Annotated in this window: 32 protein-coding genes and 1 riboswitch (1 of these 33 only partly in view); of the genes, 15 read left to right on the forward strand and 17 right to left on the reverse strand. The window is 42.4% G+C overall.

What is annotated here, in order from left to right; translation table 11 throughout:
* Both FD17_RS05655 and FD17_RS05660 read left to right on the forward strand, forming a co-directional pair.
* On the forward strand, window positions 1–904 hold the 3' end of the coding sequence (locus tag FD17_RS05655; RefSeq protein ID WP_235803179.1) for a MucBP domain-containing protein. Its footprint begins 2,012 nt before the window's first position; 904 of the gene's 2,916 nt are visible here — the last part of the coding sequence; its start codon lies beyond the left edge, outside the window; it ends in the stop codon at window positions 902–904.
* A gap of 138 nt (window positions 905–1,042) precedes the next feature.
* Entirely contained in the window at window positions 1,043–1,441 is a 399-nt protein-coding gene (locus FD17_RS05660; RefSeq protein ID WP_057824488.1) for a hypothetical protein, read from the forward strand.
* Window positions 1,442–1,505: 64 nt separating this feature from the next.
* On the opposite strand, the gene gap is transcribed toward FD17_RS05660, so the two are convergent.
* The 3 genes from gap to FD17_RS05675 form a co-directional block, all read right to left on the reverse strand.
* Window positions 1,506–2,525: a type I glyceraldehyde-3-phosphate dehydrogenase gene (gene gap, locus FD17_RS05665; RefSeq protein ID WP_057824490.1), complete on the reverse strand. Its 1,020-nt coding sequence runs from the start codon at window positions 2,523–2,525 to the stop codon at window positions 1,506–1,508.
* A 241-nt stretch (window positions 2,526–2,766) separates the two neighbouring features.
* Window positions 2,767–4,173 (reverse strand): MFS transporter, encoded by a 1,407-nt coding sequence (locus FD17_RS05670; protein WP_057824492.1) that lies wholly within the window; start codon window positions 4,171–4,173, stop codon window positions 2,767–2,769.
* Window positions 4,174–4,291: 118 nt separating this feature from the next.
* Window positions 4,292–5,149: a DegV family protein gene (locus FD17_RS05675; protein WP_057824494.1), complete on the reverse strand. Its 858-nt coding sequence runs from the start codon at window positions 5,147–5,149 to the stop codon at window positions 4,292–4,294.
* A 171-nt stretch (window positions 5,150–5,320) separates the two neighbouring features.
* Here FD17_RS05675 and FD17_RS05680 point away from each other — a divergent pair, with 171 nt between their 5' ends.
* A complete protein-coding gene (locus FD17_RS05680; RefSeq protein ID WP_057824496.1) occupies window positions 5,321–6,079 on the forward strand; it encodes an exodeoxyribonuclease III in 759 nt (252 codons plus the stop codon).
* Between the two features lie 58 nt (window positions 6,080–6,137).
* Here FD17_RS05680 and FD17_RS05685 read toward each other — a convergent pair whose 3' ends face one another.
* From FD17_RS05685 to FD17_RS05705, 5 genes are all read right to left on the reverse strand, one after another.
* Window positions 6,138–6,401, reverse strand: a complete 264-nt coding sequence (locus FD17_RS05685; protein WP_057824497.1) for a Txe/YoeB family addiction module toxin — start codon at window positions 6,399–6,401, stop codon at window positions 6,138–6,140.
* Window positions 6,398–6,667 (reverse strand): type II toxin-antitoxin system RelB/DinJ family antitoxin, encoded by a 270-nt coding sequence (locus tag FD17_RS05690; protein WP_057824500.1) that lies wholly within the window; start codon window positions 6,665–6,667, stop codon window positions 6,398–6,400. The genes FD17_RS05685 and FD17_RS05690 overlap by 4 nt, the downstream gene beginning before the upstream one ends.
* 100 nt (window positions 6,668–6,767) lie before the next feature.
* On the reverse strand, window positions 6,768–7,595 hold the full coding sequence (locus tag FD17_RS05695) for a hypothetical protein (RefSeq protein WP_156653609.1): 828 nt from the start codon (window positions 7,593–7,595) through the stop codon (window positions 6,768–6,770).
* 13 nt (window positions 7,596–7,608) lie between these two features.
* Window positions 7,609–8,418, reverse strand: coding sequence for a hypothetical protein (locus FD17_RS05700; protein WP_057824502.1), 810 nt, complete (start codon window positions 8,416–8,418; stop codon window positions 7,609–7,611).
* Between the two features lie 93 nt (window positions 8,419–8,511).
* Window positions 8,512–10,257, reverse strand: coding sequence for a phospho-sugar mutase (locus FD17_RS05705; RefSeq protein WP_057824504.1), 1,746 nt, complete (start codon window positions 10,255–10,257; stop codon window positions 8,512–8,514).
* Between the two features lie 200 nt (window positions 10,258–10,457).
* Between FD17_RS05705 and FD17_RS05710 the strand changes: the two genes are divergently transcribed.
* On the forward strand, window positions 10,458–11,465 hold the full coding sequence (locus FD17_RS05710; RefSeq protein ID WP_057824506.1) for a LacI family DNA-binding transcriptional regulator: 1,008 nt from the start codon (window positions 10,458–10,460) through the stop codon (window positions 11,463–11,465).
* 57 nt (window positions 11,466–11,522) lie between these two features.
* Here FD17_RS05710 and FD17_RS05715 read toward each other — a convergent pair whose 3' ends face one another.
* Window positions 11,523–12,362 carry a DegV family protein gene (locus tag FD17_RS05715; protein WP_057824508.1) on the reverse strand — a complete coding sequence of 280 codons (840 nt, stop codon included), beginning with the start codon at window positions 12,360–12,362 and terminating at the stop codon, window positions 11,523–11,525.
* A 137-nt stretch (window positions 12,363–12,499) separates the two neighbouring features.
* Here FD17_RS05715 and FD17_RS05720 point away from each other — a divergent pair, with 137 nt between their 5' ends.
* Together FD17_RS05720 and FD17_RS05725 are read left to right on the forward strand one after the other, a co-directional pair.
* Window positions 12,500–12,814 carry a DUF7671 family protein gene (locus FD17_RS05720; RefSeq protein ID WP_057824510.1) on the forward strand — a complete coding sequence of 105 codons (315 nt, stop codon included), beginning with the start codon at window positions 12,500–12,502 and terminating at the stop codon, window positions 12,812–12,814.
* A gap of 76 nt (window positions 12,815–12,890) precedes the next feature.
* Window positions 12,891–13,715 carry a hypothetical protein gene (locus tag FD17_RS05725; protein ID WP_057824512.1) on the forward strand — a complete coding sequence of 275 codons (825 nt, stop codon included), beginning with the start codon at window positions 12,891–12,893 and terminating at the stop codon, window positions 13,713–13,715.
* Between the two features lie 98 nt (window positions 13,716–13,813).
* Here FD17_RS05725 and spxB read toward each other — a convergent pair whose 3' ends face one another.
* The 3 genes from spxB to allB all read right to left on the reverse strand — a co-directional run bounded on the left by spxB (window position 13,814) and on the right by allB (window position 18,484).
* Window positions 13,814–15,616: a pyruvate oxidase gene (spxB, locus tag FD17_RS05730; RefSeq protein ID WP_057824513.1), complete on the reverse strand. Its 1,803-nt coding sequence runs from the start codon at window positions 15,614–15,616 to the stop codon at window positions 13,814–13,816.
* Between the two features lie 166 nt (window positions 15,617–15,782).
* Window positions 15,783–17,099, reverse strand: a complete 1,317-nt coding sequence (locus FD17_RS05735) for an NCS1 family transporter (protein ID WP_057824515.1) — start codon at window positions 17,097–17,099, stop codon at window positions 15,783–15,785.
* Complete coding sequence (gene allB / locus FD17_RS05740; RefSeq protein WP_235803180.1) at window positions 17,096–18,484, reverse strand: allantoinase AllB; 1,389 nt, start codon at window positions 18,482–18,484, stop codon at window positions 17,096–17,098. Before allB ends, FD17_RS05735 begins: the two co-directional genes overlap by 4 nt.
* A 163-nt stretch (window positions 18,485–18,647) precedes the next feature.
* Window positions 18,648–18,736: riboswitch (TPP riboswitch) on the reverse strand.
* Between the two features lie 127 nt (window positions 18,737–18,863).
* Between allB and FD17_RS05750 the strand changes: the two genes are divergently transcribed.
* Window positions 18,864–19,634, forward strand: a complete 771-nt coding sequence (locus tag FD17_RS05750) for an SDR family NAD(P)-dependent oxidoreductase (RefSeq protein ID WP_057824521.1) — start codon at window positions 18,864–18,866, stop codon at window positions 19,632–19,634.
* 215 nt (window positions 19,635–19,849) lie between these two features.
* Here the strand turns inward: FD17_RS05750 and FD17_RS05755 are convergent, their stop codons facing one another.
* Both FD17_RS05755 and FD17_RS05760 read right to left on the reverse strand, forming a co-directional pair.
* Window positions 19,850–20,071: a P8 family protein gene (locus tag FD17_RS05755; protein WP_013728841.1), complete on the reverse strand. Its 222-nt coding sequence runs from the start codon at window positions 20,069–20,071 to the stop codon at window positions 19,850–19,852.
* A gap of 86 nt (window positions 20,072–20,157) precedes the next feature.
* A complete protein-coding gene (locus FD17_RS05760) occupies window positions 20,158–20,535 on the reverse strand; it encodes a glycine cleavage system H family protein (protein ID WP_057824522.1) in 378 nt (125 codons plus the stop codon).
* Window positions 20,536–20,620: 85 nt separating this feature from the next.
* Here FD17_RS05760 and FD17_RS05765 point away from each other — a divergent pair, with 85 nt between their 5' ends.
* The 7 genes from FD17_RS05765 to FD17_RS05800 all read left to right on the forward strand — a co-directional run bounded on the left by FD17_RS05765 (window position 20,621) and on the right by FD17_RS05800 (window position 37,481).
* Window positions 20,621–21,640 (forward strand): lipoate--protein ligase, encoded by a 1,020-nt coding sequence (locus FD17_RS05765; protein ID WP_057824524.1) that lies wholly within the window; start codon window positions 20,621–20,623, stop codon window positions 21,638–21,640.
* Window positions 21,641–21,813: 173 nt separating this feature from the next.
* Entirely contained in the window at window positions 21,814–30,138 is an 8,325-nt protein-coding gene (locus FD17_RS05770) for an LPXTG cell wall anchor domain-containing protein (protein ID WP_057824526.1), read from the forward strand.
* Window positions 30,139–30,615: 477 nt separating this feature from the next.
* Complete coding sequence (locus FD17_RS05775) at window positions 30,616–31,644, forward strand: ketopantoate reductase family protein (RefSeq protein ID WP_057824528.1); 1,029 nt, start codon at window positions 30,616–30,618, stop codon at window positions 31,642–31,644.
* 175 nt (window positions 31,645–31,819) lie between these two features.
* Window positions 31,820–32,176, forward strand: coding sequence for a type II toxin-antitoxin system RelB/DinJ family antitoxin (locus FD17_RS05780; protein ID WP_235803181.1), 357 nt, complete (start codon window positions 31,820–31,822; stop codon window positions 32,174–32,176).
* Between the two features lie 709 nt (window positions 32,177–32,885).
* Window positions 32,886–34,622 (forward strand): ABC transporter ATP-binding protein, encoded by a 1,737-nt coding sequence (locus tag FD17_RS05790; RefSeq protein WP_057824532.1) that lies wholly within the window; start codon window positions 32,886–32,888, stop codon window positions 34,620–34,622.
* Window positions 34,622–36,508 (forward strand): ABC transporter ATP-binding protein, encoded by a 1,887-nt coding sequence (locus tag FD17_RS05795; RefSeq protein WP_057824534.1) that lies wholly within the window; start codon window positions 34,622–34,624, stop codon window positions 36,506–36,508. The genes FD17_RS05790 and FD17_RS05795 overlap by 1 nt, the downstream gene beginning before the upstream one ends.
* A gap of 13 nt (window positions 36,509–36,521) precedes the next feature.
* A complete protein-coding gene (locus FD17_RS05800; protein WP_057824536.1) occupies window positions 36,522–37,481 on the forward strand; it encodes a hypothetical protein in 960 nt (319 codons plus the stop codon).
* Between the two features lie 73 nt (window positions 37,482–37,554).
* Here the strand turns inward: FD17_RS05800 and FD17_RS05805 are convergent, their stop codons facing one another.
* Window positions 37,555–38,367, reverse strand: a complete 813-nt coding sequence (locus FD17_RS05805) for an AraC family transcriptional regulator (protein ID WP_235803182.1) — start codon at window positions 38,365–38,367, stop codon at window positions 37,555–37,557.
* Between the two features lie 141 nt (window positions 38,368–38,508).
* Here FD17_RS05805 and FD17_RS05810 point away from each other — a divergent pair, with 141 nt between their 5' ends.
* A complete protein-coding gene (locus FD17_RS05810) occupies window positions 38,509–40,470 on the forward strand; it encodes a sugar MFS transporter (protein ID WP_082617144.1) in 1,962 nt (653 codons plus the stop codon).
* Between the two features lie 238 nt (window positions 40,471–40,708).
* Here the strand turns inward: FD17_RS05810 and FD17_RS05815 are convergent, their stop codons facing one another.
* Window positions 40,709–41,311 (reverse strand): nitroreductase family protein, encoded by a 603-nt coding sequence (locus tag FD17_RS05815; protein WP_057824540.1) that lies wholly within the window; start codon window positions 41,309–41,311, stop codon window positions 40,709–40,711.
* 226 nt (window positions 41,312–41,537) lie between these two features.
* A complete protein-coding gene (locus FD17_RS05820) occupies window positions 41,538–43,220 on the reverse strand; it encodes an alpha/beta hydrolase (protein ID WP_057824542.1) in 1,683 nt (560 codons plus the stop codon).
* Window positions 43,221–43,400 lie beyond the last annotated feature (180 nt).

Raw genomic sequence — 43,400 nt, forward strand, 5'->3', positions numbered from 1 at the left:
TACGACCAGACTTCCCGGCAACATGCGGGGAACTTTCAGCAGTCAAAATGCCCCGGTCAACTATTATTACAAGAAGAAGACCAACCCGGTTGATCCAATTATTCCCGTCATTCCAATTATCCCAGTAACACCAGTGACGCCTGTAACGCCAGTTGCTCCCGTAACGCCGGTTACGCCAACGCCAGATGGGACAGATGTTCTTCCTGGAAAGATTGCCAAAAAAGGGATGGCTGTCTACGCCCTGAAGAAGGTTTATCTATACCAGAATCCGACGTTCAAGAAATTAGAACGGAAATCCGGCTATGTTAAGAAGCCACGGGTATTCCGACCGATGTTTGTGGTCACGGATTATGCCCGTTCAAATGAAGGACGGCTTCGTTATAAAGTCCGTGACGTCAATCATTTGAGCAAAACCGATGGCTGGACAGGATACGTCACAACTAATTATGAATATATCCGTCCGGTATATTATCAAAGCAAACATTCAACGTTGACGGTTATCAATCCGCGCGGGGTTAACGAATACACCAGGGTTAATCTGACTGGTAAGGTAAAGAACTTTAAGCAGGGAACTATTCTTAAAGTGAAGGGCTTTGTGACTCACAACTTAACAACCCGGTACCTATTAAGTAATGGCAACTACATTACCGGTAACCGGAAGCTGGTCAAGATGGGCAAGCACAAGCAGCCAAAACAACTTGTGGTGAAGAAATCCATCAACCGTTATAAGACTGCAAATCTGACTCAGCGTAACGGGCATTTCAAGAAGGGCCAAAAGTTAACGATCAAACGTTATACATTTAGCCATGAAGGTTCAATCACCAAGTCTGGAACCAAGCGTTATGTTGTTAAAGGCGGGTATATTACTGCTAACAACAAATTTGTCAAAGTGGTAAAATATTAAGCTTTTCAGGTGAAGGCGATCCTCATTTTTACGGACCGTCTTTTTCCTGTAAGCTAATTTTCCCTATAAATACCTAAATCAATATATAATCATATTATGAACTATCGAGTTACTGGTTATATTTAGGAGGGGAATAATTTGACACGAGAACTTGGTGCAAATGATTTGGGGACTTATGAGTATGTATCACGCGTATACAACGAAAACATTCAACTGCCGGACTACAAATTGCCAACCACTGCCGAGGATGGCACTCAAGTATTTTTTGACAACTCGGACATTTACCTTTCAATGGAAATTCAAGATGAGCGGGTTCAAAAAATCACGATGGTGACGCCAAAACCACAGTCACTCACATACATGCGGGTGTTTGAAGGCTTTGAATTTGGCATGGAAGCACTTGGAACATGGATCAACACTTACAACCGTTCAATTGCCAGTCATGGACCGGCTTCTGATGCGGTGAATGGCATCTTGGCCAGTTACAATACAACAAAAGATAATGTATTAACGGTTCATTTAACCAGAGAGAAATAAAAAATCGTCACGCTTCTATCTATCAGGATAAGAAGAGTGGCGATTATTTTATTTGTTGCGTAAATTAGTTCAAGCCGGATACTTCTGCGAATTTCTTAGCAGTCCGAACCATGTTTGAAACAAATCCGTATTCATTATCGAACCAGGTTGCTGTTTTAACAACTTGGAAATCACCGTTGGTAGTGACTTCGGTAAGGGTTGGGTCATAGACTGCCCCGTGGGTGTCGCCGATGATGTCGGATGAAACAATTTCATCTTCATTCCAGCCAAATGCCGGGTTATCAACGGTATGAGGTTTAATTGCTTCATTAACCTGATCCGCATTGACCTTGGTCTTGAGAACGGAAACCAACTCGCAGACAGAACCGTCAACGACAGGAACTCTTTGAGCATGTCCTTGAAGATGGCCGTCCAGTTCTGGAATAACCAATCCGATGGCTTTAGCAGCACCGGTTGAATGAGGAATCGTGTTTGCTGAAGCAGTTCGGTTTGGACGAAGCTTCTTGCCTTTAGGGCCGTCAAGAATCATTTGTGAACTGGTGAATGCGTGAATTGCTGTCATGGTACCAACTTCAACGCCGAATTCCTTGTTCAGGAAGTAAGCCATTGGTGCCAAGGCGTTAGTCGTGCATGAGCCGGCAGAAATGATTTGGTCGTCAGCGTCCAAAGTATCATCGTTCACGTTGAACACGATCGTCTTCATTGGACCGGCAGGAGCAGAAATCAGAACTTTCTTCACACCGGCATCCAAATGAGCTTGTGACTTTTCTTTTGAGGTGTAAAATCCGGTACATTCAAGAACCAAATCAACCCTGTTATCCTTTACCCAAGGAATATTGGCAGCATCTCTTTCTGCATAGACTCGGTAGTTCTTACCGTCTACCACCAATGAATCATCGGTTGAAGAAACTTCATGAGGCAATCTGCCATGAGTTGAGTCGTATTTGAAGAGGTATGCCAGCATTGATGGGCTGGTCAAATCATTAATCGCAACAACTTCCAAATCGGGATCGTTCACTTCTAATATCCGACGTAAAAGTAAACGACCAATTCTACCAAAACCATTAATTCCTATCTTTACCATGAGTGGAATCCCCCTTAATTATTCTGGGTGACAGTCGACGTGATAATTATATTGTGTGCAACCTTTCATAATCATCAAACAAATTTTAAGCGCATTCCACCTGAAATTCAATCAAAGAGACTTTGCAGAATTGACTATCAATCAGTTCCTTTGTGCAGTAGGGGATGACAAAACAATAAAAATGGTCATGATCATTGAACAGATTCAGTGACCATAACCATTATTGAATATTGATGAGAAATTATTTTAATTGAGCTTTATGCTTTTGAATTCTAAAGTTGATAATCGCTGCGATTAAAGCAGCTGCACTCAACATCGTTGCCAGCAGGAAGTCATATCTTCCACCAGTAAATGAACGAGCTGCCAAGTTACCGGCGCCGTTGTTTTGATTAATGGCCATCACAGCAGCCATGATACCAACTCCGATTGAGCCGGCGAATTGCTGGAGCATACTGAACAGTGAGTTGATGTCCGTTCGAAACTTGTGCGGCACATTCAACATCGCGTTGGAAATCGTGTTGGAAAAGCCCATGTTAAAGCCGAAACGCAGGAATGAGTAAACCAGTAAAATGATCCAGGCAGTCAAAAACTCCTGAATGCCAAAGAAGATGAGGCCACCCAAAGTCATCGAACATAAGCCAATGTAGATTGGCAACGCGTAGCCTTTGACATCGGCAAGGCGTCCGGCAAATGGTGAGATGGCGGCTCCAACCAATGATCCAGGCAGCAGAACTAGTCCGGCGATGAATGGGGAACTATGCAGTGCATACTGGCAATATACCGGAATCAGGAATGAAACGCCAATGTTAACAAACTGCAGAACGAAGTAAGTAAACGCCGAAAGAGAAGTCGACAGCCATTTCAAAACGCGGATGTCCAGTAGCTGAGAACTCCCATGAGTGTCGGAATAAATGAATAGTCCCAAGGCGATGAGGCCAATCATAAATGGGATCAGAACCTGTGAACTGAACACATCGTACTTTCCGGCCTTGCTGACAGCGAAGACCAGGGAGAACAGGGTGGCCGCTAACAGCCCGAGGCTTAAAACATCAAAGGAGCCCGTGCCAACAGGATCAATTCGAATGAAGTGTGAGCCCAACCACCAGCTGACGACGATAATCGGCAAGATCAGCCAGAAGATCATCCGCCAAGACATGAGTGAAGAAATCGTACCACCATAAGTCGGCCCCAGAGCGGGTGCCAAGGAAATCACCATGCCGGCAAGACCGGTCATAGCACCAACTTTTTGCGCCGGGATTCGACTAAAGATGATGTGAAACATGAGAGGCGTTGAAAGCCCGGTGGCGATGGCTTGAATCAGACGGCCACTCATGAGAATTGGAAAGTTGGGGGAGAGCGCACACATAACATCACCTATGACAAAGGCAATTGCGGCCGATAAGTGAATCGTTTGTGATTTGAACTTTTTCAGTAGGAAAGCGGTTGTTGCCATCACAATCGTTACCATCAACAGGTAGCCGGTGGTGATCCATTGAATGGTGTCCAAAGTGACATTGAAGACTCTGGTCAATTCCGGGAAAGTGACGTTCATCGAAGTTTCAGTCAAAATTCCGGTAAATGAAAGTAGTGCAGCAGCCAGCAGGGCAAGGTAAGTCTGTAGGCTGATTTTTTCGTTGCTGTTAGACATGATTTCATCTTCTTTTATTTGATAATTTGAATAATGGCAAATAATTAATGTGAATTTGAAAGATTAAGAGCAGTAAAAAAGCGAGTGGCGATTCACTCACTCTCGTTCAAGTTACTTGCTAAAATTTATCCCAATCCAAGTCCCATACGACGCCCATGGCCTTTTCACCAGTGTGGACGGTGATTGCAGGACTGATCTGGTAAGTGCTGATGTTTGCCTTGGGAAAGTGCTCCCGAAAGGCGGTTACCCAGGAACGACTGAGTTCAGGGTTGTTGGCATCAACAACTGAGATTCTCATGGGTTGGTCAAATTCGGTTTGACTAATTGAATTAATAATATGCTGGAGAGCTTGTTTCATGGTCCTCTCCTTGGCCTCTGGCACGATTTTGCCAGCTTTGTCAAATGTCAAAATTGGTTTAATTTTCAACAGATTACCAAAGAATGCTGAAGTATTGGAAATTCGACCGGTTCGCTGCAGGTGATCCAAGCTGTCAACGACCAGGGACACATGGATTGAATCACGAAGCAATTCGAGCTTGGGGATGATCGCATCCGCATTGGCACCTTTTTCTGCCATTTTGGCAGCCAGAAGACAAAGATCGGCTTCACCGGCACTGGCGATTTTTGAGTCGAATGGATAAACCTTGATGTTGGTAACATTGCGGCTGTACGCCACTAAGTTTTCATAGAAAGTGGTAATTCCGGAAGACAAGTTAACACAAATGGCTTCGTCGTAACCCTTGTCACTCAACATATCAAAGGCTTCCTGCATCTGACCCATAGTGACTTGAGCAGTCGTCGGCAGTTTCTCAGTATCTGCCAGTTTTTTCAGGAATTCCTGTGAAGTGATGTCAACACCATCATGAAACTCCTTAGTGCCGAAAATAACGGTGATCGGCAGGACGGTAATGTTATATTTGGCAGCAACCACTGGATCCAGGTAGCTGGCACTGTCGGTAATTACGGCTGTTTTCATTTCGATATCCTCTTTTCGGGGTTGTAAGTGTATTTTAACCCTTATTTTGTCTTTAAACAAAGATTGTATGTACAAATAAACACAAAGTTTATGGTGTTTGGATGGCATGATTGACGGATGATCAATCATTTACGGTATAATTGACTTAAATACACAAAAGGATGGGATTATATGAAATTCATCTCGTGGAATGTTAATGGTCTTCGCGCAGTCGTGAAGCATGATTTTGCGGAGACATTTAATCAGTTAGATGCAGACTTCTTCTGTGTTCAGGAAACTAAGATGCAGGAGGGACAGTTGGAACTGGAACTGCCCGGATATCATCAATATTTTAATTACGCAGAGCGAAAGGGTTATTCTGGTACAGCCATTTTTACCAAGCATGAACCGATCAAGGCTATGTATGGCATTGAAAGTGATGAGTTTGATCACGAAGGACGGGCAATCACGCTTGAATATCCGAATTTTTATCTGGTCACCAGCTACGTGCCCAACTCTGGTGCCGGTTTGAAACGGTTGGATTTTCGGATGGGGTGGAATAAAGCCTTTCATGAATATTTGAATAAATTGGATAAAGCAAAGCCGGTGATCTTATGCGGTGATTTAAACGTCGCTCACAAAGAAATTGACCTGAAGAATCCCCAGTCTAACCACCACAATGCCGGCTTTACCGACGAGGAGCGGGAGTCGTTTACCAAGCTGTTGGGCGAAGGCTTCATGGATACATTCAGACATTTCTATCCAGACCAAAAGGACATTTATTCTTGGTGGAGCTATCGGTTCCATTCACGAGATCGGAACGCCGGTTGGCGGATTGACTACTTTGTCGCCAGCGAACGGTTGGCCAACAATATTCAAGATTCCAAAATTTTGACTGACGTTTTCGGGTCCGATCATTGCCCGGTAGAGTTGGATACAGGAGAATTATAGGTACAAAAGCACCGCAACATGGATTAAGTTGCGGTGCTTTTGTGTGATTTAGATATTTTTATTTTTTATGATAATGTGTTCTGGCCTGAGCGATTATGACTTGATCGTCACTTATTTTGTAAACGAGTCGATTGGTGGAATCAATTCTTCTACTGTACCATCCAGAGAGATTTGCATGTAATTTCTCCGGTTTACCGATTCCTTGATTGCCGTTTCTAATGATGTCTTTGATTAATTGGTTTGTTCTCTTTAATTTGGTTCGATCATGATTCTGAATGTAAAGATAGTCATCCCAAGCGGTTTCAGTCCAGGTAATCTTCATTTATCTCGGTCCATCAAATCGTGTTGGGTGATTTTTCCTTTCTCAGCTTCTTTAATAGATTTACGTAATACATCTTGATTTTCTTTTGAATAAAATGGATCCGCCTTGATTTCGAATGGAATTTTTCCTTCATTAACAATCGCTTTTGAGAACATCGTAATTGCACTGGAATAGGTCAATCCCATGCTATTTAGCATCTCTTCTGTTTGTTTTTTTAGCTCAGGATCGATTCTTACAGAGACAGTTTCTTTCTTTTTTGTAAGCATATGTCTCACCTCTTACAATTATTGTATTACATATATTGGACGATGTACACAATTGTTTGCGTGCGGGATATTGGCCTTGCCTAATAAGAAAAACACTAACTTAAGGATAAATCGTCTGACTATTCACATAAAACTTCTTTCCACCAACATAATAGCGAACCGAAATTGTCACGCTGTCATCATACTTTTTATTTTGATCGGGATTGATAGTTGCCATGCGCTGATTGGTTTTTCTGATCTTAAGGCGATATCGGTTGTTGCCTTTCTTGTGGACATGATACATTGGCAACCCACTCACTTTGGATTTGGTATACAGATATGTGGAATTGCCTTTCTTCACTGCTTTTTGAACTTTGGCAGATGAGTGGGGACGGGGCATCTTGGTAACCCAATAATTATAACCGGTGAAGTATTCCAAGTAGCCGTCTTCAGTCACACGGAAACAGTTTTCGATTTTGTATTGTTGTCGCAGCGGGAAAGCCTTGTTGCCTTTCCAAACCAAGCCACCAAGGTCGCCAGTATAGGGCTGCTTAAAATATGATTGGTATTTTGGCGCGTGAACCTTTTTGAAATCTGATTTTTTCGCCCAAATTGCCTTGGTAATCGTAACATTATGCTTGGACTGGACGATTCCCTTGCGCAGATGCCAACTCAGATTATTCATATTGATCGTAATGTATGTTTTGTGTGACTTTGCGCTTTTGCCAAGGCTGCCGGACTTAAAAACGGTGCCTTTGGGGATCGTAATCTTCACGTTTTTATAGTGACTGTTGGTAGTGTGAATGGTCTTTTTAGTTTCCAAGTATTGATTTTTGGCGAGCTTGGTTAAATATTGGTTGCTGGCATTGGTCGTTGTCGCGAAACCCAAAAGGGACAAGAATGTGATGCCGGCGATGAGAAATTGTTTTGTCATTTTAGTTGAAATCATTGTCGGGCCCCCCTTATTTAAAAGTCGTCACGCTGTTATTTTCGTACCAGTCAACTTTACCAATCCGGTAAATCCAGTTGGTCATGATCTTTTTGACGTTATTAGTATTGGGAACGACCGTTACTGTCCCATTACCGGTGCTCTCAATTGTCAGTCGATAGGTGTGATGAGATTTTTTAACGAATGGCAGGCCACTGATCTTCGATTTGAAAGTCAAGATGGTTTGACCGCTGACAATTGGGTGGTTGGCTTTAGTGACCTTCAAGCTGGCAGTTGGCTTTGGCGATACTTTGAAGGCAAACGGTGACTTGGCATAGTACTCCAGATAGCCATTGCTGGTGACCCTCAATCGAGTGCCGGAAGCAGTGGTGTAATCGGCTGGCAGCCGGTCTCCTCTCCACAGGTTGCCGGACTCAGTCCTTACCTTGTTTCGAGATTTATTGCCATCGGATTGGACTGCAAAGTAGCTTAAATAAACCGGCTTATGAATCTGCTTGAAGTTGTATCCCTTGGCACGAAGCCAATGGGTGTAAATTCCCGACTGTTTTTGGCTCAACAGCGGCTTGCGGATGTTATAGCTCAGGCGCTCCACGTTGAGATCAACGTATTTATTGCCCTTGGCGTGCTTAATTCCGGCAACTTGGACGGTGGTTCCCTTGGGAATGGTAACCTTAACCTGCTTTTTACTATTATATGTAGTGATGGTGCGTTGCGTTTTCAGAAAGCTGTTTTTGATGACCGTGGCATGAGCTGGTTGGGTTTGAATGAAAGCTGTCCCAAACAGCACCAGTGTACTGAACATAATTTTTGAAGTTAGTCGCATATGTTTATCCCCCTTACATAAAATAATTGTAGCATTTTTGGCAATAAAAAAGTCGCTGAATCCAATTAGATCCAGCGACTTTCCATATTCAAATTAGTTATTAATCAATTTATCAATCATCTTATCAACGGCATCCACGTAACTGGCAAGCTTCTTGTCAGCGGCGTCTTGACTCTTGTCGTCAACTTCCAGGTAGAACTTCACTTTAGGCTCAGTTCCTGAAGGACGAACGGCCAGCCATGTTTCGTCATCCAACCAGTACTTCAATACGTTGGATTTAGGCAGGTCAATGGCTGTCTTCTTACCATTCTGATCAGTTAATTCAGAAGACTGGTAGTCAGCGTGGCTCAATACTTTGTGACCGTTAAATTCGGTCAATGGGTTGTCGCGGAGTTCAGACATGATGTGAGCCATCTTGTCTTTACCGTCTAGGCCATCAAATTCTTTGGCGATGGTCTTTTCAGCGTAGTAACCGTACTTCTTGAACATTTCTTGGACGCCATCGTACAAAGTCTTGTTCTGGCTCTTGTAGTAAGCAGCAACTTCTGCCAGCAAGAGAACAGTTTGAATGGCATCCTTGTCACGGACGAACGGCTTGATCAGGTAACCAAAACTCTCTTCAAAACCAAACAGGAAAGTGTGATCATGCTCAGTCTCATAGTGATGAATGGCTTCGGCAATAAACTTGAATCCGGTCAAAACGTTGTTGGTGGCAACACCGTATGATGCAGCAATCTTAGGTGCCAAATCGGTTGAAACAATTGATTTCACAATTGTTCCGTCAGCTGGCAGGTCGCCGGCTTTTTTCTTGGCTGCCAAAATGTAGTTCAATAGAACACTGGCAATTTGGTTACCGCTTAACAGCTGGTAACTGCCGTCAGGTTGACGAACAGCACAGCCTAGACGGTCGGCATCAGGATCTGAAGCAATCAAGACATCGGCTGAAATCTTCTTGCCGAGCTTGGTTGCCAAGTCAAATGCTTGTGGGAATTCGGGATTTGGAAATGGTGTTGTTGGAAATTCGGGATCGGCAATGGTTTGTTCCGGCACAACGACATAATTCTTGAAGCCGGCCTCTTCCAAGGCACGACGGGCGATGACTTTACCGGTACCGTGAAGTGGTGAGTAAACGAACTTCATATTGGCACCGACGTTCTTAATGAGGTCCAAATCAATATTAACGGTCTTAACCTTGGCAAGATAGGCTTGATCAACGGCCTCACCAATCAAGTTCATGATTTTGGCTTCACGCAGGTCTTGTTCCGGCGTAACATTGATGGCGAATAAGTCACTGTTCTTACGAATGTATGAAGTGATCAAATCAGATTCCTTTGGTGGCATCTGACCGCCGTCTTGGCCATAAATTTTAAAGCCGTTATATTGCTTTGGATTATGGCTGGCAGTAATCATGATCCCGGCATAGGTATTCAGATGACGAACAGCAAATGAGAGTTCAGGGGTAGGGCGAATGTCGTCGAAGACAAAGGTTGGAATGTGGTGATAACCCAATACCTTGGCAGATTCATGAGCAAATTCTTTTGAATGGTAACGTGAGTCGAAGCTGATCGCAACCCCGCGTTTTCTGGTTGCTTCATCTAAAGTATCCATGAATGAAGCCAATCCTTCGGCAGCTTGGCGAACAGTGTAGATGTTCATCCGGTTGGTTCCGGCACCAAGCACACCCCGCATTCCGGCAGTTCCAAATGAAAGGACTGTTCCAAATGCATCGGTTGTTTTATCTGAATCATTTTTCATTTTATTTAAATCAAGCACAAGATTTTCTGGTAAATTAGGTTGTTTAACCCATTGTTGGTAAGCGTCTTTAATTTTGTCGTCCACGACATGACCCTCCTTATATTTAAAATCAACTTAATTATAGAAATTTACCAGGCATCCGTCAATAAGTTTACTAGCCAAAAACGTTAATATAACGGAATATCCTTGACATATCAAGGTAAAGAACATATATTTATTTTAGTAAATTAACTAAAACGATTTGACACATAAAACAGGCATTTATTTCACGGAGGGGTGAGATCATGGCAACAATCAAGGATATTGCGCGTAAAGCCGGGGTTTCGATCACCACGGTTTCACGAGTATTGAATTATGATAAATCATTATCTGTCAGTGACCTGACTCGTAAGAAGATTTTTCAGGCTGCAGAGGCGTTAGATTACACAAAAAAGAAACGGTCGAGTTCCACAAGGGACAGTATCGCAGTTGTTGAGTGGTACACAGAGCAACAGGAACTTGATGATTTATATTACTTATCAATCCGAATGGGTGTTGAGAAGCAGGCGGAGCGTTACCATTACAAGGTTAAACGCTACTTTGCCGGTGACGCATTAACCGGAACTTCTGACATTAAAGGAATTGTCGCGATTGGCAAATTCAGTGATGAGCAGATTCAAGAAATGCAACAGGTCACGGACAACGTCGTCTTCGTTGATTTCGACACTTTGGCAAAAGGGCATGACTGTGTCGTCACCGACTTTGATAATTCTACCAAGTCAGTTCTAAATTACTTCATTCAAAACGGCTTGAAGCGAATTGGCATGATTTCTGGAGTCGAATATAGCAGTGACCACCAACTAAAGATCACTGATCACCGATTTGACGTGTTTAAAAATTATCTACAGAAGCGCTCTTTATACGATCCAGCTAATGTGTTTGTGGCCGACTACACCCTGCAGTCAAGTTATGACTTGGTCGATAAAGCACTGAAGAGCTCTAAAGAAAGCTTTCCCAACGCACTGTTTGTTTCCAATGATGCAATGGCAATTGGGGCGTTAAAAGCTCTCAATGAGAATGACGTCAAAGTTCCGAATGATGTCAGCTTGGTCAGCTTCAACGATACCGCTGTGGCCAAATATGTCATTCCATCATTGACTGCGGTCAAAGTTAACACTGGTAAAATGGGGGAAGTTGCGGTCCGACTGTTGGAGATGGTGGATGCCAATCCGGATGGTGAGGAACACACACCAGAAAAAGTGGTAGTGGCAACCAAGTTGAATGAACGTGAGAGTGTCCGTAAATTAAAATGAAAAATAAATAGGACTACGGCAGAAGTGATTTTGTCGCAGTCCTATATTTGTTAACACTTATCCAAGCAAATAGGTAACCCCAGTTGATTCCCGACCAATAAACGTGGTCATTTCTGGATTTGTCGGAACAATGGAGATTGGTACGAATGGAAATTCGTTGGTCAGCATGTCCCTTAGAAATTCAGCACGGACCGAGGTTCCTGAATGCAGGATACTTAACTTAACAATGCAGTCATCATGCATCAGTCGAAATTGATTTTTCCAAAATTCATTCAGTGACTCATCCTTCGAACCATGGGCCAGTAAATGAAAATCATTATCTTTGAAATTAAGCATGTAAGCTGTGTTGGCATGTTTACCCAAGAACCCTTGGAGCTTGCTGATGATGCGGTTGTTGACGATCTGCTGGTTGTTGCGTACTGAAAAGAAGATTCTGGTATTGTCGCGGATCTTTGCCATCTGTGGCAAAATCTCTGTAATTGATTGGTTTTTGGTTACCAGTTGGCCAGCCTTCAAAACCTGATAGGCTAATCCTGCTGCGGTCACCCGACTGTTAACCACCGTCACCTCACTGGTGGATTTGCTGGCAGCAGTTTTGGCGTTATTATAAGAAGATGATAGTTTATCACTCAAGTGAATGGATAGAATCTGGCTGCCATCTTCTCCAAGTTCATTAAAAATTTTAGTTAGTTCGGCTACGGAAATATCGCCAATAATTGGTTTGTTTTTACAAGAATCAAATAGTTGAAGAAACTTTTCACTGCTGATCTTATTGACGTAACCGAAGACTTTTCCATCCATTAGAATTGGCGGATTCAACACATGAATCCCATAAGTCTGGATGTCAGCATTTGCGATGTGTGCCGCCGAGTCTGTTACAATTTTTATATTTTTCATCTCATTCACCCCCGAAACCAAAAATTCATCTACACTATTATTGTATAGTATAAGTTAGTATAATTGTTATGTTTATGAAAAGATTAGATTTTAATTCTAACTTTATTCATAATTTAGTCACGAAAGGTGTGATTCACATGAAAGGCAAGTACGAGGTCAATCAATATATCGGGGTGCCTTTGGAAACGGACGACTCTGGAAATTACCAAATTAAGCTGGATGAATCCGGTGATTTTAAATTACATAGTTGGCGAACAGGTAAGCATACCAAGGGCAAGTTCAAGAAGGTTGGTCAAATTTTTATCACTGAAAACAACTTGATGGTCGGTATTATCAAGGCCATCCCGGTTGCCTTTAAAGATCGCCATGATTATACGCCGCTTCAGCGGTTTACCAGCGAATATGTATCGGATGAAGTGTTGAAGACAGGGGAGAGGAAATTAACTGACTAAACATTTCACCCTTTTAGATAATATTATGAAGTGTTTATTGGTTGAGATCGATAATGGTTTTGGGGAGGGATGTTCCATGGCTAAAATTACATTAATGCTTAGAAATATAATGATTATTGTGGGCATTATCATAATTGGGTTAACGGTAATGCCATCTAAAGTCCAAGCATACAGCAATCTTGGAGATAATATAAACATAGATTACGTTAAGCTAAAGCGGCCAATGTTCACCGGTTATTATACGAAGGTTAGCGGGCACAAAGGCCACCGGATTATTACACCGAAGGGAACCATTATGCAGGTGTTGGGGTCTTCAGCCAACACAGTTGGTTTGAGCTATGGGTTAATCAGTTATCAAAAGCAACAGCACATTTATAAGCCGACTCATCCTGCGAATTACAACACGCCTCATTACAATACCAAACATTTCACACCGTATAAGCTCAAACTCCCAGTTCGGGGTCTCCCTTTGCAGAGCGGCATAGGATACACTAATTCGAAAAATGACAATTACAAACCAATCTTTTACATCACAATGGACGGATATCTGCAATATTATTCTAATGCCCGTTTAAAGCATTACGATGTTAAAAATATTTTCGAGTCAAAGTCAGGTTCTCAGTATGAAAATCCGCTCTGGCGGATAAAGCCAACAACCAGCGTAAAAGTTAATCATTTTAAGACCATTGGCAAGACATCCTATGTGTACTACAAGAAACCGATAAGAGGTCTGAGTGAAAAGAAAGTTTCTTCGAAGTATTATCGATTGTCTATCAGAAAAGGAATTAACGAGAGTGAATCTTGGCACTACGGAGATTCAACTTGGACTGTTTGGTGGACTACTTACACTGTTGGTGACCGACCATTTTATTTTATTCGTGAACAGGAAGCAGATAGCTAAGGAGCTTTTTGCAGTGGATCATAGACAAAATAGTAGGAGGACTTCACAAAAGTGAAATTCTCCTCTTATTTTTTCATATCTACATAAGCAATTCGAAGTTAGAAACCGCCTTGACTGTTTTCACCATTATTGGAAGAAAGACCAAATTCTGACAAAAATTCGGCAAATAGTTTCAAGTCCTGTGCTTCATAACGTTTCTTGAAGGTGTCAATTTCATCGTTATCGAATTTTTCAGGATCCAGCTTAAGATTTTCAACTGGAATTGGTCGATCCCCTGAGATAACTGCGTCGATTAGGACCGGCTTATCTTTGGCGATTTCCTTTGCTTTTTCGAATATGCCTGCAAGATCTTCAATCTTGGTTACCCTAAATCCCTTCATATTAACCGCTTCAGCAACTTTGCTAAAGTCAATATCATCGAACTCAACACCGATATAATCGTTTTGATTGGTGTCTTCCTGCTCGTCTTTGATAAAGCCATATTGCTGATTGGTGAAAATCACGTTAATTGCGGGTAAATGATATTGAACTTGAGTTACCAGATCCTGCATAGTCATCGAAGCACCGCCATCACCAGCAAGGTTGAAGACTTGGCGGTTGGGATAATCCAGCTTTGCTGCGATCGCCCCTGGAATGCTGACACCCATCGTTGCAAATAGATTTGAGGTGAAGTGGCGATTCTTTGGTGTTAATTTCAAGTGACGGTTGGCATTAAGATTGATATCACCAACATCAATCGAGAAAATCGCATCGTCTTCAGCAATATCATTAATTGCTTTGAGCACTTGATAAGCTTGTAATTGACCAAATTGTTTGTTCTCCAGCATTGAAAGATAATCTCGCCAATTTTGGATGTTGGCAATATTTGCCTGCCACCAAGGCGATTCCTGTCGTTCTTCTACTTGACTGATAATTTCCTTTAGCGCCAATTTGGCATCGGCTAAAATGGCAATGTCAGCTTCATGACGTTTACCCAATTTTGATGGATCAATGTCGATTTGGAGAAAATGAGTTGTGTTTTTGAAGGCATTTGAGACCTCTGCAAACGGATAATTGTTTCCAATGAACACAACCGTATCTGCCTCGGAAAGGGCTTCGTTTGCCGGCTTTTGAGCAACCCGATTTGCCGACCCCAAGTAAGCCTGATAACTGTCCGGAACAATCGACTTCGCTGGATAAGTACTCAGAAGCGGAATCTTCAATTTTTGACTTAATTCGACCAGTTCATCACCGGCACCAGTTGCACCGATGCCGTAGTAGACAACCGGGCGCTTTGCGGCGACAAGCTGCTGAGCCAAGTCGCTTAATAAGCTTGGATCAGGCTGTGGCAGCAAAGGCTTTTGGTGGCTCGATGCCGAAGCATACCAATCACTTTGCTCGATTTCCTGCCATGGCAGGTCCACCGGAATTTGGACAACCGATACAGCAGAGTTGGCATATGCGCGGCGAATGGCTTCATCGATAACATGAGGGAGTGTTTTTGCACTGACAGCAGTCACGTTATACGAACCTACGTCGGCATAAATTGGGTTCTCGTTCATTTCCTGGAAGGTATCCATATTCATTCCGGATGTCCCAAATTGACCAACTAAAGCTAATACGGGCACATGATCTTCACGAGCATCGTATAAACCGTTTAATAAATGTGTTCCACCAGGTCCGGCTGAGCCAAAACAAACCCCGATCTTACCGGTTAGTTTTGCATCGGCCGCTGCGGCCATTGCGCCAACTTCTTCATGACGAACCTGAATATAGTGGATCCGATCCTTTTCTGCGTCAAGTGCATCCATCACCGAGTTAAAAGAGCCCCCTGGAATTCCGTAAAGATGGTCGACTCCCCAAGCCTCCAGAATCTTAACTAGTGCAACCCCTGCAGTAATTGTTGATGTTTTATCAGCCAATCCTATGCATCTCCTTAAATTCTCTTGAGCAACAGCTTGCAATTTAATTGTGCACAATTAATAATTTAAGATTACCATATGGGATTAACCATTGCAATCGCATACATCACTGAAAGGTTGCCAATTTACTTCACTTAATTTAACCAAATATACTATAGTCAGTTGGTTAGTCGAATTGTTGATTGTATTTCGTCACCCACAACGTCAGCCACGAAACCGCAAAACCAATTGGCCAGCTCAGGTTGACCCAAATAAGGGCCAAGGCGGCACCCAGAAAGAGGGCAATGATGGGTGGTAGTGATGCTGATAACTGATCGTCTTGATAAAGCTGCGGGACATTCACCTTTTGATGGCGCTTGAGGTAGTATTCGTTCAGAATAATCGCCGTCATGGGTCCTAAAAATGCAGAATAGATTTTGATAAATATCGTCAGCCCGATTGACGAACTGTCTTGAACTAAAAGCCAAGGGCAGCTCAGCCCCGCAAGAACAGCAATAATTACGAGTGCGGTTCGCTCTGAAATGTTCAACCAGGCATTTAGAACATATGTCGGGGGAATAATGTTGGCCACAAGGTTGGTAAGAATGGTGCCCAGAACAATGAATGCCGACACAACAATTGTGATGAGGTTATTGTTGAACAAATGTGCCATCGCATGGACCGGACTGGATATTCCGGTCACAACTGCCAATAATGCGCCGGTTAAGAGCGTTAATCCATAGCCGGTAAATATTGGGATGAAATATAACACAGCGCGCCGTTTGTTCGACAAACCGGGTTTTAATTCTCGAGAATAATCGGCTGCCGATTCGAATATGGCTGTGTAGTTGCCAAGAAAAGCAACCACAAAGCCCCAAAATGTCAGTCCCCAGCTTCCCTTTACCGCAACCATACGATCAATGAAGAGATTGCTTTCTTGAGAAAACAAAAAGATCAGTGTGGTGATCAAAGCAACGGCCATAACCAGGGAGGCCCAGACAGAAATGGTTTTAATCGAACGAAAGCCATTCATGGAAAGCAGTGTTTGAATAATCAACAGCAGGACGAAGAAAACAGCAACATTGTTATAACCAGTGAGGATAGTCGTAATTTGATTGAAAGCCAACGCGCCGGTCCAACTTTGAAATCCATACCACACAATAGCGGGAATTCCACGCAGTAAACCGGCCAGTTTGCCTCCTTTTGCCCCAAAAGTCATTTGCAGCTGAATGACATAAGGTGATCCGGTGTAATAGCCAAAATGATCGTTTAGAACAAAAATCACGGTAATCATTGATATTGCCAGTCCAGCAGCAACTATTGTTTGGAACAGGTTCATGCTTGCAACTCCGGCGACCACAATTGAGGATCCCAGGGTCACGTTGCCAATATTAAAACCATCGCCCAACCACATTGCCATGTAAGATAGTTGGCCAATGTGGCGCTGCTCTTCTATCTTTGGCTTCAAATCTGAAGCAACCGTCAATGATTTCTCTGTGTTCATGAGGAGAGGCCTCCGATTGAATGCGGTGTTAATACTTTTCCAATTGGATTTCCGGTGAATCCGCCAGCCAGGGTGTAGATAATCTTGCCGCGTAAAATGGTCATGGTTACCCGATCATTAATTTCGAAGCCTTCATAAGCGCTAATCTTATTTTTATAAAACAGATCGTTATTCTTGAGGACATAGGATTGGTTGAGGTCTAAGAAGGTGATGTCTGCGTCGTATCCGACTTGAAGTTTACCTTTGTTGAGGATGCCAAATAGCGCCGCTGGTCTTTCTGCCGTCATTCTGATGAAGTCCGTAACTGGCAGTCCATGCTTGGTAACAGCTTGATCATAAAGAAGGTCGACATTGTTTTGACAGCCACTGATGCCACCCCAGATGTCAAAAATATTGTTAGTGCTGCTTTCTTTCATAGACATTGGAGCGGGTGAGTGGTCGGAAGCGATCGTATCGATCTCGCCCTTAAAAAGTTTTGACCAGAGTCCTTCGACAATTTCAGGATCTCTTAGTGCCGGTGAGCACTTTGCCAATGGTCCAATTTGTTCAAACTTGTTACGGTCCAAGATCAAGTAATGCGGGCAGGTCTCACAGGTAACTTTTAAGCCGGCGTCTCGTGCGTTTTTGACTTCTTGCACGGCGGCCGGGGTTGATAAGTGGACAAAGTGAAGCTGGACGTTAGTCTGTTCCGCTAAATAAATGGCTCGGCGGACTGCTTCAACTTCTACGAAAGGTGGGCGGGAGTCGACATAATCCCGGATCGAAGTTTTTCCGGCGGCAATTTTCTCGGCTGCCAGTCCGTCCGTAATTGTGGCGTTCTCGGCGTGAACCAACAGTGGCAGACCGGTTTTGGCAATTTCCTGCATCCCTTCCAAAAGTTCCAAGTCGTTGACGTTTTTGAAGTCCCCAGGTTCATCAGATCCGGTGGTTGCCATGAATGCTTTGTAACCAAAGGCGCCGTCATTGCCCATTTTGCCGATCTCATCCAGGTTACCCGGGACCAGACCGCCGTATAAACCATAATCAATGTAAGATTTGTTTTCTGCAATCTTTGTTTGGCGTTTGAATTCTTTATCGGTTGTTCGGGCGGGGAGAGCATTTAGCGGCATGACCAACATGGTCGTGGTTCCACCGGCTGCTAGGGCTTGAGATCCGGTATGGTAATCTTCCCAGTCACTTCTCCCCGGTTCGTTAATGTGGACGTGATCATCGATCATTCCTGGTAAGATCATTTGACCATGGGCATCAATGACTTCCTTAGCGTGAGTTGCCAATCCGTCACCGATTGCTGCAATTTGGCCGTCTTGAATTGCCAAATCAGTATCGAGTACGGCGTTGGGAGTTGCGACATGACCATTTGTGATAACGAGTGAATATTTCATCATTTTTTCCTCCAGTAATTTTGCCTGCATTGGGTATCAAGGGTGCCATTGGGGGTTAAACAGCCCATGAGTGGCGGGAGTTGGAAAGCAAAATAAAAACTCCAATCTCAAGTAACACAGAGAAAGGAGTTTGACCTACAACGGGATAGTTGAATCATCGAAAATAGGTTCTCGATTGTTGTCTTCCTCCGACAGTGCAAACTGCATCAGGTTCAATGGGTATTTCTCAGCCAAAAGGCACCCCAGACAATTCTTAATTTGAATATAGCAATTATTGCTGAAAGAAGTCGGAAAAGCAAGCAAATATAATTGAACAAAATAAGCTGAGAAAAGTTCATAATAAAGATATTGGTGAATTAATAAACATTGGAGGTTGATGAACATGGTATTTAACAAAGATAGTTTCTCCCTTGTAGGTAAGGTGGCCCTTGTAACTGGCGGTGCGTCAGGCTTGGGGCTCAATTATTCCATTGCGCTTTCCATGTATGGAGCAGATGTATTCATTGTCAGTCGGTCGCAAAAGGGTTGGGATGAGGCCCAAAAATTGGTTGAAAAAAATGGTCAACAAGTTGGCTTTTTACAAAAGGATCTGACTGAAGACGGCGCAGCTGAAGAAGTGATTCAAGCAGCGTTGGCCAAGTTTGGCCGGCTGGATATTTTGGTTAATAATGCCGGGATGCAAATTCGAAACAATGTCTTGGATTTTAAAGACGAAGATTGGCAGAAAGTCATTAATCTGAATTTGAATGCGTTGTATTATTTGTCCCATGAAGCGGCTAAAGTGATGACCAAGCAGAAAAGCGGCAAGATCATCAACGTTGGTTCCATGCAGTCGTATCGGGCTGGCAAATTTATCTTTCCGTACACTGCCAGTAAGCATGGCGTTTTAGGGTTGACCAAAGCATACGCAGACGCCTTGGCACCCTACAATATCCAGGTGAATGGCGTGGCACCGGGTTATATCAAAACGGATATGACTAAGCCCCTTCAAGAAGATCCTGTACGTGGCCCTGAAATTAAATCCCACATTCCTTCTGGTGAGTGGGGTGTGCCAGAAGAGTTGATGGGTCCAGTTGTTTTTCTGGCCAGTCATGCATCGGATTATGTGACCGGTGTGATGTTGCCGGTTGATGGTGGATATTTGTTGAGATAGGATCGCAAGAATAGGAATACCTTTTGTTCCTATTGTTTTGAAACTATTTTGATGACCAGCTGTAAGCTTGCTTGGTGATAACCCGGATGCCAGCTTCTGAGTTATGTCCCAAGTTCCATTACATTGTTCCACAAAAAAAGATCCCCCGCCCTAAAGCTGGGAATCTTTGAATGCCTACACGAAACGAGTGCGGGTATTTTTAATTAGCTGTCGAATTACTTTTTGAGTAATGCTTCAGCCTTGCTCTTAAGATCATCAGTTGACATGTTCATGTAAGGTTCAACATCTTTTTCGGTCTTGAGGGTATCGTGGTCGTTTTTCTCCATGTAATAGTCCCAAATAGCATCACGGACTGGTAATTTTTGATCGCTCCAGTCGAATGCTTCAGACATCATTTTGTTCAATAATGGAGATTCTGCACCTGGTTCTTCTGCCATAAAATATTACCTCCTTCTATTTGATCTAACTTCATTATAGTTCTTTTTTGAGAAGTGGTTAAATATTTGTTTGATTTATTCGAAATCTATTTTGCAGGAGCCACTTTAACAATCCAGTTTACTTGTGGATTAGGGTCGTTGAGCTGTTCAATATCTTTGCCGATATCTTTATTTCTTTCAATAATTTTACCGGAAATTGGCGACTTCAAAGTTTCCACCGATTTGTCACCTTCGATATCCAACAAGTCATCATCGGATGCCAGGTTGTCCAGTTGGTTGGGAAAATCGGCAAACGTAATTTTACCCATCAAGTCATAAACCGATTTGTCGATTCCCAACAGGTAGTTGCCATCAGCGCCCTTTGCATACCAGATGCCGTCTTTAACCTGAACGTCAGTATAAGCAGGTTGTTTCTTCCCAGTAAAGAAATTAATAATTTTTTGCCAAATTGAAATTTTTGCCATAATGACACCGCCTCGATATTATTTACTTCAATTATACCGTATAATTGAAGATGTACTAGAATTTGAACAAAGGGGGAAATGTCAGATGTACTTAATCGATATTTCCAGGAATGGTAAACCCAGTTATGATGCACGGGTGAACCAATCATTGGATAATTATTTTGTGAATGATCTAAAGCTGCCGGGTCATGGATTTATGTTCTATATTAATCAACCGTCTGTGATTATCGGCCGGAACCAAAACGTCTGGGCGGAAGTCGATGTCGACTATCTGCATGACCATGACATTCAGCTGGTTCGTCGCACTTCCGGCGGTGGCGCCGTTTATCATGATATGGGGAACTTTATCTTTGAAAATATTCTGACGGATAACGCTGATGATTTCGGCGATTACGGCCATTTTGCAGAACCAGTTTTGAAAGCGCTTCGTAAGTTGAATATCGACGTCAAAATGAAAGAAAACTCCAGCGATCTTATCTTGGATGGCAAGAAATGGTCAGGCATGACGATGTTCAAGAGCGGCCAAGGACTGGCAGCCGGCGGGACCATTATGTATGATTTAAATATTGAAAATGCCAAGAAAGTTTTAACGGAAGATCAAATGGAGAAGCAAAAAGGACTGGGTGTCCGTTCCAAGCGCAGTCCGATTATCAATTTGAAGGATTTCCTCCCGGATGGGATGACGATGGCTGATTTTCGTGAGTACTTGTTAAAAGAAATTTTTAGTGTGAAATCACTTGATGACATCGAAACCTATCATATGACCGACCAGGACTGGGCCAATGCCGATAAGCGATTGGCAGAAACCTATGGCACGGATGAATGGAACTTCGGCCACAACCCTGGTTATTATGATTATGCCGACAAAGAGCTCAGTGAAGGCAAATTGGGCATTAATTGGACAATTGAAGATGGTAAGTTGGTTCATCTGAAGTTCAATCCATTTTTCAAAGTTAAGGGATTGAATGAGATTGAGGCCGGACTTGCTGGAAAGAAGCCAAGCAGTTGGAACGTTAAACGGGCAGTCAAGAAGGCTGGCATTGAGAATATCGATGACGATGAGTTGATTGACTTTCTTGTGGATAACTTTAATAAAACCGAATAATCTTTTCAAAAGTGGCTGGAACAAGACTCAGGTTTTGTTTCCAGTCTTTTTTGTGTTTTCAAAAGTCATACTATCTTCACACTTTCCTCGAACTTTGTGAACATTTGTACGATATGCTTATGACGTTGATAAGAGGGAATAATTCAAATCGAAGCATATGGAGGACGAAAGTTATGAAGAAACGAACAAGCTTTTGGATTCAAGCGATCGGCGTCTTGACGCTGGTTCTTGGGAATTTTTTTACAGCTGGGACCGCGTTGGCTGATGTCATTTCGACCAAAGAGGTCGTTGCCGACAACGCAAAGCTGATCGATGACAGACGTGGTTTGATTACCAAGTCCAAAGTTGGTGATCAGGCAAACATGGCATTTGATTTGACGGTAGGCGGACTTTCCCAGTCCGGTACGGTTAAATTTAATTACAACGCTGATTATTTCAAAATTAAGGATAAACAATTCAAATTTTCAAATGGCGATACCAAAGTGGTCGTCGACATTGATGGCAAAGAGTCCACAATTTCATGGACAAACGCGATTGATAAGACAGATCTCGAGGTCATTTTACCGGTGAAATTCAACCGGACAGTTAATGACCGGGAGTTGGATTTCGTCGTTGACGATGAAAAGGTTAAGCTGCCGACCTTAACGGTGGTTGAAGAAGACGAAGATGTTAAAGATGTGCCAACAGTTGAAAAGCCGGATGGCAATTTGGCTGACGACAACATTTTAAACGAGGCACTGGCTGATGAAAAGGCGTCTGATGAAGCTGAGGCTGCTCATAAAGAAGCCGAGTCAAAGAACCAGCCAAAATTGACTGAGGATACCCAAAAAGACGCCGAAGTTGACGAAAACTCATCGCAAGCCGATGCAGTGGAACAGCCAAAGCAATCCAACCGTGAGCAGGCTGAAGCATTGTTGAAAGAAAAGCAGGCAGCAGACCAAAAGAAAGCTGAGGAGAAGAGTCGTCAAGCCATTGCCGACACTCAAAAATCCGACAAGCAGGCACAGTCGACTCAATCTACAGACGTGCAGACGGTCAAAGATGGTGGCGAAACAAAAGAATCTGCCACCCCACAGACCCCTGAAGTATCTGACTTGAAAGGCGCAAAAGAAGCAGTTGCCGCTGACGATGCGGATGCCGACGAACCGGCTGACAATCAAATAACTCGACAGCTGCCGGTGAATGGAGTCTTCGATGATGAAGATGGTAATGATATTACCCAACAAATCAAGGCTGCAGAAACACCACAATTTTTCAAATCAATTTCATTTACTTATAAAGATAAAGACGGCAAGATGCAAACTAAACAGATCCCGCCAGTTCTTGAAGAGATCGTCGAACTTCCATCCGTATTGCGGGTTAACAAGAATATCGAAATTCAGTATGAATGGGACATTGACACGATTAAAGAAAAAACCGGTATCGACATTCAGCAGGGTGACTTTTATACGTTTGACCTGAAAGGGATGACGTATAAGTATGGTACTACCGGTCTATATGATGAATTCATCAAGTATAATGGCAAAACCATTGGCCGGTTTACCATGACGCCAACTGCTGATCCACATACACAAAATGTGAAAATTACTTTTCTTCCCGGTGAGTTGGAAGGTGTGTCCAATATTCAATATAAGGCAAGCTTGAAGACAGAGATTAATGCCAATTCTGATGAAATTTCTTTTGGGGAAAACTCCAAAGGTGAGATTGATATTGAAGTTGGGGAAGAGTTAGTATCTGTTGAAAAAGTTGGGGCCTTCCACAAAGAAAATGGCGTAACCGATTTGGATACGCTTGACTGGACATCCACGTTTAAAGTGAAGGATGGCAAAAAAGCCACCAATGTTGAGCTCTATGATCGATTTGGTACTGGATTTGAACATGATAAGAATAAAGTTGATTATGTATTCACGATTCAGACAGCGGATGGCAAAGAAACCGTCATTGACGACAAGAGCAGCGCGGAATACAAGCGAATTGTTGCCAACAATCAGATATTCAAATTCGATGTTGATGACTTAAACTTGCCAGACGGAATTACTGAAATTGAAGTGAACATGGTAACCCCAGTCGTTCGGACGGATTACAAGAGTTTCAAGAATGAAATTAAGGCCAATAATGTAACTCTCTCCGACGGCGAAAAGACCAAAACCCTTTATACTGAAGCATGGATCAATCGTGATAAAAATCATCTGACGAAGACTGCAAAAATGGATGAAAACGGCAAGATTAAGTACACGGTTGGCTTTACAGTTGAAGCTGGTCAGAAAAATATTACTTTAAAAGATACGTTGAGCACGAACAGATTTAGTTTCAGCAGTGACAAGAATGATTACACGCTCAGCCCCGCAGTTGAAGGCTGGTTCGCAGAAGGTCCGACTGTTGACGGGAAAACACTGAGCATCAAGTTCAGTGATGCAATTGTTCCAGAGACTGGTATGAAGACTTATACATTCTCTTATATTATCAATCCGGCTGACGATATCACCGATGCTGACTATAAAGACATTACTAATTCGGTTGAAGTGAACGGTCAAAAGAAGAGTCATCAATTTGGCCCAACGATCAATAGTAAAAACAACGTGAGCTTTGATTGGCAGAAAATGATGACCAGTTGGAGCATTCACGTTAACCAGATTGAACGAAACATTGATGGGACATTCACAATTACAGAACCTGTTAAAGGCACGAACCCAAATTATTTGGATTATCAGGCTTACTATGACAGTTTTAGTGATGGTAAGGATGGTTTTACCGACGAAATCAAAAATCACTTAAGCTTCACTAAAAAGACAAATGATTCTAAATGGGATTACAAAGTTGTCAACGGAAAAGCTTACTGGGCTGACGACACGGATAATGAGAACGAAGCATTTACCGTGTCCGCTTCAGATGGTCAGATTAAAATCCAAGTGCTGAATCTCCCAGCTGGTGAAAAGTCATTTGTGGCTTATCTAAATAATGTTCCTTTGGATAAAGACAAGATTTTGAAGGCAACTCCCGCTGAATTAGCGCTGATTTGTAATTATGCCGGCGTGGATTATGAGGGATCCGGTGAGACAGTTGTTTCAACTTGTAAAGGTCAGGGAGACCTGATTCGAAACAACATTTCAAAAGAAGGCCAGTTATCCAAGAATTTCTTGAAAGATGGCATCATCAACTGGACAACTCGATTCAATTACCGCCAGTACCTTGGCTCAGATGAAGAAAAGCTGATGACAAAGGATGGCATTGATATCACCGATGAAGTTGGTCCTGATGTGATTAAGGACGCCAGTGGTGCAACCACCGACCGTGATCTTCAAGACATTAAGAATCTGCTGATGGAGAGCCTCCAGGTATCATTGGCCAAGATTGATGCTGATGGCCGTGGCATTTCCGAGTCACAGATTTTGGATAAAAAGCAGTATATAGTTGAAGTTGACGTCGACCAAAATCACAAAGTGACGTTTAATTTAAAACTATCTGACGATGCTTATGAGGATGTTTATCAGGGTGGCAAGAAAGTCATCGAGTTGAAGTACCAATCCAAAGTCGCCAACTTCAAAGCTGATGATGAGAAGGCTTACGAACATCTAAAGTCTTGGACATTCAGGAATCAGGCAACCGTGCAATGGAACAAAGATGATGAAGGCGAATATGCCCACACACTCCAGGCCAACGCTGCGGTTTCCTACACGGATAACGGTCATCTGCTGAACAAAGAAGGTGTTCTTCAAAAGGACAATCTTGAGCTTAATGAAGGTGACCATACTCGAAAAGTGGGTGCCGTGAAGTGGAATCTGGCAATCAACGGTAATGGGTACAAGCTTAAAGCACCGGTAAAAATTACCGATACGCTGGGCGGTGGTCACTATCATTTGAAAACCAATGATAACAACTATAAGTTGAAAATCTATGAAGCCAAACGATCACTAAGTAATGACAATGTAGTCTATTCCAAAGATTCAGACAGTCCGTTAACAGAGGGACAAGATTATGAGATCGTGTACTCTGATAGTTTAAACACGATGACGATCAAATTTAACAGTTCCTACACAGTTGATACACCACTGTTGGTTGAATACTATACTGTCACTTCAAAAACAATTGGGACTTCTTACAGCAATGAAGTGAAGCTCACCATCTCTTCGAAGGATTTTGAAGACACTGAAGAAGTGGAATCCAGTGCAACGGTTGCCGGTCAATATACGACGTTTGCCGCCAACATCAAGAAAGTCGACGCCGCAACCCAGCTTCCACTGGAAGGCGTTAAGTTCCAAACCCAGATGAAGAACAAGAGTGGCAACTGGACCGCCGTTGGGGAGGAGAAATTAACTGATAAGCAAGGATTTGTCTCCTTCGATGGGCTGTATGACAAACCGACATATCGAATTGTCGAAATCAGCGGTCTTGAGAACTACGATGACAGATGGGTTTCAGATGAGTTTACGATTGCCGATGCTCAAAAAGAATCTGAAGACGGCAACGAAAACACATATTGTATAACGGCTGAAAATCACCGGACAAATGCTTTGAAGATCAAAAAGACTGTGACTAATCCAATGAGTGTTAATAAGGATGATCAATTTGAATTCAAAGTGTATGTAACCGATAAAGATGGTGAAGTTAATACTGATTTTAACGATGAGTTTAGTTATGCAGTTGGCGCAGAGAACGGGGTTGTCCGCTTTGAAAAGGGCAAGTCAACCAATCTCCCAGCCATCAAAGACGGCCAGGTTATCACGATCACCGGCTTGCCACAGGATAAATATTATCGGGTGGTTGAATCGGCTAACGGTTCATACAAAGCAACTCATACGATTGATAATTTAACCACAGTTGAACCGGACGGCAATGGTGGGGATCAGACCGATGTCTTCCAGATGCTCCAGGGGAAGGATGCAGCGGCTGGAATCGTGAAGTTCAACAACGAAGGCCAGACGACCCACTTTGGTTTCTCCAAGAAAATTGAAGGGCCAAACACTGACGATGACAAGAATCAGACTTTTGATTTCATGATGAAAGTAATGGATGAGAGTGGAAACGTGGATACTGGCTTCAGTGGCGAGATCGAAGGGATTAAACATACGACTAATGGGGATGCCAATGTGACCTTCAATTTCGATCGGGGAGTTGCCAAAGAAGTTGAGTATTCCGACAAAAGCAAGTCATCAATTGAGTTAAAAACTGGTGAAAGTTACCGTAATATCAAGTTACCAGCCAATGTGAAGGTGAAGGTATACGAAAAACAAGATACACAGTATACGGAAGTTCACTATCGGATTGACGATGGGGAAGAAAACGAAGCCGGAGATTCTGACGAAAAAGGTTGGAATGCTGTTGGACCGGTTAATGCAAACAATTCAACAGTGAAGTTCATCAACAAGCAGGTTGTGAACCAGTTTGAATTTGAAAAGGTTGTTGCCGGAGATATGCCTGAAGGGGTGCAAGGATTTGACTTCAAAGTTGAAGCTGACGATGAAGAAACTGTGAAGGCTGTTAAAGGCCAAACGGTGAAGGCAATTGTTAAGAATGCGACGACCAACAGAGTTATTAATTCAGGTGAAATCAAATTCGACGACGATGGCTCTGCCACTCAAATCAAGTATGGCACCGATGAATTGACTGACCCGGTCAATATCACTCTTGAAGATAACCAGAAATTGGTAATTCTCGGGTTACCGAAAGATGCAACCAAGTTTAAAGTGACTGAAACCACAAATGGCCATTTTGATACTAATACGCATGTTGACGGTGAGAAAAAGCAGATTGACAGCAAAGAAGCAGTCCTTGAATTAAACAGAGAGAATGCAGAAAACTCGATTCAATTTGAGAACGTCGCGCCGGATCTGGTGCCGTTTACAGTAAGAAAGACGGTTACTAGCAGTGTTGTTCCAGCAGACAAGAATAAAACATTTGAGTTTGTATTGACAATTATGAATCCTGCAACAAATTGGAATGATGATAAGCCTGTTGAGTTTAGAGCAGATAATTCAGCAGGAAAGGTTACATTCCACAAGGATGGAGATGTTTATAAATCCGAGAAGCTCGAATTAAAAGCCAATGAGTCGATTACGCTGTATATTTCCAAAGGCCTGCAAATTGATGCTCAAGAAACGAATACGGAAGGTTATAAAGTCAGTCATCAATTCGGTGAACATAAAGAAGATGGTGATTCCCATCAGATTACCACCGATAAGGACATGCCTGAGTTGATCTTTAATAATCATTCTTTGACAACTGGAATTGAAGTTAAGAAGACTGTCAAAGCCGAAGACAAGAATCAACTTGGTCAAGAAGATTATAGTAAAAAATTCAAGTTCAAGGTTCATGGGACAGATAAAGAAGGAGAATCTCTGCCTGGAACATTTACACTTCGAAAATATAGCGTAAGTGGTCAATATAAAGATGAAGATGTTTCATTTAATCAGAATGATATGATTAACTTCAATCTGAAACATGACCAAAAAGCCCAAATTCTTGGACTCCCAATCGGATCCAAAATTCAGGTAACTGAAACTGAAGAAAGTAGTGAGGGCTACGACCCAAGCTACAAAGTTAACGATAACTCCGAGAAGCAGGGTAACAAAGCGACTGAATTTATCACTCAGGAAGATCAACTTGGCACCGTTCACTTCATCAATACCAAGGTGATTCCTGAAGAAGCCAGCTTGATGGTTAAGAAAGTTCTCGCCGGTCCAGTGACTGATGAAGACAAAGACGTTAAGTTCGAATTCAGAGTGACCGCAACGCCAAAAGACGGCGTTGCCGATGAACTCAGTGGTAAATTTAAAGCTGAAAAGCTTGATCATAACGGTGATACGTCGGACGTTGATGTTGAATTTACTGATGGCAAGTCAGACATTCTGAAGTTACAGGGCGGCGAGTCCATCAACATCAAGGGCTTACCAACTGATTACAAGTATAGTGTCAGTGAAAGAACCCGTGCTCAACGATTTATGTATGAAACTTCATACAACGTCAACGATACAACCGATAAGAATGGGAGTATCACAGAAGGCATTGCCTTGAAGGACGGACAAGCGGGCAAGGTAGTCTTCACGAACACCAAGTTTGAAGTTGAAAATGCCGAACTGTCGATCAGTAAGAAACTTGCCGGTGGTGGAATCATTGATGCCGACAAGAACAAGAGCTTCACGTTCGTCATTGAAACCGATGCAAGTGTTGATGGCGAGTATGACGCAGTCCTGGATGGTCATGATAAGGTGAAAGTAACGTTCAATAATGGCAAGGCAACGGTCGACTTGAGGGCGGATGAAAAGATCGTTATCAAAGACCTGCCGAGCGAACACAACACTTACACCGTGACTGAAACGAACGGGTCCAGCTTTAAGACCAAGTATCAGCTCAACGGCACTCGGATGGAAGATGGTACCAAAACAAAAGTCTTCAAATTGACAGACAAGCAACGAATTGACGTTGATTTCACCAACAGCAAGGACACACCGAAATTAGCCAGCCTCAAAGTTAATAAAGAAATTGCTGGCGAAGGTTTGACGACAGCTGACCATGACCGAGACTTTAACTTCAGAATTTACTCCGAGATAACGGGTGAATTCAAGGCTGTCAAAATGGATCAGCACGGCGATTCACATGACCTGAATGTGAAATTTGCCAACGGTGAATCCGACGTTATTACTTTGAAAGACGGTGAATCATTAACGATAAACGGTCTACCAATTGATTACACTTATTCGGTAGGTGAAGAGCAGGTTAATGGTTTTGCGCCAACTTACAAGGTGAATGGCGCCAAGGTTCAATCGGGGATGACAACACAGAGTTTCAAGTTAACCGAAGATCAAAAGGGGACAGTTGAATTCACCAACACCAAGAATGGTGAGATGGAGTTGGGAATCCTTTCTGTAAGTAAATTTGTGAACGAACTTGGTGACCGATCCCGTAAATTTGAATTCCACATTGAAGTGACTGATGGACTAAGCAACCCGCTGAACGGCGCGTACAAGACCCAGGTCACAACCGATGGGAAATCAGTTGATGGAACCATTCAATTGAATGGGGGTAACGGCAAGTTCACATTAACTCACGGACAGACAATTAAATTCTTTTTACCACTTGGTGCGAAGTATGAGATTGCCGAACAGGATTATTCCAAGGATGGATATGTTACGACCGTGACGAAACGAAATGCAGTCGTTAACGATCCAACTGTAACCGGAACAGCTACCAAAGAAGATGACACCATCGTGTACCATAATGATTTGGAAGACGATGAAGCGGAATTACCGCTGCCAGGGGACGAAGATGAGGCTGATGATTCATCAATCGGCACGCTTGACAGTGACGATTCTGCCGGAACATCAGGTAACACAAGTTCTGTTGACAGTCCAATGGGGATTCCATCGTCTGGTTATACAGGCAAGTCAACCCTTCCGCAGACCGGTGAAGATAACAATACACTTCTCATGGTGATTGGGATGTTCATGTTAGTTGTGGTTCTTGGGATGGGTAGTCTGTATTTGGCAAAACGGAAATCATAGAAATGAGGGAAATAACAAAAAAGTCAAAAATTAAATAATTAATTTAAAAGGCTGCCGGACAATGTCCTGGCAGCCTTTTAGTGACATTGACATGTCAGAGATTCACATTATTTTCTCAAAATGTATTGACATATTCTAATCTTACTATCATAATACGAGTTATCAATTTGAAAGAAGTTTTCTACAAGCTTTACTAAAAGAAAAACCATTCGGCGGCTGAGAGATGGTAGTGAAATTGTAGATTGTGACTTTCATGCTTTACCCATAAATCGGTGAGCGCAAGTTAGCCGGTTTCGGACTTGTCCGTTAAAGCAAGCAACGAGTGGATATGAAAAGTATCTATGAAGGTGGTACCGCGGCCAATTGTCGTCCTTTTGTCTTAGTGACAGAAGGGCGATTTTTTTGTATCGCGGGTTGCTTTAGTGGGATTGATAATATTGGTGATTACATATTCGAAAATGAAAGGGAGTTTTATTTATGAAATATACAGTATTAGGTGCAGGCGCAATGGGTTTGAGATATGGGGTTCTTCTTCAAGAAGCCGGCTTTGATGTTGACTTTGTCGACACTTGGGAACCTCAAGTAGAGACTGTTCGGCAGCAGGGTGGCGTTTATGTATCACGGGATGGTCAAAACAAGCATCTAGTGCCCGTGAACGTGTACTATCCTGAAGAATACAAAGGTGATCCGGATGTCCTGATTGTCTTCACCAAGCAGTATCAATTAGCTGACTTCTTAAAACGCTGTTCACGATTCTTTAACGACAAACAATATGTTGTTACATGTATGAACGGGATGGGCCATGTTGAAAAGCTCAACGAGTACTTCCCTAAGGAACGGTTACTCGGTGGTACTGCACTGATCGGAACTGTATTAAATAAAGCCGGGGATGTTGACTTTATCGGTCCCAAGGGTGCCGGTTCAATGAATATTGCCAATGAAACCGAGAAGCCCGATGAGATGACTCACAAGATTGTCGATGAATTCCAGAAGGCCGGTCTCAATCCTAATTTAACTACCAACTTCCTTGGAACCTTGATGGCCAAAGTTGTCTTCAACTCCGTCATCAACACCCTTTGTACAATGTTTAAGATCCGAATGGGTGAGTACATCCAATCACCAGTTGCTCAAAAACTGGGTGTCCAATTAATCGATGAAGCCTTTGACGTGTGCGAACGCGCAGGAATTACATTACTTAATACCCGTGAAGAAGAGTGGGAGACCGTTAAGTATGTCAGCACCGTATCCAACCCACTTCACTTCCCATCAATGTATCAGGATATTTCCAAGAACCGTCAGACCGAAGTTGATTACATCAACGGCTACATCTACGATCTTGGATTGAAATATCATTATGAAGCCAAGACCCACGACTTCTTGAGAAACCTGGTTCATTTGGCTGAATTTGCCGGCACCTTCGATGTTGACAGTTACATGAAGTCCGTTCTTGAACGCGATAAGAAAGCAGCTGTTAAGACACCGGAAGCCCATGTGGCAGAAGCATAGTTTTTTTCGGATTGAGTATCTGATAACGACAGACAAAATTTACCTGAGTCCCGCCATGCTATACAAGTGTGGTGGGATTTTTTGTGCAATAAAGAATTCCCCACTTGAGTTCATGTTGATACAATGAATGAATTTTCCATGTATTACGTAGATATAAACAGACAGGGAGGTTAGTATGAAAAAGGTTGGCAAAGTACGCCAAATGACGTACAATTATGTTGAGGTGATCAATATGGCAAGAATAGAAGCTCGAATTGATTCAAAGGTGAAGGATAAAGCAAAAGTTGAATTGGCGAACCATGGGCTAACAATTTCTGATTTCATTCGAATGACACTCACTACAATTGCCAACGAAGGACTGCCGAAGTATTATTCACTACCGAATAATGAATTATTAGCAGCTCTTCAAGAAGTCGTTGATGATGTATCTGGGAAACACAAACTACCGACAGCTCACAGCGTAGAAGAACTAAAAAAGATGCTAAATGATGATGAAATGGAGCAGACAGCCCCTGATGGCCAAGATAATTAGTTATACACATAGGTTCCAAAAACAATATCGTAAGAAAATTAGGGATCCTCGATGGAAACATATTTTTGAAACACAGTTACCACCTGAAATTGATGGCTCTAAAAGAACACCATTTGATTTTATTACTGATTGTTTGATTAATGACGATCCTATTCCGAGGTACTTTTATCCCCACGCATTGAATGGGGTGTCGAACATTGTGCAACAAATTAAACGGTAACTTAGTGATCCATCTGTGACCGCCATCGTACTCGAGTTACATTTTGATGGGCACAATGGGGATCATTTATTAGTCTATGTGCCAACTGATGAAGTCGTATTCTTTGTCAGCATTGGAACCCATAGTGAGTTGTTTGGTTAAATCTCCCCATAATTTTACTTGTAGGAATGTGAGAGAAAGTGGTTTACGATTTTGGTAGGTTATTGGCGACTGTGAATATGATCCGTGTAACATGCTTCAACTAGGTAATATCAAAATTGAGGATGGGCCTATTGGTAAAATGTTAATTTTGCCATAGGCCTATTTTGTTTAAAAAGTTTTGGTTAAAATGAGTGAAACAAACTTACTTTAAGTTCATAATAGGAACTATCTGTTTACTTATTTAGTACTATTTAAGCTTGATATTTTTATGTCGAAGTTGTAATATGCTTAGGTACCTAAATAAGCTAAAAATTCCCATCTAAAAACGAACCTGGAAGGAGTAGCAACATGCTGAAAATTGCCAAAAATCGGATCTCATATATGGCAGTCCTCGGGGCAGTCCTGTTTATGGTTATTCAAGTGATCGCAAACTTGAATCTTCCCAGCCTGACCTCCGATATTGTGAACAATGGGGTAGCCAAAGGAGATATCGGATATATTTGGAAAGTAGGCTTTGAAATGGCCGGCTTTTCGTTGATTAGTATCCTGGCGGCGATCTGCAACGTCTTTTTAGCGGCTCGAACTTCACAAAAGTTGGGCCAGAATTTACGGAGTGACGTTTACCGCAAAGTCATCAATTTTTCTAAAGACGAATACGATCAGATCGAGACATCATCATTGATCACTCGGACAACCAACGATGTCGTTCAAATTCAAAACGTGGCAATTATTATGCTGCGGATGATGCTGATGGCCCCAATTATGTTAATCGGAGCAAGTTTCTTGGCTTACACCAAAGACCATCAATTAACGATGATCTTTTTGGTTGTACTCCCAGTCATGATTCTCTTTGTCGGCCTCCTGCTCTACTTCTCGGTTCCTTTATTCAGAGCGATGCAGACCAAAACCGATAAAATCAACCGTATCTTTCGTGAAGGTTTGACCGGCGTTCGGGTTATCCGGGCATTCCGTCAAGACAAGTTCGAACAAGACCGCTTTGAGGATGCCAACCGGGATTACACCGACAACGCCATTAAAGTAAATACAATTGTGGCTTTGGCATTCCCTGTGATGACTTTAATCATGAGTGGCACCAACGTTGCCATTGTCTGGTTCGGTGCCAAATTAATCGGTGCTCAATCCATGCAGGTTGGTAACCTGATTGCGTTTATGAGTTATGCCATGCAGATTTTGATGAGCTTTATGATGCTCTCCATGGTTTTCGTGTTTATTCCACGAGCCCAGGCATCAGCCAAGCGGATTCAGACTGTGTTGGCATTGAAGTCAACTATGAAGGAAGCCGACAAGCCGGTTATTCTCGATCCAGATGCCAAGCAACATGACCTGAAATTTGACCATGTTGAATACCGCTATCGTCAAGCCGAACTTCCAGCATTGACCGACATCGACTTTGAAGCTCATAGTGGCGAAACGGTTGCGATCATTGGTGGTACTGGGTCTGGTAAGACCACATTGGTCAGCTTGATCCCACGGTTTTATGATGTGGATAAGGGTGAAATTGAGCTTGATGGTCATAATATCAACGACTTCTCAATGAAAAACTTACGGGACCAGGTTTCATTTGTTCCTCAAAAAGCCACATTATTTACCGGCACAATTCGGGACAACATGAAGTATGGTAATCCCGATGCAACCGATGATCAGATTTGGCATGCGTTGGATATTGCCCGGGCCAAGGACTTTGTTGAAGAAGACCCGGCTGGCCTCGACTTACAGGTTGAGCAGGGTGGAGACAACTTCTCCGGTGGCCAAAAGCAACGATTGGCGATTGCCCGTGCTTTGGTCAAAAAGTCCGCTGTTTATGTCTTTGATGACTCATTTTCGGCACTTGATTTTAAGACCGATGCTGATTTGCGGGCAGCTTTACGAGCCGATAAGCATATTCAACAAAGTATTACGGTTATCGTTGCTCAACGAATTGCAACGGTTGCTGATGCTGATCTGATATTGGTATTGGATAACGGTAAGTTGGTTGGTAAGGGAACCCATGATGAACTTCGAGCCAACAACAAAATTTACCAAGAAATCATTCATTCACAACTGAGAGAGGGGGACCAGAAATAATGGCTGAAAAAGATAATGCACCTCAACCAGCAGCTAATCGCAACCATGGTGGCCGTGGCGGCTTCCAAGGCGTTGTTGAAAAGCCACACAATTTCTGGGGCACGACCAAACGCCTGCTGGATTATATGCAGGATCGAATGGTCGGCCTGATCCTGGTCTTCGTCTTTGCGATCATCAGTGTTATTTTCCAAATCAGAACACCTAAAATTTTAGGTGAAGCAACGACTGAAATCTTTAAAGGCTTGATGAAGGGAAATGCTCAACAAAAAGCCGGCTTCAGTGTTATGTCACTCCCCATTAATTATGAAAAGATCGTTCAAATCATTTTAATCGTTATTGTGATGTATCTTGCTTCTGCGGTATTCAGCTTCCTGCAGCAGTACATTATGACAAGAATTTCCCAGAACACTGTCTACAAGCTTCGTCGGCAGATGAAAGGAAAGATGCGTCTGGTTCCAATTAAGTATTATGATACCCACAGCAATGGGGATATCATGAGCCGGGCCGTTAACGATATGGATAACATTGCCAGCACGCTTCAGCAAAGTCTGACCCAGGCGGTTACCAGCTTTGTGACATTCATCGGAACTTTGTGGATGATGTTTACGATTAGTTGGAAATTAACCATCATTGCCTTGATCACAATTCCATTGAGTTTGATCATTGTTGGAATTGTTGCACCACGTTCTCAGAAATACTTTGCCGCCCAGCAGAAGAGTCTGGGGTTGTTGAATAACCAGGTTGAAGAAAACTATGCCGGCCAGATTGTTCTGAAGAGTTTCAATAAGGAACAAGACACGATCGAGCAGTTTGAAGTTCAAAACAAGTTGTATTATCAGGCTGCCTGGAAGGCCCAATTTATCTCAGGGATTATCATGCCTTTGATGATCTTCCTAAATAACATTGGCTATGTGTTCGTTGCTGTGGTTGGTGGAATTCAGGTTGCCAACGGAACGGTTACACTTGGTAACGTTCAGGCCTTCCTGCAGTATACCAACCAGTTTTCACAACCCATCTCTCAGTTAGCCAACCTGATGAACACGATTCAGTCAACGATCGCGTCGGCTGAACGTGTCTTCGAAGTGATTGATGAAGAAGAAATGAAGAACACCAAGGCCGATCGCCCAGTTGAAACAGATACCGATAACTTGGTGGAATTGGAACACGTTCAATTTGGCTACAACGATGATGAGCTGTTGATGAAGGATTATAACCTGGCTGTTAAACGAGGCCAACAGGTTGCCATTGTTGGGCCAACTGGTGCCGGCAAGACCACCATCATCAACTTACTGGAACGTTTCTACGATGTCAAAGGCGGCAGTATTCGCCTCAAGGGTGTCGATACCCGTGATTTGGATCGGGAAGACTTGCGCTCCCACTTTGCCATGGTACTTCAAGATACCTGGCTGTTCACTGGGTCGATTTATGACAACATTAAATACGGTCGGGAAACGGCAACTGATGATGAAATCCTCGAAGCAGCCAAAGCAGCCCACGTCGATGAGTTTGTCCGTAAGCTGCCAAAGGGTTACGATACCGTGTTGAATGAATCGGCTTCCAACATATCCCAAGGCCAGCGTCAATTAATTACAATTGCCAGAGCCTTTGTGGCCGATCCTGAAATCCTGATACTGGACGAAGCAACCAGCTCGGTTGATACCCGTACCGAAGTTCAGATTCAGCACGCGATGAGTCAGCTGTTGGAAAATCGAACAAGCTTTGTGGTTGCCCACAGACTTTCAACGATTCAAAATGCCGACAACATTATCGTGATGAACCATGGTGCGGTTGTGGAAACCGGGACTCATAATGAATTGTTGGCCAAGAATGGATTCTATGCCGATCTGTACAACAGTCAGTTCTCAGATGATGTTTCATTTGATTAGGGAGGAGCTTACGATGAAAAAATTATTTGGATTGTTAGTCGCTGCAGCTTCTCTGATGGTCATTTTGAGTGGCTGTGGCGCACCTACTTTATCCGTGCAAAGCCATCACCTCAATCCAGATGGGTTGGCTGCGGTTGTTAAAGGTAAAAGCAATCAAAAAAATGTTCAATATGTGATTAAGAATGGTTCCCACTCTGAAACACAAAATAATGAAGCACCAATTGGTGTGGGAGGAACTGATACCATTAGTGGCGCTTATGCCATTACGGTTCCGACAAAGGCTGTTAAACAAACCATGCGCTTATCGGCGGGTGGTAAGCATCAAACGGTCACAATTGCCAAGGCTAATGTTTTAAGTGATTATAGTACGCTTCAAAAGAAATATAATCAGGCATTGACCGGAACGGCACTATCGAAAAAAGATCAGAAATTGGCAGCCAGTATGAAAAAACAGGCAGCTGATTTGAAGAAAGCTTCCGAGGCATTGAAGACGAATAAAGCAACCAGCTTGTCCGCAATGCAGGCCAAGGCAAAACAGGCTGAACAAATCAAAACTGATGCTGAGAAACTAAAACGTGAGCAGATTCAATTGGCTGGGGCTATGAAGCAGGCCCAGGCCAGCGTCAAAGACGTATTGCTGCCTAAAAATGCCAAATCCGGGGTTAACAATTTGGTTAAGACCAAGGATTTCACAATTAGGACAAACGTTGATAATCAAAAAGTGGTCGGGATTGCAATGATGGTTCCAACCAAGGGACTCAAAAATAAGAGCCAAATGAAGTCATTTGTCATGTCGTTTTCTATGTTGGCGAATAGCGTTGGTGCTAATGCCAAGCAGGTGCTTAAAGATTTTCAAAAGATTACCAAAGATAAAAACAAGAGTTCAACGACAACCCCAAAGATTCATTCAAATGGTCTGACGTTTAGCCTCGGTTATTCAACCACAACTTTATATATCTTCATTACAAAGTAATATGAAAATCCCACCACTATTAGCTTAAACAGCTGATGGCGGTGGGATTTTTTGGGCTTTTACTGATAATACCTCAAATGAATCGTCGGAACTTTGTTGGGGTGGTGTGATAGGTCTTTTTGAATTGGGAAATAAAATGAGAAATATTGTGGAAGCCGACTTTGTTTCCAATTGTATTTATCTCCCACTCTGGATGAGTAAGTAAGAACTCTTTTGCTTTTTTCATCCGGTAATTGGTCAGATACTCAAGTGGTGTGATGTCGAAGGCCTTCTTGAATACACGGTTTTGATAAGTAACCGAATAGCTGGTAATCTTTGAAAGTTGTTCGTTGGAAACCTTTTCGGAATAATGGTCGGAAATGTAATTCACAATTGGCAAAGTAATGTGGGTAGCGTTTGAGTGAAGATCTTTAAATACATTATTTTGATGTAAGAGCATGATAAATTTGTATATCTCCACTGACTGATCCGGTAGTGATACGGTATTACTGCTAATAAAATCGTGAAATATTTCAGGAATAAATGCCATAATTTCTGGGGAAATTCTGTCTATATATAGAAAATCTTTCAATCCAAGATATTGAGCCAGTTCTTCACAGAGTGTACCGTCAAAGGATAGAAAAGCTGTTTTCCAATTTTTTTGGTCTAGGGGATGATACTCATGAGGGATTCTTGGCCTAAAAAGGATTCCCTGGTTTGGCCCCAGAAGAAACTGCTGATTTTCAATATTCACCACGCCGGTTCCCATCTCCGTTTGTAACCAGTGATAAGTGTAATATCCATTGGAACGGTGAATAGGTGGTTGACTCCAGTGATAGCCAATACTTTCACAATATAAAGGTAGCGGTTGATTTGGTTTATTAAACGCTATGCGCAATTTATGCACCTTCTTAATAACATTTTACTATAAATGGGTCAGATATGGATATATTAGGGTAAAAAAATGGTATTAATGAAAACCCTTCCAATATATACTTAAAACGTTGAAACAAAATTTTTCTAAATTCATTAGGAGGCGCATTGGAATTTGGACGTTGTAGAAAGTAAAAAACGCAGGAAAAACTTTTGGTCGATATTTAATTTTGCCTTTGCAAATATTGGTGGATCTGCCGTTTACATGACCTTTGGAACATACTTTATGGTGTATGTAACTTCGGCAATGTTTACCGGGGTCCCAAAGGCCCAAGCCAACAAGTTAATTGCTATGATAACAGGATTAATATTCATTATTCGGCTTGTTGAAATTTTTATTGATCCAATTATTGGTAATATTATCGATAATACCAATACTCGTTGGGGAAAATTCAAGCCTTGGCTGATAGGAGCAGGAACTATTTCCAGTTTACTGCTGGCACTGCTTTTCTCAGGAATATTTGGATTATCAAAGGTGAGTGCAACTTGGTTTACCATCATGTTTATCCCAATATTCATTACCTTTGATATCTTCTATTCATTTAGAGATGTTTCATATTGGGGCATGGTGCCTGCCCTGACAGAAGATAGTCACGAGCGATCACTGTTCACTGCGGCTGCAAACTTTAGTGGATTTGGTCAAAACATTGTGACCATCATTATTGTCCCCGTTGTGACCTATGTGACATTCCTGTTCACCGGCCAACATAATGAAGGACAACCCGGCTGGACTGCCTTTGGTATTCTGATTGCGGTTGTCGGCATTATTTGCTCGTTTGTTGTTGGACTGGGGACTCACGAAAAACAAAATGCTTTGCGTGAAGTTACCAAGAAGAAGACCAGCTTGAAGGATATGTTTTGGGCATTGGGTCATAATGATCAAATGCTTTGGACGGCATTTCCGTATTTGATTTATGGATTTGGTAATGCTGCGACTGCCGGTTTGATGTTCTATCTGTTTAAATACATCATGGATAAGCCTGGTTTATTCTGGATTACCGGACTAATTCCAACAATTGCCGGATTCTTTACTTCTCCACTATATCCAATCATTAACAAATGGGTTACCCGGAAGACGATTTATGCCGTCAGTATGTGCAGCATGATCTTAGCTTATATTCTTTTGATTGTTTCAACTGATAACCTGACCATGGTCGTCACCGCAATGATTCTTTATTATGTACCACAAGGTTTCATCTTCATGGCCGTTATTTTGACTTTAACTGATACCATTGAATATGGACAGTTGAAAAACGGTACACGAAATGAAGCTGTTACATTGGCAATTCGACCAATGCTGGATAAAATGTCCGGTGCCATTTCAAATGCGATTGTTGGTTGGGTTGCCGTTGCAGCCGGAATGACTGGAACTGCAACTGCCGCATCAATGACACCTGGTGGCATTTCCTTATTCAAGATGGTTGCCTTTTGGATCGCATTAATTTTACATGTCCTTGCATTGTTCATTTATGTGTTCAAGGTTAAGATTTCTGAAAAGAAGCATGCCGAGATTGTGGATGAATTGCAACATAAATTAGCCGTTGAGGGGATTGGTGATTCTGGAACTGATGAAGGAACTTCCAACCATACAGAGCCTGAAAAGCCTGCTTCCAAGTCTGCTGAAGTCAACATCTATGCACCTGTCAGTGGTGTCACAATGGCGTTGTCAGACGTTGTGGATGAACACGGGCACAAAGGAATTGCCGGTAAAGGAATCGCCATTCAACCAACTGAGGGTAAGATATATGCACCATTTAATGGTAAGGTTGTCTTACTATTTACAACTAAGCACGTGATTGGCCTTCGTTCAGAAGATGGACTCGAAGTGTTAATCCACGTTGGTTTAGGAACTGTTAATATGCGTGGGGAAGGATTTATCAATCATCTGGATTCTGGTCAGTCATTTAAGAAGGGTGATTTACTTCTTGAATTTAACCGTGATAAGATCCAGCAAAGTGGTTACAAAGATACTGTCATCGTATTATTGACTCAGCCTCAAGAAGTTATCAATGCGCATTACACTGATAAAGAAGTTGTGAATAATGGTGATGAACTTGGGACGATACAAATAAAATAACATTGGGTTTGTGTGAAAAAATTCCAACTTTTACGTAATCGATTGGTTTTTCACTAGCATCTATCAATAATAAAGAGGTCTCAAGACTGTGAAAACAATCTTGAGACCTCTTTATGGAATTTTTTTGGTTTTGCAAATTTTAATTCAGGCGTTAGTACTTCTAAATAATGGGCACAATAAAAGACGATGTTTAAGTCAACCTTTCAGTCAAGGAAACATCGTCTTTTCAAATGCTGATTTACTTCAAAACCTTAAAGCGATCTTCATCATTCATGAATTCCTTGTCGCCTGCAGGGGCTTCAATTGAACCGAAGTCCATTTGAGCGCGGAGCTTCCAGCTGTCAGGAATACCAAAGGCTTCTTTCACTTCATCATCGATGAGTGGGTTGTAATGTTGTAAGTTGGCACCAATGCCGTTTTCAGCAAGGGAAGTCCAAACAGCAAATTGGGCGTTACCTTGAGCTTGTTCTGCCCAGTCGGCGAAGTTGTCGGCATACAGAGCAAAGTCATTTTCAAAACGGTGAACAACGTCCATGTCAGTGTAGAACATAACGGTACCAAAAGCTGATTTGAACGCGTTAATCTTTTCCAAAGTCTTTTGGTAAGCTTCTTCGGTAGGAACTTCTGACTTCAATCGTTTACCAACGATATCCCAGAGCTTTTCGTGGTTGGCACCGAATAAGATAACGGCACGGGTGGTTTGGTTATTGAATGGGGTTGGTGCCCACTTAATATCTTTCTTGATCAAGTCAGCAATCTCGTCAGAAGTTTGGTTGATGTTACGGCCTAATGCATAAATTGAGCGACGCTTCTTGGCAAGATCCAATAATTGTTCTTTCATGTGTTAAAATTCCTCCAATGGGTTTACTTACTTTTTATTAGTTAATAGTTTATATGATACAGATTGATAAATCTGATGTCAATACAAATTAACCTGAAATATTTTACACACTTACTTTAGCACACAATCTGGTGCGTAAACTTGATCTGAATCAAGTTTATAGTTAGTTATTATAAAAAAGCTCAGTGATTTTCATCACCGAGCTTTCGACGTGCTAAATTGATTATTATGCGGCAACTGTGTAAGTTGCAGGTACGTTCAGATCATCATTTGAAGACGGATTGCTAGAGCTTGTTGCCGAGGCAAGGAAATCTTCAATATTTTTCATGTAATCTTGAACGGCGTTACTTGCTGAGGCATGACCGCCAACGTGACCGTCAAGAATCCAAAGCTTTTTATCTGATGAAGTACTCATGTTATACATTGTTTCTGTTTCAGTATCAGGGATGAAGGTATCATCTTCAGTTGAAATGAACAGTGTGGGCAGTTTTGAGTTCTTAACAGAAGTAATTCCGGAAACATCATCCAAGCTGAAGCCTTGAACCAACTTGTTAATCCCGTTCATAGCAGTCAGCAACTGGTCAAATGGTACTAATGGAATTGATCCATTAAGATTCCAGCCGATCTTGGACGTGATGCTGTTTAAGCTGTTTGCTGCACCAGAGTATAAATGATAAATCAGAGATGGAATTGTGGAAAATCCACAATCGGCAATGGTTGCTTTAACAGAAGAAGGCAAATTGCCCTGAGCCGCATATTGCAGAGCTGTATTGGCGCCAAGTGATTGGCCATATAAAACGATTTGGCTGTCTTTGCCATTCACTTGATCAATCTTGTTGACCCAGTTAACCCAGTCTTGTTTATCTTTATTACCAAAGCTTAGCCATTCTCCATCACTGGAATTCTGACCACGAGTGTAAGGCATCAAAACATTGTAGCCCATATCATAGAACATCTTGGAAATCCGACCCATTCCTTCTGGTTCGGTGGTCCAGCCTTGGCCGTAGATGATGGTCTTTTTTGAGTCACCATTTTTAATGTAGGTGGCTCTGGCTGTTCCGGTTCCATCTGCGAATGGAACCTCCAAGGTTTCTTTTTGAACTCGGTTGTCGTACCAATCCTGAGCATCAGTATAGTAGGCTTTGACGTAATCCGGATTGTATTTTTGATCCAAATCGGCCCAGTTTTGACTCACATCCCAACGATTAGGGGACAATAAAGTCCGAAAATGGGAAATGAATTGAGCGCCTTGTCTGCTGGCAACCAGTGGATAAATGATCGAAGCGGCAATGCCACTTGTGATCCCCGTAAAGAAATTAATAAATGGGTTATCGCTAGATTGCTTGATGGCAGGGTCTGTCGAATCACCAATGCCGTCTACAGTGATTTCATCTTTATCAGAAGTTGATGTTGATGATGAGGCAGTGGTAGTGTCAGTATCAGTCTGAGTGGACTCGTCGGATGCATCTTGGCTTTCCGTTGGCTGCTCTGTCGAAGTGTCAGTTGAGTTATCTGTTGTTTCTGAAGCAACATCAGATTGATCGTCTGTCGACGAGCTTGTAGCCGTTGTGTCAGCGGATGAATTATCGGCAGTAACTGATGGTTCGTCAGTTGAATCATCACTTGCTGCAGTGGTTGGCTGCTGGTCAGCACTTGAATCAGCAACATTTGCATCAGTGTTTTCCACCGGTTGAGCCGATTGGGTTTCTGATGACTCGCTGGCAAGTGTCGGAACAGTTGATTCACTTGTGGATGAACTGTCCGTTGTTACAGTAACTGCAGAATCAGTTGCAGACTGCGATTGAGATGTATCTGCGTATGTAGAATTGCTCAGCAGCAGGAATCCCAAGGCAACACCCAAAGATGTCGCTAACTTCAGCATATGATGATAGCGTTGTGAAGTATTCATGTTATATGTTTCTCCTTTCTTAATATTTTCAGAACCTTTATATTATATAATTCATCAACTTATATGTATATAGGCAATCAATCGAAATTCATTTCATTTTGATGACAAAAAAAGAACCAGCGATCGAAATCGCTGGTTCTTTCAAATTTTGGTTCTACAATATCTGTTGTTGGTAATAGA

The organism is Lentilactobacillus sunkii DSM 19904, from assembly GCF_001435575.1.
Taxonomy (GTDB): Bacteria; Bacillota; Bacilli; order Lactobacillales; family Lactobacillaceae; genus Lentilactobacillus; species Lentilactobacillus sunkii.

Excerpts from the sequence above, each read along its gene's own strand:
- gap (WP_057824490.1), bottom strand. The coding sequence starts at position 2,525 with ATGGTAAAGATAGGAATTAATGGTTTTGGTAGAATTGGTCGTTTACTT.
- FD17_RS05670 (WP_057824492.1), bottom strand. The coding sequence starts at position 4,173 with ATGTCTAACAGCAACGAAAAAATCAGCCTACAGACTTACCTTGCCCTG.
- FD17_RS05675 (WP_057824494.1), bottom strand. The coding sequence starts at position 5,149 with ATGAAAACAGCCGTAATTACCGACAGTGCCAGCTACCTGGATCCAGTG.
- FD17_RS05680 (WP_057824496.1), top strand. The coding sequence starts at position 5,321 with ATGAAATTCATCTCGTGGAATGTTAATGGTCTTCGCGCAGTCGTGAAG.
- FD17_RS05685 (WP_057824497.1), bottom strand. The coding sequence starts at position 6,401 with ATGAAGATTACCTGGACTGAAACCGCTTGGGATGACTATCTTTACATT.
- FD17_RS05690 (WP_057824500.1), bottom strand. The coding sequence starts at position 6,667 with ATGCTTACAAAAAAGAAAGAAACTGTCTCTGTAAGAATCGATCCTGAG.
- FD17_RS05695 (WP_156653609.1), bottom strand. The coding sequence starts at position 7,595 with ATGATTTCAACTAAAATGACAAAACAATTTCTCATCGCCGGCATCACA.
- FD17_RS05700 (WP_057824502.1), bottom strand. The coding sequence starts at position 8,418 with ATGCGACTAACTTCAAAAATTATGTTCAGTACACTGGTGCTGTTTGGG.
- FD17_RS05710 (WP_057824506.1), top strand. The coding sequence starts at position 10,458 with ATGGCAACAATCAAGGATATTGCGCGTAAAGCCGGGGTTTCGATCACC.
- FD17_RS05715 (WP_057824508.1), bottom strand. The coding sequence starts at position 12,362 with ATGAAAAATATAAAAATTGTAACAGACTCGGCGGCACACATCGCAAAT.
- FD17_RS05720 (WP_057824510.1), top strand. The coding sequence starts at position 12,500 with ATGAAAGGCAAGTACGAGGTCAATCAATATATCGGGGTGCCTTTGGAA.
- FD17_RS05725 (WP_057824512.1), top strand. The coding sequence starts at position 12,891 with ATGGCTAAAATTACATTAATGCTTAGAAATATAATGATTATTGTGGGC.
- FD17_RS05735 (WP_057824515.1), bottom strand. The coding sequence starts at position 17,099 with ATGAACACAGAGAAATCATTGACGGTTGCTTCAGATTTGAAGCCAAAG.
- allB (WP_235803180.1), bottom strand. The coding sequence starts at position 18,484 with ATGATGAAATATTCACTCGTTATCACAAATGGTCATGTCGCAACTCCC.
- FD17_RS05750 (WP_057824521.1), top strand. The coding sequence starts at position 18,864 with ATGGTATTTAACAAAGATAGTTTCTCCCTTGTAGGTAAGGTGGCCCTT.
- FD17_RS05755 (WP_013728841.1), bottom strand. The coding sequence starts at position 20,071 with ATGGCAGAAGAACCAGGTGCAGAATCTCCATTATTGAACAAAATGATG.
- FD17_RS05760 (WP_057824522.1), bottom strand. The coding sequence starts at position 20,535 with ATGGCAAAAATTTCAATTTGGCAAAAAATTATTAATTTCTTTACTGGG.
- FD17_RS05765 (WP_057824524.1), top strand. The coding sequence starts at position 20,621 with ATGTACTTAATCGATATTTCCAGGAATGGTAAACCCAGTTATGATGCA.
- FD17_RS05770 (WP_057824526.1), top strand. The coding sequence starts at position 21,814 with ATGAAGAAACGAACAAGCTTTTGGATTCAAGCGATCGGCGTCTTGACG.
- FD17_RS05775 (WP_057824528.1), top strand. The coding sequence starts at position 30,616 with ATGAAATATACAGTATTAGGTGCAGGCGCAATGGGTTTGAGATATGGG.
- FD17_RS05780 (WP_235803181.1), top strand. The coding sequence starts at position 31,820 with ATGAAAAAGGTTGGCAAAGTACGCCAAATGACGTACAATTATGTTGAG.
- FD17_RS05790 (WP_057824532.1), top strand. The coding sequence starts at position 32,886 with ATGCTGAAAATTGCCAAAAATCGGATCTCATATATGGCAGTCCTCGGG.
- FD17_RS05795 (WP_057824534.1), top strand. The coding sequence starts at position 34,622 with ATGGCTGAAAAAGATAATGCACCTCAACCAGCAGCTAATCGCAACCAT.
- FD17_RS05800 (WP_057824536.1), top strand. The coding sequence starts at position 36,522 with ATGAAAAAATTATTTGGATTGTTAGTCGCTGCAGCTTCTCTGATGGTC.
- FD17_RS05815 (WP_057824540.1), bottom strand. The coding sequence starts at position 41,311 with ATGAAAGAACAATTATTGGATCTTGCCAAGAAGCGTCGCTCAATTTAT.
- FD17_RS05820 (WP_057824542.1), bottom strand. The coding sequence starts at position 43,220 with ATGAATACTTCACAACGCTATCATCATATGCTGAAGTTAGCGACATCT.